Source organism: Methanosarcina acetivorans C2A, assembly GCF_000007345.1.
Lineage (GTDB): Archaea > Halobacteriota > Methanosarcinia > Methanosarcinales > Methanosarcinaceae > Methanosarcina > Methanosarcina acetivorans.
In genome coordinates this window covers 2,595,220-2,652,890 of the sequence record NC_003552.1, presented here as the reverse complement: position 1 = coordinate 2,652,890, position 57,671 = coordinate 2,595,220, and the positions used below count along the sequence as shown (strand labels likewise).

Below are 57,671 nucleotides of genomic sequence, written 5' to 3'. Positions count from 1 at the left end.
GAGCGCCCGGACGGGATAATTGCAGGCATCGGCGGACAGACCGGCCTGAATATCACGAGCGAACTTGCGGAAATGGGCGTCTTTGAAAAATACGGGGTCCAGATCCTGGGAACCCCTGTCGAAGCCATTAAAAACACGGAAGACAGGGAACTCTTCAAAGAGACCATGCTGAGGATCGGGGAAAAAGTCCCCCAGAGCCGTGCAGTCCATACCTTAAAGGAAGCCGAAGAGGTTGTCGAGGAACTCGGCCTGCCTCTGATCGTCCGCCCGGCTTACACCCTCGGAGGTGCCGGCGGCGGGATTGCCCGCACAAAAGAAGAGCTCCTTGAGATTACCGAACGCGGGCTCAGGCGCAGCCGTATCAGCCAGGTCCTTATTGAAGAAAGCGTGCTCGGCTGGGCAGAAGTCGAGTATGAGGTCATGAGAGACGCAAACGATACCTGTATCGTGATCTGTAACATGGAAAACATCGACCCCATGGGCGTCCACACCGGAGAATCGGCAGTTGTTGCCCCTTCCCAGACCCTGACCGACGCAGAGCACCAGATGCTCAGGAGTGCCTCTATTAAGATCATCCGTGCCCTTAAGATCGAAGGAGGGTGCAATATCCAGTACGCTTTAAAGGAAGGCGACTACCGCATTGTCGAAGTAAACCCTAGGGTCTCAAGGTCTTCAGCCCTTGCATCCAAAGCCACAGGCTACCCGATTGCCCGCGTAACCGCAAAGATTGCAATCGGAATGGCGCTCGATGAGATCATTAACAGCGTCACCAAAAATACCCCTGCTTCTTTTGAGCCGGCTCTGGACTATGTGATCACAAAGATCCCAAGGTGGCCTTTTGACAAATTCGTAACTGCGGACAAGACCCTGACCACAGCCATGAAGAGTACCGGAGAAATCATGGCAATCGGCAGGACAATGGAAGAGTCCCTCCTGAAGGCTTTCAAATCTCTTGATATTGACTCCCAGCTCGGAAATAAACGCTGGGACGAGCACGAGGTCAAAACCCTTCTCAAGACTCCCACAAGCGAACGCCTTTTCGTGATCTTCCATGCGCTTGAGCGGGGAATGTCGGTAAAGGAAATTGCCGAACTCACGAGCATCAACCCCTTCTTCATCTCAAAGATAAAGAAGATCGTTGAAATGGAAAAACGCATCAGGACAGAAGAACTGACCTCTGAACTCCTGCGCGAAGTAAAGAAGCTGGGCTTCCCGGACACCCGCCTTGCGGAACTGACCGGCAAAACAAGGGAACAGATCAGCGACCTCAGGCATGACGCAGGAATTTTAGCCACCTTCAAGATGGTCGACACCTGTGCAGCTGAGTTCCAGGCAGCAACCCCCTATTACTATTCCACTTACGAAGATACCTGTGAGACAAACCCCACAGACAGGAAGAAAATCCTCATTCTCGGTGCAGGCCCGATCAGGATCGGCCAGGGAATCGAGTTTGACTACTGTACCGTCCACGCAGTAACCGCGCTCAGGGAAGAAGGCATAGAGACCCATATCATTAACAACAACCCCGAGACCGTCTCAACGGACTTTGACACCTCGGACAAGCTCTTTTTCGAACCCCTCACCATGGAATACGTAATGAACGTAATCGAACGTGAGAGGCCTGACGGGGTCCTTGTGCAGTTCGGGGGCCAGACCTCGGTCAACCTTGCACTCCCCCTGAAAAAGGAATTAAAGCGCAGGACCGATCTTGACACCATGATCATGGGCACTGACCCCGAAGACATGGACCTTGCCGAAGACAGGGAAAAGTTCTACGTCCTCATGCAGAAATTCGGCATCCTCCAGCCGGAAGGCGGGTATGCGACCTCCCAGCATGAAGCAATCGAGGTTGCCCAGAGGATAGGGTTCCCGGTCCTGGTGCGCCCGTCCTACGTACTCGGCGGAAGAGCCATGGAGATCGTCTACGACGAAATCGACCTTGAACGCTATATGAAAGAGGCAGTCAGGGTCTCTCCCGAACACCCAATCCTTATTGACGACTTCCTGGAAGGTGCCTGCGAAATCGATGTGGATGCCGTCTGCGACCGGAAAGATGTCCTTATCGGGGCAATCATGGAGCACATCGAAGAAGCCGGGGTCCACTCCGGAGACTCGGCCTGTGTAATCCCGCCCCAGTCGCTCTCGGAAGACGTACTCGCCCAGGTGAGGGACTACACCCGGAAGATTGCCCTCGGCCTGAGGGTCAAGGGCCTGATCAACATCCAGATGGCAGAAAAAGGCGGAAAGGTCTTTGTGCTCGAAGCGAACCCGCGTTCAAGCAGGACCATTCCCTTCGTCTCAAAAGCTGTCGGCCTCCCGCTTGCAAAGATTGCAGCCAGAGTCATTGCCGGACACAGCTTAAAGGAGATGGGATACACCGACGAGCCAAAGCCCAAACACGTCTCGATCAAAGAAGTCCTCCTGCCCTTCGACAAACTGCCCGGAGCAGACCCCGTCCTCGGCCCTGAAATGAAAAGTACGGGAGAAGTCATGGGCATTGACTACGACTTCGGAAGGGCCTATTATAAAGCAGAGCTTGCAGCCGACAACCTCCTCCCCCTTACAGGAAAAGTCTTCCTTTCGATACGGAACGCAGATAAGCCCGAACTCGTGGAAGTTGCCAGAAAGCTGCAGGCAGCAGGCCTCGAACTTATGGGCACCCGCGGGACCGTGAACTACCTCGCCCAGCACGGAGTCTTCATGGATACCGTAAAGAAAGTCCACGACGGAAGCCCGAACGTAATCGATATGATGCGCAGGGACGAGGTCGACCTGATTATCAACACCCCGACAAGCAAACAGTCCCGCAGAGACGGTTCCAGGATCAGGCGGGCAGCCGTTGACTTCAAGGTCCCCTACATCACCACGATTCAGGCAGCAAGTGCAGCAGCAGCCGCGATTGAGACCATGAAGAAAGGCGAGGACCTTACGATCAAATCCATCAACGAGTACCACAAAGAGATGGGGCTGTAAAGTAAGGTAACTAAGGTAAATTAAAAAAAGAAAAAAGTTTGTAGGAAGCCTGTAAGTAAAGTACTGCTTAAAAATCGCTGTGCCAGCGGAAAAACGGAAGAATCAATGAGAACCACAGCCGGCAGGGTGGCTTTCCGTCCTCCGGCAAAAAATAAAATCAGTTTTTGAACCCGGCAGCCTGTTAGCTGTCGAATTTTCAGGAGTAAACATATCGCTCCCACAAAGATTAAACTTATTTAACTTATTAACCCTACTGGGTTACTGATCCGTTAAAGGTTAATCCATTAAGGGTTAAGTCGTTAAAGGTAAATCCGTTAACAGGTAAATCCATTAACAGGTAAATCCGTTAACAGGTAAATCCGTTAACAGGTAAATCCGTTAACAGGTAAATTCATTCAAACATTAATCCGTAAACCCATTAATCATAAACAAGTAGTCACTATCATTCCTATCACAAATCACCAGAAAGGGGTAGTAAAAGCATGGTAAAGAAAGTTGCACTTGCATATTCCGGTGGGCTTGACACCTCTGTGTGCATCCCCATCCTCAAGGAAAAGTACGGGTACGATGAAGTAATTACAATTTCAGTAGACGTCGGCCAGCCCGAAGAAGAGATCAAAAAAGCTGATGCAAAAGCCGAGAAGATCAGCAACAAACACTACACGATCGATGCAAAGGAAGAGTTCGTAAAAGACTACATCTTCCCCCTGATCAAAGCCAACGGAGACTACGAAGGCTATGTCATGGGCACATCGGTAGCCCGCCCGCTGATTGCCAAAAAAGTGGTGGAAGCTGCCATTAAAGAAGGCGCAGTCGCCCTTGCCCACGGCTGTACCGGAAAAGGCAACGACCAGCTCCGCTTCGAAGCCGTCTTCCGCCAGACCGACATGGACGTAATCGCCCCCATGCGGGAGATGAACCTGACCCGCGAGTGGGAAATCGACTACGCAAAAGAGCACGGAATCCCGGTAGAAGTTACAAAAGCCAAGCCCTGGAGCGTTGACGAAAATATCTGGAGCCGCAGCATCGAAGGCGGAAAGCTTGAAGACCCCTCCTTTGTCCCGCCGGAAGAGATCTTCGAGTGGACCAAATCCGCAGAAGATGCCCCGAACGAGCCCAGGATCGTTGACATCGACTTTGAAGCCGGAGTCCCTGTAGCCCTCGACGGCGAAAAGCTCGGCGGTTACGCCCTTGTCAGGAAGCTGAACGAAATTGCAGGCGAGAACGGCGTCGGCAGGACAGATATGATCGAAGACCGTGTCCTTGGCTTAAAAGCCCGCGAGAACTACGAGCACCCGGCTGCAACCGTCCTCCTCGCAGCCCACGCCGACCTCGAGAAACTCGTCCTGACCCGCGGGGAACTGAAGTTCAAGAAGATCGTCGACGAACAGTGGTCCGAACTTGCCTATTACGGGCTTGTTGACGAGCCGCTTTATGCCGACCTCAACGCCTTTATCGACAAGTCCCAGGAAAGGGTCACGGGTACAGTGAAAGTGAAGCTCTACAAAGGCGCACTTACTATCCTTGCCCGCAGCTCGCCAAATGCACTTTATTCTGAGGATCTGGTTTCTTTTGACAGCCAGACCATTGACCAGAAGGATGCGGAAGGGTTTGCGAAGTATCACGGGTTCCAGGCGAGGATGTACAGGAAAGTAATGGAGAAATAATGTTAGGTTTTGTCTGTTCCTTTTAGAGGAGCAGACTTCTTTTTATCATTTTTGTTTCTATTTGAGTTATTACTATTTCCCTTAACCAAGATTTCTAAGCATTTGTAGATTATCTTTCCGAGGCTACAGTAATAGCTATTTTGAACTATTTTTATTATTGTGGACAGCATGAACTTTTCATAACTGAAATACAGGATATTATACAAATAATGCTATTTTAATTGTGATATAATTAATAAATTTAAAATGGAAATTTCAGAAAAAATCTAATAAAGATCTATTCACACGGTTATTGATTTTAGGTATATATTCATGTTCAGCTTCTATACTCTCATATATCTCAATCTCTAAATTTAGCCCCTTCAAAGATTCCCAATTTTCAGGTGAAAGAGACGGAGTTAGAATAAACAGGTTATCCATTGCTCTACTGAAAGCAACGTAAAATATTCTATGTAAATCATCTTCATTCTCAAGATCTGGATTCAAAACACAGTTTAAATGAGACTCATCATGTAAGTAGACAAAAACAGTCTTAAACTCTGCACCCTTTGCTTTATGTATCGTTCTAATATAACCCAAATCCTCTCCAAGCTTAACACCACTAACAAGGTTACTAAACAAAACAGATTCCGAGAACTTTTTAAAATTTCCTTTTGCTATTTTTTTCAAAAAAATTCCATATTTATTGCCATTGTCCGACAAAAATGAGAAAAGAGATTCGTTGACACGATATAGACTTAAATTAAAAGGCTCAAGATCCAGTACATGTTCTAGAACAGATATAGCAATACTTCTGCTTAAAAGTGGAGAAGGAATTTGTCCTTTTAAAGGCTCTCTTAATTCTCCATCATGATTCGGTCTAAATACATGTAAAAACTCATTTAGTGCATTTTCATACCTATGTTGACGAGCGTATGCAATTGCAACTGAAAGATGATAATAAAATATCTGACGGTTGTAGTCTAGATTTTTGAACTTATCCCATATCTCTAGGCAATTATCTTGAGACGTGCTTTTCAATTTAGTAACAAATGAATTTTTCAAAGTTAAGACACAAAAGTCAGATTCAGGAGTTAAGTTATCGAAAACGTCGTCAATTTTTTGGTATATAATTACACGAACACATTCTCCTTCCTCATTTCTTATGCAATCTTGTTGTACTGGACCTTTTTTCCTCATATGGTTTAAGAGTCTTATAATCTTAGATGTACTCCTTCTATTGTCTTGTATCTCATAATAAGCAATGTCCTGAATATAGAAATCCAAAAAATCTTCTCTTTTTGCACCTTGAAAAGAGTAAATAGATTGAGCGGGGTCACCAATTACGCCAATGGTAGAGCCTGATTTAGCTAACATTTTAACAATCATAGTTTGGATGGGATTTGTATCTTGAAATTCATCCAAAAAAATATATGGGAATTTTGCACTCAAAAATATCAATAAGATGGGATTCTCACATAAAATTCTATAAGAAAAGTATAGAACATCTTCATGATGAATTCGTCCTTCTTGCCAGTATAATTTTTTATAGTCAAAATATGATTTTTTTAATTTTTTTGGCAATCGGTATTCTTTTGGTACATCAAGAAAACACTTACCAGAAGATTCAACTTCCCACGTTAAATGACTCAATGCAGAAGAAATTTTTTTCCCGTTTTCTTGATAGATTAAAAACTTAAGATCGGGGTTATATTCTCCAATCCAAGATTCAATTTTCTTAAAAGAGGGATTATGCTCTTCATGTCCATCAATTTTTTCTACTGCTATTAATTGATTTCCAAGCTCGTCATATAAATGAGATGCGTAAGGTTTTATTATATTTTTATAAAAAAAACTGTGAATTGTTGAGACTTCAACTTTATCGACACATTCTCCTAGATTATTTAAAACTTGTTCCGCAGCAATGTTGGTATACGTGATACATGCTACTTTTGACACTGGATTTAACCTGCTAGAGTGTTTAACTACATTCTTAACATGATTAGTCAACCAGTAAGTTTTTCCCGCACCTGGGCCCGCAATGACTCTAAAATGATGATCAAAATTATCTAAAACATCTCCTGAAGAAATCAAAATAGATTTACTGTGGTTCATTGCAAACTCCCCTACAGACCCATGAAATAGCATTTTTTATGTGCAAAGGCAAATTAAATTCCAACGATCCTTCACTGAGATTAAAATTATTAATTAAGTTATTAGCTAATTCAAAAGCCATGGATCCCTTAGTATCTTCTACGGATTCAAGATAAAAAGCAGCAAAAATAGCCTTAGATTTGTCCTCAGGAGTTAAGCTAGAAGACTCAATAAGAGCACTCACATCTTTACTAATTTCTACGGAACCAGAAACTAATAAAGGTGAATCTTTATTTTCAAATGCTAAGTCGTACTCTAATGTCTTACCTTTTTGAGTTTTATTATAAAAGATTTTTACATTTTCAGTGTTAGATTTACTAAGAGCTTCCTCAAGATTAGTTATTACGCTGGAAATAGGTTTGTACTCATAAGAATCTAAATTTTGTCCAACCTCAAAAGGCCAACATTTTTTCCATCTTCTGTTTCTACCTTCAATAGGAATCTTTTGAGGATCCACGTCGACAATACAAGAAACCCTTTTTGATAAGGTGTAATTCTTATTATTCTCATCAATACCCCCACCAAAGAGTTTTATGAAATGTTTAAATGTAGAACCACCTACGCCTACTACAGCAATATGACATTTATCTAGTGGTAAGCTTCTATACTCAGCTAACCGCGGTACAAGCAACTGCTCTGCAAGACCCTCTACAAAAATGACTCCTTTTGAAAAAAGCATGTTTGATTTTGTTGCATCCAAGTATCTTTCGATATATTTTTTAGACTCAATGTCATCTGGTTTATCTGAAAAAACTAGACTAGGATATCGCGCTAATATATGATCTTTGTGAGATTCCATGCAAATTATTGAATCTAACCCTACAGCAGCGGTTATGTGAGTCGAATGGGTTGTTACAAAAATCTGTCTGCTAATGTTTTTATTTTTGATTTCTTCTTTTAGGAACCTTAAGAAATTATATTGAAGTGCAGGATGCAAGTGTGCTTCGGGTTCTTCAATTAATAAAATGGGAAAGATTTTTGCGTTTTCTCCAAAATGATCAGATGTAATAATTTCTAAATTTGATAACACTAAGGAAATATAAATTAAATTGTTATAACCTAACCCGTTGTTGAAAATTGGAATCTGCATCCCCGAGTTACTCTTTATAATAAGCTTTAATGTAGAAAGTATATCAGATTCGCTTAACTCCCCCTCAATATCAGGCTTTCCACACACAGATGCTCCAGTACTCTCAACTAAACTCAATATATGTCCTGTATCCAATCTACCTCTTATTGAATCCAATAAATCCTTTGATTGTCCTCTAAACTCATTCCTACAACACTCCAATTTTGTTAAGCACTCATCCAATTTTGCCTTCGAATCTGTATCTTCTAGATCTTGTTCCAGTTTCTTTATGCTACTCTTTAAGTTATAGTCAAGGAAATAGTTCAACACGTTTTTGAGTAAAGAGTTCTTTCCATTGTAGATAGAATTCTCAACGTTCCTTAATGCATCTAAAAATGTACAATCAAATTTTTCTAAATATTCAGATTCTACTCTATTTTTTGAAATTGGATTTCCGGCATAGATTCTTGACACGTACCTTTGAAGAAAACGTTCTAAAATATCCCATTCACTTATAAGTGACTGATCTCTTTCATTTAACTCTTTTTTATACTCCTCTAGATCAGTTTCTGGAAGAAAATACTTGTAGGTAAGAGTTGCTTCACAAGGAGAGTTTAATTTAGTTAGCCAAGTTGCAACAACAGCTTTGTCTTCTATTTTTTCAGATTCAGTTTCCTGGATAGAAATAGTAATTGTGATTTGAGGAGGTTCGTCAAAAGAAGATATTCCTTTATAAAAGTCGTCAATACTTAATTTTTTAGATACAGAATTATCAAAAATGAGTTGGAGAGCCTTTAAAACAGTGGTTTTACCAGAGTTATTTTCTCCGATGAATACATTTAAGCCCTCATAAAATTCGACAGATGTGTCACAGAAACATCTAAAATTTTGCATCCTGATTTTGGAAATATACATTAAAACATCCTCTTTAGTAAAAATCTGATACATTTTAATATTTGTATTTCAATAATAATTTTTGAAGATTTTAACAGATAGGGGCATTTGGACATTTATAATTAATGTTTTGATTTAAAGCTCATGTCTCTACACATTAGATAGAAAGTAGTGTGTCTTATATGGACGGATTTATCGAGCTCAATATATATCTGGACAAAAAAGAATTATGCATTAGGTTATACGGTTATAAGAGGCATCTGCGATTATTACGATTCTCATAAAAATGATGATTGGCAGTAGTATTCGGCGGTTGTTGCTGCGGCTTATAAGAAGGCTTTGATTGAGTCGATGCCGTAAAGCCCAGACTCGGTTCGTAAGTGCCGAAAGGAAGACTCATAAAGAAACAATAGTGTAGTCGATAATTCTCGAATTAATTCTTTTAGAGAATACCTAAGCATATTGAAAAGCTTCTTGAAATTATAGTTTTTTTTTGAAAAATCAAAGACACACTTTGAATTCTCTTACTTAGATAACGTAATTTGAGGGAGTTAATAATGTTAGGAATGCCCTCTTCATAAAAAATCTATAGATTCTTAGAGACTAGGTTGCTGACTATACATAAATCTATATGTGAAAAAGTCTAGTTTTTAATGTAATAGACGAAACTATTTTCATGTAAAAATCAGATGATAAAAAAGAATGGTTTATTACCTGTATTATAATGTTTACCTTGTGCAAGCATTGAGTAATATTACTAAAATGCCGAAATATTCATTAATATAAGATTAAAATGAAAACGCTGAGATTCTATACCAAGCCTTGGACTTGATCCCGAGGTACAGTGGTTGTGTGGGAAGATTCATTCTCCGAGTTTCACACCGAGTTTCATATTTATCAATAGAAGGAACTTTTATGGGATTTGGGATAAAAATTAAGGATGAAGAGTTACGAATTCTTGATCATTTAGAGTATAATCCAGCTGTTGTTTTTAAACAACCATATGGAGGGTATTTATTCTTTTTAGTTGGCGGCGCCGACGATGAAATCCTTTCATGGCTTTTAAAAAAAATAGTCATATTAGATTCTTTGACAAGTAAACATGTCGCTTATGCTATTTTTGCCAGAAATTTCAAATTTAAAATGCATATTCCAGTTATGTGGGACTCATATAAGTGGAATAGAGATATAAAAAGTAATAAACAAACTGATCTCTCTATTGAAGAGATAAAATCTTTTTATTCAGTAACCGAATTGGTGAAATCAGGGAAGTGTGGTTGGGTTTTTGATGGAGACGAAATCAACGCTATAACATATGGAACAGATGAAATCGCTAGATCATTTGGTGTTATGGGTGATTTACCATGCATGTTAATATTCGACTCTATACCAAAAAGAAATTACGAAGTATTTCATTTAAACCAAAACAATTTGCAGGCATTAATTCCTATTTTAAGGAGAAGTATTCAAAGTCTTGTAAAGAGACCCACATATATTTCCCATATGCAGACAATCAAAATTGTTACTCAACTTCAACTAGAGCGAAGCAGAATTCAAAGTCTTAAATATGATGAATATGATGAAGAAAAAGAACTTTCAATAATTCGTGAACAATATACCAAACCCATAAACCGGTTACGAATTAAAATCCGCTCAGCACTTAAAAATGGTAATGTTTACAAAGTTATATCAGCATTTTCAGACTACTCGAATGAGTCAAATATTGAAACACATATTATTAATGAAGTTATAGAAGCTTCTAAAATTAATAAAGATATCTTATCGACATTATTTCGAACAATTTATAGACTGCAAACATATTCCACAAATTATAAATGGCCTCTTGAAGAGCCGTGGCGTTCTAAGTACGTCAACGTATATAGAAAATATGTCAGAACTTTACAGAGTGATCTCTCTGTAAATCCAGACCTTGCTACTCCAGATCAATGTATTAAGATCACAGAAATTTTAATATCCCTGCAATCTAAAATTATTGAAAAGATTATCGATCCACTTCCATATGATCCAACTAATGAAACGACTGTGCAAAAGTTAGTAGATGATAAAAAAGTTGAAATTTGTAAAAGAAATGAAGAATTAAATAGAAGAAAATTGGAAATCGAATCACAGTTAGAAAATTATATTAACCAATTATACGAACAGGATCAACCATCATTTATAGAATGTGTTACTAGAGAAATTAAAAAAGAGAGAATAAAATCAACTACTAAGAAACTTCATGATAGTGCAATTATGTATGCAGATAGTTGGTTAAATCCTGAGACTATTATAGATTTTTTGAAGGTGATTATGACCAGATAAGACCATAAAGAAGTCTCAAAAAAACAATATACGTAGGTATAGAAATTATAGACCTCTAGATAGAAAACTTACTCATAACTGATTTTACCAGATGCTAAAAAAACTATACTACAAATTGCCTCGCTAAGCTACTCCTCCATTTGAGTTAATTCTACTTGACATACATGTTAAGTTAAGAAATTAAGAAGGATGTAAGTGAACATTATAAATCAGAAAGTAGAAGGAAAGCATGCAGAAAATATGTATTCTAGTTGATTGAGAGAAAATGCTTTAACATCCCTCTTCAACAAAAAAGATCACTTTAATCTAAAAACAGCCCTGCAAAGTGCCCCTTATAAAGCTGCGAAAATCACGGGTTTTTCAAATTCGCTTTTCTTAACATTATCTCAACAAACTTATTCGGGGTAGATTTAAGTAGACCGCCGTCAGGAAAAATATATTTCAATTGAATCGATTGCGGGGTAAGATTTTCATGTCGTATTTGACGGTTCAGACAGATTTCCATTATCCACAAATCACCTGAAAAAGTCGCTTAAATAAGAAAATTCCCACCAGAGGAAAAAGAATCGATTAATCTAAAGAAGCCCGGCAAAGAGCCCCTTATAAAGCTGTAAAAAATCATGGGCTTTTCAATTTCACTTTTCTTAACATTATCTTAACAAACGTATTCGGGGTAGATTTAAGCAGACCGCTGTCAGGAAAAATATATTTTAACTGAAATTGGTAGATGGAAGGTTTCATTAGCTGTTTATTGGTCTAGTTTTGACAATTTATCATATTCTAAAACATTACTCAATAAAAAGATTCTCTTTGTTTTAAAAGATAAACTCCCGAGGTGCTTTTTTCAAATTTACAAAGACTCGAAAATCAAAGAAAAAAATAGCTTTTTCACATCAGTAACCTGATTTTGTTTAAAAAACCCGAAAGTGTTCTACATCTGTTATCAAAACTATCCAGAAATTCAAAAGAAAGTTCATCCAGAATAGTTATTAAGATTAATGTTATTGATAAGCAGATATCAAATTGTAACTTAACGCTTTTAGCTTCGAGGAGGAGAAATTTGTTCTGGGATGAAGTATATAAGGGCACGCCACCGTGGGATATTGATCATCCTCAGCCTGCTTTTCAGGCTCTGATAGAAAGTGGAGAAATCAGGCCTGGTCGAGCTCTGGACATAGGATGTGGCCGGGGTGAGAATGCGATAATGCTGGCTAAGAATGGTTGTGACGTCACAGGAATAGACCTTGCTAAAGACGCTATCTCCGATGCAAAGGCAAAGGCCATAGAGCGCCATGTTAAGGTAAATTTTATTGTAGGAAATGTACTGGAGATGGACCAGCTTTTCACGGAAGATGAGTTTGATATTGTTATTGACTCCGGCTTGTTTCATGTGATAACGGACGAAGAGAGGCTACTCTTTACTCGACATGTGCACAAAGTGCTCAAGGAAGGTGGCAAATACTTCATGTTGTGTTTCTCTGATAAGGAGCCGGGCGAATACGAGCTGCCAAGAAGAGCTTCAAAAGCTGAAATAGAGAGTACTTTTTCGCCTCTATTTAATATAATCTATATAAAAGACGTGATTTTCGATTCGCTGCTTAACCCTGGTCGCAGGCAAGCCTACCTTTTGTCGGCTACAAAAAGTTAATTAGAGCAAGAAAGTATTTTCTAAAAAACCGGTAAATTGTGAAATAGATCAGCTCTTAAAATTACTATTTCTAAAGCTGAAAAAATCACGGGTTTTTTCAATTTCACTTCTCTTAACTTTATCTTAACAAACGTATTAGGGGTAGATTTAAGCAGACCGCCGGCAGGAAAAATATATTTAAAGTGGATTAAAAAGAGTTTTCAAGTAAGAAATAAAATTATACAACTTCAGAACTGGTAGAGGATTTTTCAGCAATAGCCACGTACTCGGCAAAGGATTCTGATTCCGGAATAGGTAAATTGTCTTCCAGTAATCCCTGAACGTGCATTTCAATGGCTTCGTAGATATTTTTCTCTGCTTCTTCTCGGGTAGAGCCGGTAGCTACACAGCCCGGAAGGTCAGGAGAATATGCTGAATAATTGTTATTTGCTTTTTCGATTACAACGAGGAAACGGTGCATGATTTAGTCCTCTATTTTTAATTGAGCTTGTTTTAATATGCTGTTCAATGTTCCTGGAGCAAGATCATCTCCACTATGACCTGCAATTGTCACCCTACCTGGTTTAGCAGGATGTTTGTATTGCCGGTGGCTGCCTTTTGTTGCAACCAGATACCAGCCATCGGCTTCAAGATGTTTTATGACCTCACGTACTTTCATTTCAATCTGTCTTCATGGCTATTTAAATGTAATTCGAAAACTTGCAGAATCCGGGTAGGTAGAGTCCATTTCTTAATCTGATAACGATCCATTCATCAATAACTTCTTCCAGATTTCCACGGCATTCTTCCAGAGTCTTGCCTGTAGCCCATACACCCTCAAGTTCGGGAACTTCTCCATAATAGGGTTCTTCGTCATCGATTATTTCATATTTTGCCCTTTCAAGAGCTGCGTGGATGTACTGGATAAGCATGATTACACATTTCCGAACGTGGTATATCTAGTTTTATGCTGTTTAAATCTTATATAGATTCTGTGGAGCGGATGATTAAGTTTTGGTTTACTGTTGCTGATCGATGAATAAGATGCCTTTTTCTAAATCATGAAGATTTTTTCTTATCCATAACTCATCTGAAAAAACGTCACTTGAATCCGAAAAATCCCCCACGAAGAGAAAGAATCGCTTAATCTAAAGAAGCCCTGCAAAGTGCCCCTTATAAAGCTGCAAAAATCACGGGTTTTTCAATTTCGCTTTTCTTAACTTCATCTTAACAAATGTGTTCGGGGTAAATTTAAGCAGACCGCCGGCAGGAAAAATATATTTAAAATGAATTGAGTGAAAAAAGAAACTGTAATATCGGATAGCTTAGAAATTTGCCGATACCGATATATACTATGTATACATATCGGATATATAGAATTATGGCCAATACCGATACTTTTCTGATTCAAGAAGAACTTCTTGCACGAATAAATGAAAAAATGAAGCAGCTAAACTCCATGCGGCCCATTCCAGCAGATGCTTTAGGTAGGCTCCATGACGAGATGAGGTTAGTGCACACCTACCACTCGAACGCGATAGAAGGTAATACGCTAACACTCCAGGAAACAAAACTTGTCCTGGAAGAAGAGCTGACTATTGGCGGAAAATCGCTCAGAGAACATCTTGAGGCGACTAACAACGCAAAAGCTTTTGACCGGATGGGAGAGTTAGCAAAGAAAAAACGTGCGATAGACCATGTTATAATTCAGGAAATCCATGAAATTGTAACCAGAGGCATACTTGAGGATGCAGGTAGATACCGTACCAGAAACATAAGGATAACCGGCGCGGTAAAGGCTCCGCCCGATTGGTCGAAGATAGTAAAACTGATGGATGAACTTATCCAAAAGATAGCTGAGAGCAAGAAGCATCCCATTGAAACAGCTTCCTTCCTGCATCACAGGTTTGTAGAAATTCATCCATTCAGCGATGGAAACGGACGGGCAGCCCGGCTTCTCACAAACCTGTATTTGATTGCAAGGGATTATCCCCCTGTCGTGCTCAAAAAAGAGGACTGGGGAAAATATTACAAGTCACTTAGAGCCGCAGATTCTGGAAACCTGGAACCGTTTGCCAATTTCATTGCAAAAGCTGTAGATGAAAACCTGACCCTCTATCTCTCCATATCAGGAGGAAAGGATGAACTGATGCCTCTGAAAGAACTTGCCACGGAAACCCCTTATTCTCAAGAATACCTCAGTCTGCGAGCCAGACAGGGGCTTCTGGATGCAGTAAAAATAGGAAAAACATGGCACAGTTCAAAACATGCGGTTGAGAAATATCTATCCGAGCATGGGAAAAAAGATGTTTGATTTTCGTGTTCTTAACAAATCTATTAGAAAGAGATTTAGGCAGACCACCGGCAGGGAAAATGTGTTTCAATTGAATTGATTATGATGGAAGATTTTCATTGCCTGGACAGGCGGTTCAAAAACTGCTTTAATAACTTTTAACTCCAGAACAATCTCACTGGAGGAAAGGACAGAAACAGTTTTGTTTATTGTCATAGAAACTGTTCCCAGTACCTCGATGCTGTGACATAGCTTTCCCAGAGAATGAAATCGTCCCATTCTTCAAAATCTCCTTCCCCTGCTCTCGACTGGATTCTGTTTTCAAAAGCAGAAAAATCCATTCCATACTTCTGTTCCATTTCAGCTATCTTTTTGCCGTAGTAATCTATCTTTTGTTCAGCCTGGTCGTGAACAAGCCTCTTCAGGGCCTCCTGTTCGTCTTTATACAAACCTGCTTTTACCATGTCACTGATAGGTTCAAAGATTTTTCTGGGAACTTTCACATACTCAATAGCATCACCCAGGAGTACCACCTAATTATCATTTTGTTTTTCTTATCTTAAATGTGTTTGTTAGTCCAATCTCTCTGTTTTCCTCTCTTCTTGAGTTTTCACTTTTTGGCATGGCTAGTGAGGAAGTTTGATGGGAAATTAAGATAATAAGTTTTTAAAACTGCCCAATTTGATGTAAGAAAAGTTTAACTGGATCCAAAAAAAGTTAAACTCGCATGAAGCTCGCTTCAAAAAGGAGTATGCAGTTCGTCTTCTGAGAGGGATTCCAGGCAGGCCTGAATTGCTTCTTTAATATTCTCAATAGCTTCCTCTACAGTATCTCCCTGCGAAAAACAGCCAGGCAAACCGGGAAAGCTGGCAATAAATCCCCCTACTTCTTCGTCTTCCTCAAGGATAATTTTGAACCGCATAAAACCGATTTATAAGGCTTTTTGCTTAAATTCCTATGGGTGAAAGGATTGATACTGGATATATTTCATGAAAATGTAATACCTGAAAACTGCCTTCTTTAGTAATTATAAATACTACAACCGCAGAATACTATAACATATCAAAAGGGACCGGATAGAGCCTGAAAAAATGCTGGAAAACCGAAAAGACACTGAAATCTATATCAGAAAACTCCATGAAATGCTCCCGGAGCTTAAAGAAAAATACCACATTAGTTACCTGGGAATTTTCGGGTCCTACATTCGTGGAGAGCAGAAACCCGGAAGCGACCTGGACATACTCGTTGAGTTTTCCAGAACCCCTACTATTTTTAAATTTGTAAATCTCGAAAACTACCTTTCGGAGGCTCTTGGCGTTAAGGTAGACCTGGTTATGAAAGACGCGTTAAAGCCGAATATAGGCAAACATATCCTGAACGAAGTTGAAGCTGTCTGAAGAGGGATTAATATTCGCGAAGCAAAAGACTATGTCTGGGACATTTATGATGCAATGGAAGTAGCAGAAGAATTTGTCAGCGGCTGGACATATGAAGATTTTGCTGCCGACCGTAAAACCCAGTTTGCAGTAATCAGAGCTCTAGAAATCATTGGCGAAGCAACAAAGAATATCCCATATGAAGTGCGCGAAAAATATCCTTTTGTTCCGTGGAAAGATCTGGCAGGGATACGGGACAAATTAATCCACGCTTACTTTGGAGTGAACCTGAAAGTAGTCTGGCTATCCATCAAAGAAGGCATTCCAGAAGCAAAACCGGATATCAAGCGCATACTGGATGAAATGTAAATCAGAAAACCTCTCCCGGAGGAAAAGAATCGTTAGATCTAAAAAAGCCTTGCAAAGTGCCTCTTCTAAAGCTGCAAAAATCACGGGTTTTCAATTTCACTTTTCTTAACTTTATCTTAACAAACGTGTTCGGGATAGATTCAACCAAACCGCCGGCAGGAAAAATATATTTCGAATGAATTGGTGACAGAAGAAGATTTTCATTTAGTATTCATCTATCCAGTTTCAACCGGCTTTCTTTATCGTAAGCGATGTTTTTATGCAAGGAAGGAAAATCTAAATTATGGACTTCACAGGTACATGGCACATTTATGAAATGGAACTATGGGATGAGGACTATTTTAATATGGACGTTCAGGCTTATATTACGATAGAGCCAGACAACATGGGATATTTTCAATTTGGTTTAGTTTATGGTAATATAGACGGAAGGATCGTTGAATATGCTGATGGCAAAAGATTTGAATTTACCTGGGAAGGAAATGAAGAATGCGACCATGTTTTTGGTAGCGGCTGGGTAAAGATTAAAGAAAAAGACGTACTGGAAGGCGAGGTTAGATTTCATCTCGGAGACAGTTCTACTTTTTTAGCAAGGAGAGAAAAGTAATAAACTGAAGTCTTTAAATTCAACTTTTCTTAACTTCATCTTCACAAACGTATTCGGGGTAGATTTAAGCAGACAGAAGCAGACCGTCGGCAGGAGAAATATATTTTAACTGAATTAGCTATGGAAAAAGTACCCACTTTGTATTCAACAGCCCATATAAATGGTTTTCTTGATCCATTCGGTTCAGTGGAGGCGCATAGCGCCTTCCGCTGCAACCAGCTGGATGCTTTAGAACATGGCCGTTTGTGATTCAATAGAACTACTTCAAGGAAGAAGATTCCTTTCAGATGACTTCTTTTCGTCATCGACAGTCATCGGTTGAAGTTTCCTGATTGTCACTGGCACCGAGCTTGTACCAGACGATGTTTGAATCTGCCGGTGCAAGTTTCGTGGCATTGATGATGTGCGCTTGGAACGCGTACATCAAACTCTTTTGCTTATTTACAACGGGATTCCAGCCTCTTTGTATCAGGTCGAACACGGCGCTGAAACGACCATTGTTGGTCTTCTCGTTTATGGTAACGACTGAGCCATTCGGCCTTGTCATGTCTACACGAAGCTGCTGATCTTTGAAGTGCGGCTTGACGAAGCGATCCCACAAAATTTGGAAACAACACCACTTTTTTACATGATTAGCTTGTCGTGTGGATACGCCGTATATCATTCGGAGATACTGAACTATTCTGCGTCCTAAAATCAGTCTACAGATTCTGACAAGATTTCGAGAAGGCAAAACTGAACGAGCTGAGAACTGTTATTTCTCAACTTATACTGCCGGATTTTTTGCATGAGGCTGCCAATGCTGATCTCCTCTCTTGCGAGATTCGGGAAAAAGGGCGAAAGGATGATGCCGAAGAAGAGAACGAAAAACGAAGTTGTGCTGGAAATAGCCTGCATGACTCCCAGGGGCGCTAGAAGAAGCGTGTAGCGCACACCCAGCCACCCAGGTTAATCAATTCATTTGTTATATTCACAGAAAGCAAAGCTCCTGCATTGGCGTGATTCATCTCTGAAAATTGTTTGCGGTTTTTGGCAGCCAGCATTAAAATCACTCCAAACAATGCCTGGCCAAAGAAGTTCCAGAAGGTGAGGATCCAGAATTCGTCACGTACAGCAAAGAATTTGAAAATAAGCGAACTCAGCGAAATCTCCAAGGCACAAAAGAGCATCAAAATAACCACCTGTTTTTAACGTAGCCGGCGCCTTGCCCAAACCTTAAAGAAAGGATAACCGATCCGGCAATGATCAGCAAAACGCCGATGATTTGGGAATGAGAATTTGTTCTCCAAGGATGAAATATCTCAGGATAAGCCCGAAGAATCCTGCCGCCCGGAAGAATGGTGCGATCGTTGATGCCTCCTCTGTTTGCAATGCCTGGAGGTAGAAATAGATCACATTCATGTAAAGGATTCTCGAGGTTGCTATGACCACCATGGATTCATAGTCCAATGCAACTACGCCAGGCTGAAAAAACAGCAGTGTAAACAATACTGGTGTGTGAAGTTATTTAATTTTAAAAAACATGTATTCCAGAGAGGAAAATGGTAGACGCTTCTTTCTCATTGCTTCAAACAAATCCACAATTTGCAACCCTTATTTTAATTCTGGTGCTGTGGGAGCTCTTCTGGAAGGGTATAGCCCTGTGGAAGGCAGCACGAGAATCTCAACGATACTGGTTTATCGCTATACTCATTTTGAATACGGTAGGTATTTTACCTATCCTTTATATTTTCTTATTTAAGGAAGGAAAAAAGGGAATATGAATCAAGAAGACCAATTGCACATCTCACACCGATATTCAGAGATTTCGATACAACTTAAATATATTGTTTGCAAAGTCAGGGAGCCCCCGGTTACTACATAAATTACAAGCTTCTTTACCGTTTTTGTTTTCAAGTTTGATAATTTTCTTTTCTTTATCAATCCTTTATCTTTTTCAAATTATTTCTATCAAATCCGCATTTTTCAGCTTCTTCAGGAGTTAAAGCCAAAATCTTCTGCTTAATCTCTTCCTCATTAATGAAAACTTGAGCCCCAATAACATCTAAAGGCTGATCCTCAATGTCGTTGGCTTCTGTCCCTATGTAGACCAGACCATCAGCCCGAATATGTTTTCTCTCTAAAGTTCCAACGTCGCCATTAAATTTTGTTTCAATATTTTGATGGAGTGAAAGACAAAATTAAATGCAGTAAAAAAGCAATCGATAGGTTTGTTTTTGTTTGACTTCGTTAAGCGGGCTTATCTGCTTATCCTTAATAGCTATATGTTCAAAAGTGCCTGTAAATGTGCCTGTAAATCAAAGTTGCGCTGGCTCATCCCGCTGCAAGCAACAGGATATGTTCTCCCGTAAGGATTTTAAGTCTCAAAATTCCTGCAGTCTTTCAGTGCTCCTCTCTCCTGCATCTTAGGCTGTACCTTTTCCTGTTGTACAACGTGCCAGGCCTAATGAGATAAATGCCTCTCTTGTCCCAGAGCTTTTTATATGTGATGACTCTTCTTCCTCTGTAATTTCCTGGTGCTAGAGAGTTTCTTTTTGACTTATTGATTCACTCATGAGATAAAATTTGTTACATAGAAGTATACTCCTTCGATCCATTCACTTCTATCGCGCGCAATTTGATTATTCAAAACGTAGGCTTTGATTTCCTCAACCCTTTGATCCGTGAACCTTTTAGCTTCTTTCTGTTCCTTTTGTCTTATTTCTCTTCCCGTACCTATTTGTCTACCCACTCTTTTGTAGAAACCATTTAATGGTAGGTTATTATCAGGAACGGCATCCGGTATATTAGCCAGGAAAACTTCTACACCACACTTTATGGAGTTCATGATGGTTTTATTATCTTGGTCGGTTTCAGCAAAATAGATCACCATTTTATCATTCTTTAAGTAAAGATTAGGATTACTACGGTCTTCTACATTATTATTTACTAAAATTTTAAATGTACTTACATAAGACTTCCAGTCTACACGTTTTTCCGTCCAACTCCAGGTAATATGTTTTGCAATCTCAACTGCCTGCTGCTGTGTTTTGATATTAACAATGATTCTATCTGTTTCATTGCCCAAATCTATATTTGGATTTATTAAATGAAAATAATCACCTTCATCTAATCCATCCAACCTACGAAAATAATTAGCTAGAGTCCAATAATCACTAAAATCAAATGAATTTATCTTCTTTTGAGGTATCAATCCCGCATACAATAACTCGGGACTTAATACAAATTCTTTAGGATTTACTGGTTCGTTTATGTAGTCCTTTTTAGGACTTGTACTTAAAACATGATATATGGCGTTAGTTATATACTCGTTTAACTTTCCGGCTCTTCCATGATGGTCATAGACAATATCATAGACTTCCCCCAACATAAGTAAAGTTTCAATAATGTTAGCATCATTATGAGGTGCAGTTTGGGAGGAAAGATCTCTAAATTTTTTCCCATTGACACGCATATTATTACATATCAACTTCCTGCTTATCAATATTGAGGGTCTTTTTTAAGAGGGAAATGAATGCTTTCCAGAATTACCCCGTTTCTTTCGTCATCTGCAGCCCCGCCAGCAACCCCATCCCCCGATCAATACAAGCCCCTCTAGCAACTCCATCTCTCTGACCAATACAAAATGCCAACATCCCGATCACCCAGCCAAGAGCCTGCAACTCACTGCTCAGTCCCATGTGCGAGATGCTTTTCTGGGTGCTCCGCAGGCTACGCAGTCCATCAGAAAAGAAGAATTCAATCTTTTGCATGCATTGTAAGTAATTCCTTTCGATCTTGGAACACTTCTTCAAGAGCCCTCAAAAAATCCTCATGATCCTCAAATGTAAGATACGTTTCTTTTTCTTTCATATGGGGACCTATCTTCCCGGAATATTTTAAAAAATTAGTTCGAAAGTAGATGATAAAGTTTTGAGTTTCTATTCTCAAGTCTCTACCTGAGATCCAACCCTTCCATTAAGAGGAAATCCTATTATCCTTAATTTAGACACTTTATCAGTACTTTTTATTTCGTGTCAACACATTTATTTTTGTGACGACAAATTAAATAGCCTACACATACTCCTTTAACAAAACCAATTAAACCGGCGCCCATAACAACGCAAAAAGCTATTTTTTCAACTTTTTTGCACACTCTTTTAACCCCATCCATCGATACACCTCTATTATTTTAATTTTCGATTAAGTTTTTCTTTATTTCACGTGTTCTAATATTATAATGCTAGATGCGTAAATACATTTTGTTATGCTTGGCATATTGCTGAGATCTGCGCGCCAACAAAAAATGAGACATATTTTTGAATTGTAAACATATTCTCAGAATTCATTATATCTCAATAAGCCCTTTCGATCTTGGAGATGCTCCCCTTAACCTTGAAGCCCACATTGCAAGATGGAGTCTATGAGGAAATAAAAAACCACACCCGTAGAAGTTGCGGATACTGTAGGAGCAGGAGATGCTTTTTCTGCCGGATTCCGTATGCTTTTTCAGGGTACGGAGTTTCAAAAGCCGCTTTAGTTGACAGCGTGCTTGGGATTTTCGTACGCGACTGTAGAATGACAGTAATCCGGTTTTTAAGATGAAAATTTGTATAACTGTTAAATTATTTTCGTCCAATACAAGATAGAAAGAGTTAATTATACATCAAGTATCTGTAAAAACAAAATTATAAATTCTATCGTAAAATATCATTAGTAGATAAATTAGATTCGAGTTTAGTAACCATGAGTGAATATTTTCATTAATTGTGAATCCCCACTCTAAGTTATAATGAGAGAGTGCCGAAACTGGCACCCCTATCTGGAAAAGGAGAATGGAAACAAGTTTCGGTGGTAAATACATATGAGTGACAACCAGACCCCTGAGCAGAAAGCCAGAAATGAAATTGATAAAAAACTAAATAATGCTGGCTGGATTGTGCAGAAAAAAAGCAAGATAGAGTGGAGTGCTTCAAGGGGTATTGCGGTTAAGGAATATTTGACTGACGTAGGACCTGCTGATTATGTGCTGTTTGTTGATAAAAAGCCAGTCGGGATAATTGAGGCAAAAAGAGACGAGGAAGGCCACCGATTAACTGCCGTAGAAGAACAATCATCCGAGTATGCTTCAAGTAAGCTAAAATACCTTAACAATGACCCCCTTCCTTTTGTATATGAAAGTACAGGGGAAATTACACGGTTCACAGATTTTCGCGACCCCAAACCGAGGTCAAGACCTGTTTTTTCTTTTTTCAGCCCGGAAACTTTTGATGAATACTTAAAAAAGAAACCCCTGCGGGAAAGGCTGCTCGACATTCCTGAACTCCTTACCGACGGGCTGCGGGACTGCCAGATAACAGCGATCTCAAAGCTTGAAAAGTCCTTTAAGGACAACCGCCCGAGAGCTCTTGTCCAGATGGCTACAGGTTCCGGAAAGACCTATACTGCCATAACCTTCATTTACCGATTACTGAAATTTGCGGATGCAAAAAAGGTGCTCTTCCTTGTTGATACCAAAAACCTTGGTGAACAGGCAGAACAGGAATTCATGGCCTATGTACCCAATGACGATAACCGCAAATTTACCGAGCTGTATAATGTGCAGCGCCTGCGTTCCAGTTATATCTCTTCGGACAGTCAGGTGTGCATTTCCACAATCCAGCGGATTTACTCCATCCTGAAGGGCGAAGAGCTGGACGAGAAAATTGAAGAAGAAAATCCTGCCGAGAGGGGTTGGCAGCCAAGGGAGCCGCTTCCGGTTGTGTATAATGAAAAGGTTCCCGTTGAAGAATTTGATTTTATCGTCATAGACGAGTGCCACCGTTCTATATACAATCTGTGGCAGCAGGTGCTGGACTATTTCGATGCTTTTCTAATAGGCCTGACAGCAACACCGGACAAACGCACTTTCGGGTTTTTCAATGAAAACGTTGTTAGCGAGTACAGCCATGAAGATGCTGTTGCAGATGGCGTGAATGTGGGTTATGATGTGTATACCATTGAGACTGAAATCAGCAAAAACGGGGCAAAGATTGCTGCAAAGGAATTTGTGGACAAGCGGGAAAAGCTTACCCGCAAAAAACGCTGGGAACAGCTTGATGAAGAGTTCAACTATGATGCCCGGAAACTGGACCGGGACGTGGTCAACCCAAGCCAGATACGGCATGTGATACGGACTTTTAAGGAAAAGCTGACTGAGATCTTCCCCGGTAGAAAGGAAGTCCCGAAAACCCTGATTTTTGCCAAGAACGACAGCCATGCCGATGATATTATCAATGTAGTCAGGGAAGAGTTTGCGGAAGGCAATGCTTTTTGCAAGAAAGTGACCTATAAAGCCGAAGAAGACCCAAAATCAATATTATCAGCTTTCCGCAATGAATACGACCCCAGAATAGCAGTTACAGTGGACATGATCGCCACGGGCACGGATGTCAAGCCGCTGGAATGCCTGCTTTTCATGAGGGACGTCAAAAGCCGGAACTATTTCGAGCAGATGAAGGGCAGAGGCACGCGGACCCTGGGCTACGATGACCTGAAAAAAGTGACTCCTTCAGCAGTTTCGGACAAGACGCATTTTGTGGTTGTGGACGCAGTTGGCGTTACAAAAACGATGAAAACCGACAGCCGGCCTCTGGAGCGTAAGAAAAGCACATCTCTGAAAGACCTGCTTGCAGCAGTGACTTTTGGCGCACAGGACGAAGACCTTTATGTTTCCCTGGCTAACAGGCTGGCAAGGCTGGACCGGCAGCTAAGCGATGATGAAAGAGTCACCTTTGCGGAAAAAGCGAACGGAAAGACCATCAACCAGACTGTCAGGGACCTGCTCTATGCGTATAACCCTGATATTATCGACCTCCACGCCTCCGAAATCAAACAGCTCCATCCGGAAATTCAGGACGCTGAGGCAAAGAAAAAGGCACAGGAAAAGCTGATTGATATTGCCAGGTCCACTTTTTCCGGCGAGCTGAACGAGTACATCGAAAACGTCCGCAGAGTCCATGAACAGATTATCGATACAGTGAACACCGACACCGTCCACAGGGCCGAGTGGGACAAAGACGCTGTGGTAAGGGCAGATGAGCTGGTCAGCGACTTTAAGACATATCTGGAAGCTAATAAGGAAGAGATCACAGCCCTGAGAATTTTCTACAACCAGCCTTACCAGCGCAGGGAAGTCACCTTTACGATGATAAAAGAAGTGCTGGACAAACTGAAACTCGAAAAACCCCACTTTGCCCCTTTCAGGATCTGGAAGGCTTACGAACAGCTCGAAAAGGTGAACGGAAACTCCCCGAAAAACGAACTCACGGCTCTCGTCTCCTTAATCCGCAGGATAACCGAAATCGATCCCGTACTGACCCCATACGACCAGACCGTGAACCGCAACTTCCAGGACTGGGTATTCAAAAAACAGGCTGGAACCCTTAAGTTCAGTGAAGACCAGATGAAATGGCTCCGTATGATTAAAGATTATGTTGCAACAAGCTTCCATCTGGAAATCGAGGACCTTGATTACACCCCCTTTGATGCTCTTGGCGGGCGCGGCAGGATGTACCAGCTTTTCGGGGACGAGATGAATACGGTTATCAGTGAATTGAATGAGGCACTGTCAGCATGAAAATGAAATGAGAAGAACGGGTTGGATGAAAATTTGGGTGATGGCCGGATGAAAAGTGGGGTGAAAAGTTCTGATACATAATTCAACGAGGCACTGGCGGCGTGAGTATGAATAGTTGGATAGAGGAGATTATTGAAGCTGGAGAAGGGTATCACATCGAGTTTAAAGAATCTCTTGATAAATCGTTTATCGAGGAGGTTTGTGCTTTTGCCAATTCCAGTGGAGGTAAGGTTATCCTCGGAGTTTCCGATAAAGGAATTATAAAGGGAATAAATACCGATAATAATTTTAGATCGAGAATTCAGGACTCCCTCAGACAATTGCAGCCCAATCTTAATGTTGGCATAGAAATCAAAGATAACCTTATCATAGTTGATGTACTGGACGGAAACGACAAACCTTACGCCTGTTCCAGAGGGTTCTTTATTCGAAACGGGGCAAATTCCCAGAAACTTACCCGCAATGAGATTATCGAGTTTTTCCAGAAAGAGGGCAGGGTCCATTTTGATGAGCTGAAAAACGATAAAGCGGTTTTTGAATCAGATTTTGATGAAAAGGCATTTGAAACCTTCCTTAATCTGGCAGGAATCACCCATTCTATTGACAGAATGACTTTGCTCAAAAATCTAGATTGCATAACTGAGGATGGAAAATTTACCAATGCCGGAGTTTTGTTCTTTGCCAGAGACATCGATTTTCTGTTAAATCATGCAATTGTTGTCTGTGTTTTGTATAAGGGAACGGAAAAAGTGAATATCCTTGATAAGAAGGATTTCAAGGGAAATATTGTTGAAAACATTAACAATGCAATTCTTTTCGTCAAAAGGCACACAAATGTGCAGTATAAGATTGAGAAATTGCAGCGGGAAGAGATCCCCGATATTCCGGATGTAGCCCTCAGGGAAGCCATTATTAACGCTGTCTGTCACCGTGACTATTTTGACAAAAGCGGAAACGTACTTATCGAGGTTTTTGATGACAGAGTTGAGATCTCCAATCCCGGCGGACTGCCAAGCGGCCTGAAACCTTCGGATTTCGGACGCAAGAGCGTTGCCCGCAATCCGCTTATTGCATCCCTCTTAAACCGCATAAATTACATCGAAAAGGTCGGCACCGGAATAAACCGGATTAAACAGGCTGTGGCTGAAAATGAAAGGTCCTCGGTGGAGTTCTCTTTTGATAGTGGTTTTTCCGTCATTTTCCGAAGGTTGAAAGCAATTTCTGAAATTGAGTTAAGTGAAGGTTCGGAGAAAAGTTCGGAGAAAAGTTCGGAGAAAAGTTCGGAGAAAATACTCCACTTTATCTCAGAAAATAAATACATTTCTGCTCAGGAACTAGCCACACTATTAGGGATTAGTTCGCGTGCAGTTGAAAAACAGATTGCAAATCTCAAAGACAAAGGACTTTTAAAAAGGATAGGTCCAGATAAAGGTGGCTATTGGGAAGTTAATCTGGAAAACAGAGAACTTAACTCCTGAGAGTAAATTGGGTGAAAAGTTGGGTGAAAAGTTGGGTGAAAAGTTGGGTGAAAAGTTGGGTGAAAAGTTGGGTGAAAATACTCCGGCTCGTGAACGATGTTATTAACAAGTAAAAGAGGCTTTGACTGATTAAGATGAAAACGATTAAATCTTTAACTGAAGCCGAAATTTCTGAATTACCAAAGCTTCCCGAGGGATGGGTATGGATTAGACTTGATTCCGCCGGAGAGCTATTCTGTGGTCAATCCCCTTCAATTGCAGAAGTGAATCAAGAAAAGCGCGGTGTTCCCTATGTTACTGGTCCTGAGCAATGGGATGGGAGTAAAATTAAAGAAACAAAGTGGACTGAATTTCCTAAACGTTTAGTACCAGAGGGTTGCATTTTTATTACTGTCAAAGGAGCTGGCGTTGGAAAAATATTTCCAGGTGTTTCTTGTGCAATTGGCCGTGATATTTATGCCTTTTTGCCATCTTCTAAAGTTGATTTCAAATATACACTTCACGCTATAAAACATCAAATTGATGTGTTGATAATGAAAGCTCAGGGTGATATACCTGGCTTGTCAAAAAATCATATTCTTGATCATGTTATTGGATTATGTTCATTAGAGGAACAACGCGCCATAGTCTTCAAAATCGAACAACTCTTCAGCGAACTGGACAACGGCATTGCCAACCTCAAACTGGCACAGGAACAGCTCAAAGTTTATCGGCAGGCGGTGCTGAAGAAAGCATTTGAAGGGGAGCTTACGAAAAAATGGCGGGAGCAGCAAGTGGATTTGCCGGATGCGGGGGAGTTGCTGGAACGAATCAGGAAAGAGAGAGAAGAAGTTGCAAAGGATACCGGCAAAAAGGTGAAAATAATTAAACCTCCTACTAATGCGGAATTGGTAGAGTTACCAATGATACCAAAAGAATGGATGTGGGTAAAGTTGGATTACCTTGGGGATTTGGGGAGAGGGAAATCAAAACATAGACCAAGAAATGACAAAACACTTTTCGGAGGGAAATACCCTTTTATTCAAACCGGTGAGGTAAAAGCAGCCAATCATACTATCAAATCTTTTGAAAAAACATACTCCGATGTTGGGTTAGCTCAAAGCAAGTTATGGCCAAAAGGAACATTATGCATTACAATTGCTGCAAATATTGCTGAAACTGCTTTTCTTGGTTTTGAGGGATGTTTTCCCGACAGTATCGTTGGTTTTACAGCTATAGAAAGTTTAGTTGGTAAAGAATACGTGTACTATTTTTTTAAGGCTAATCAATCAAAAATTGAATCATTCGCACCAGCAACTGCCCAGAAAAATATCAATTTAAACATCTTGGAAAATCTTTTAATTCCTCTTTGTTCTCTTCCCGAACAACAAGATATCGTTCAGGAAATCGAAACCCGCCTTTCAGTCTGCGATAAGATAGAGCAGGATATTGAAACAAATCTGGAAAAAGCCGAAGCACTGCGGCAGAGTATTTTGAAAAAAGCGTTTGAGGGGAAATTGCTCAATGAAAGGGAACTGGAAGAGGTTCGTGGGGCAGAGGATTGGGAACCGGCTGAGGTTTTGCTGGAGAGAGTAAAGTCGGAAAGAGCAAGAAAATAATTATCGAGTGATCTAAACCGGAAGTAGTTCTTATGAGAGAAGATGAGATCAAAAAAGGTATCCAGCTAGTATGTGATACATCTAAAGAGATATCCAAACTTTATGAGGATAAAAATGCCTTAATCGAAAAACTCAATAGTCTATCTAATGAGGATCTGGCTCCACTAGATTATGAGTATAGATCGAAATCAGGGCCGGTTACAGATCTACGTAAAGATGTGTTAAAATATCTGCTAGATGGGAATAAACTGGATGAACAAACATTTGATGAGTTTATTCTTAAACATCGTACCGGAAATGAAGGGAAATTTGTAGCGTATCAAAAGCCATTTTCTATATTTCATCCATTCATTACTTCTTACGGGCACAAATCGGTCAGGGAATTTATAGAGCAATTCATAAATGAGATAATCGAACGATTACAGTTAAAAGGAAAAGTTAATCAAAAGTTTGTCGACTTTCAGGGCGCCAGATATTCAGGGACCGATAGATTATGGTTGGCAATTTATAACAGTAAACACAAATCACAGTCTACAGCAATACAGCTTTTTGTCAATTTTCTAGATGGGAAGATTGAGTATGGTGTTTATCATCATCCTAATAATTATATAAAAGGGCCAGAAGAAAGAGATTCTTCCAATTTTGACTTTGAAGCATTAATTTCTCTTTTTGAAGAAAATAAAGAATTGGTCCTGAAAGATGGGCCTGAAGAAAATATATTAACTGTGCCGTCAGCAGGTGAAAATAATCAAGACATATTAACGATTCCATTAGAAGGTAAAAAACTGTATAAAATGTCTCATGGGGAATTTAAAGCTAAAAAATATGCAAGTATTCTTAATACATTTAAACAAAATAACTGGGCTGTTCTTCATGAAACTACTAAAAAGGGTCAAGCTGAGAGATTTAAAAATGGACTACATGTGGGTGATTACTTATATATCACTGTAGGCGGGGATGAACTTTTTGCAATAGCAAAAGTCAAATCCGACTCATGGGAATATGTTCCAGAATATATTATAAATGAGAAGAATTGGCTCTACAGAGAAGTAGAATACATTAAAACTGCAATAAAGACAAATCCGTATGAGTTGAAAGAACAAAGAAAATTTTTCTACCCCAGCGCAAATAGTACTTTATTTGAAATTACTCCTGAAAATCTCAACGAAGCAAATGAGAATCTTTTTAAGCCTTATTTTGGAGTGGAGTTTGTTTCAGATAATAAAGACCCTCCCGAAATAAATGTAAAATTTCCAAAGTTCCCCTGCAACATCATATTATATGGGCCTCCGGGTACTGGAAAGACATACAATACGATCGACCTCTCAGTTGAAATTATAACTGGAAATAAAGCAAGTCACCAGGAAAATAAAAAAGTATTTGATGTTCTGAGGGAAGAAGGACAAATTGAGTTTATTACTTTTCATCAAAACTACAGTTATGAAGACTTCATGATTGGCATTCGGCCTGACCTTGATGAAGCTTCAACTTTGAAATTCCGGCGCAAAGAAGGCATATTCTACAGGATTTGTAAAAGGGCAAAGCAGAATTATCTGCAATCTCTGGATCAGCCAGAAGTTCCCTTGGAGAGATATGTTCTCATAATTGATGAAATCAACAGAGCCAATATCTCAAAAGTATTTGGAGAGCTCATCACATTGTTAGAGGAAGATAAACGCCTCGGGGCTAAAAACGAACTGAGGCTCAGTATCCCTGGGGAAGAAACAGGTTTTGGAATCCCGCCTAATGTTTACGTCATAGGAACCATGAATACCGCCGACAAATCAATAGCAATGATTGATATCGCATTGCGAAGGCGCTTTGAATTCCAGGGTTATTTCCCTGATTACAGTAAAGTAGACGGGCTCAGCGGAGAGATTCTGAGATACATCAATAATGAGATATATAACCGTAAGAAGTCTGCAGATTACTTAATTGGCCACGGGTATTTCATGAACGGTGACGAACCTCCGGAAACTTCCAAAGTGCTTCAGAACAAAGTGATACCCCTGCTTATGGAATATTTCTCTGGCAAAACAGAGATTGTCGAAGAAATATTCAAAGGGAGTAAATGGTTCGTTAAGTACGATACTGAGAAATATGGCTGGGAAATCAAACCGCAGATCAAGCAGTAAATTAAACGGTAATCATGAATACTACATTCGAATACGGCAGGCAGTTTGTCGTTGATAACCGTAAAGATCTTGAATCGTATTTATGCTCCTTATGGAAAGAGTATAAAGAAATCTGGCCAGCCCAGCATGAAGATGAAAATCCGGATTCAGGCTCAAATTCAGGTTCAAGTTCAAAATATCAGCCTTTCCTGAGTTTTGACGGAAACTTCGCCAGAGCAAGGAATTACATCGGGTTCATTCACTTTGAAAACTCTAATATTGAAATATATCCAAAGGTTTTTCAAAACGAGCTTAAAGAGCCTGAAACAAGAAAAATCAAAGAGCTGATGCACCGCCATTTATTCTACTGGTTCAGTTACTGTAGAAAAGTAAAGTTCCCGTTTAATCAGGCATCTCTTGACCGTTTCGATTTTGAACTACCTGAGTTAATTCTGTATTTATTCGCAAAACAGATTTGTGAAGTAATCAGCCTTCGGCCTTATTCTGCTTATGAAGAGGTACAGGAAGCTTTGTTCACGCCCAGAGGGAGAATAAACTTTGACCGGTATGCGGCCAGAATGTCCTGCGGAAATTACCATATGATTGACTGCGACTATGAGCCGTTCATATTTGATAACCTGTTAAACCGGACAATCAAATACTGTACCAGGTTAATGCTCTCTAAAACCAGGGTCATCGAAACACAGAGAATCCTGAATGAAATCATCTTTATGCTGGACGAAGTGGATGACCGGGTCTGTTCCGTACAGCAGCTCCAGACTATCCGGATACCTTCGATGTATAGCGATTACGAAGATGTAATTCAGATCTGCTGCATGATACTGAAAAATCAGGTGTATTCTTATCAGGAGTATGAGTTCAAAAACTGGAGCTTGCTATTTCCGATGGAATATATTTTTGAAGATTTTATCTCGGGCTACATCCGGAAACACTTCAGTAATACATTCAAAGTGGAGCCTCAGAAGTCAGACCTTTACCTGCATACCAGCCCGAATACGTTTAATCTTCAACACGACATCCTGCTCACAAATAAAAAAACAGAAGAGCAGATAATTATTGACACCAAATACAAGCCGAGGTGGAACCTGGAAAAATGCGATTCAAAGAAAGGAATAGCTCAAACTGATATGTATCAAATGATTAGCTATGCCTACAGGCGGGGAACAGATAAAGTACTGCTTATCTATCCGAATACCTCTGATAAGCCGGCAGATGATTCTGTGTTTTTGATTTATAAAGGAACTAAGGATGAAACTATCAAAATCAAAGCTGTAGATGTTCCTTTCTGGTCACTTGATGGTCACTTATCTGTTGAAAAAAAGCTAAAAGCTGAATTAAGAAGTATATTATCTGATGAGTTCTGAACTTTGATTTGTAAAATGATTACTCCTGTTGCTGGTGAGAAAACTGAGGGTGCAATTGAGGGTGCAATTGAGGGTGCAATTGAAGGAGCAATTGAGGGAGCAGGAAACAAAAATGCAAACTACAGAGTCAAAGGATATCGCCTGTTGATTAATGATACTGTAAGTGATACCGTAAATGATACCGTAAATGATACCGTAAATGATACCGTAAATGATACCATAGATTACCCCCTCAAGCTACCCCTCAAGCTACCCCTCAAGCTACCCCCCAAGTTACCGAGCAAGTTACCGCGTAAGCTACCGCGCAAGCCGGCAATAGATATTGAAAATCAAGTTTCGTAAGGAAGCAAAAACAAAAATATTATTCCAAACCCAAGAGTCCAAACCATGTCTGAAAACACCTCATCCATCGTTTCCAAAGTCTGGAGCTTCTGCAACGTCCTGAGGGACGGGGGCGTGAGCTACGGAGATTATCTGGAGCAGTTGACCTACCTCATATTCCTGAAAATGGCGGAAGAGTACAGGAAGCCGCCGTACAACAGGGATATAGGCATCCCGGAGAAATACACCTGGGATAATCTGAAACAGCAGCGTGGGGCTGAACTCGATACCCGCTACAAAGAGCTGTTAGAAGAACTCGGGCAAAAGCCGGGGATGCTCGGGCAGATCTTCCTCAAAGCCCAGAATAAGGTCAGCGACCCTGCCATGCTCTACAAGATCATTGATATGATCGACAAGGAAAGCTGGGTCATGATGGGTGTGGACACAAAAGGAGAGATTTACGAAGGGCTCCTGCAGAAGAACGCCGAAGATACGAAAAGCGGAGCCGGGCAGTATTTCACCCCGAGGCCGCTCATCAAGGTAATGGTGCAGTGCCTCCGGCCCGAGCCCATGAAAACAATAGGGGATCCCTGCTGCGGCACAGGCGGGTTCTTTTTAGCAGCCTACGACTTCCTGACATCAAATTACCGGCTGGACCGGGAGCAGAGCCGCTTCCTGAAAAACAAAACCTTTGGCGGAAATGAAATCGTTGCCGGGACCAGGCGGCTTGCTTTAATGAACATGTTCCTGCACAACATCGGGGAAATAGACGGGGAGCCCATGATCTCCAATTCCGATGCACTCATAGCCGATCCGGGCTACCGTTACGATTACATCCTCACAAACCCGCCTTTTGGAAAGAAAAGCAGCATGACCTTCACAAACGAAGAAGGCGAGCAGGAAAAAGAAGACCTCACATACAACCGCCAGGACTTCTGGACAAGCACAAGCAACAAGCAGCTCAACTTTTTGCAGCACATCCATACGATCCTCAAGACCGGCGGGCAGGCAGCGGTGGTACTGCCGGACAATGTTCTTTTTGAAGGCGGAGCAGGAGAGACCATCCGCAAAAAACTTCTCGAAACTACCGACCTGCACACAATCCTGCGCCTGCCGACAGGCATTTTCTATGCAAATGGTGTAAAGGCGAACGTGCTTTTCTTTGAAGCAAAACCCGCATCAAAAAACCCCTGGACAAAAGAAGTCTGGATCTACGATTACCGCACCAATGTGCATCACACCTTGAAGAAAAACCCTATGAAATATTCCGATCTGGAAGACTTTATTAAATGTTACAACCCTGAAATCCACTTCAGCCGCAAAGAAACCTGGAGTGAAGAAGCTACAGAAGGCAGGTTCAGGAAATTCAGCTATGATGAAATTGTAGCAAGGGATAAGACGAACCTGGACATCTTCTGGCTCAAAGACAAAAGCCTCGCTGACCTCGATAACCTTCCTGACCCTGATATTCTCGCAAATGAGATAATTGAGAATATGGAGGCTTCACTGGCAAGTTTCAAAGAAATAATGGCTACAATTAACGGTGAAGATGAAGGGAATTGAAATATCAATTTCTTCTTTTTTCCCTGCCATATAATGGGCTAACCCCCCTGACCTTAAAGAGCAGGGTAGGCCCAAGAAGTCTGTATATCTCCATAACCCACACCGTGATTCATCCTGCTAAAAAACTCGCGATCGGATCACAGGAAACAAGTATATAGTAACGGACCAGTAAACAAAAAACAAGATTAATATCTATAGAGTGGAATCTACTGAATATTATGATAAAGTCCTCTTTTAGCAGCACGGAGTTGGCTAAAAATTATCCCCAAAAATAAAAAAATCAAAATTCTGTCAGTTTTACTAACAGTACTTATTATCACAGCCTTATCCCTGTTCACATATTCTCAAATTACCTCTGATTATTGTACGGACACCATACCCCCAGGCAACATCATTGCTATCTATCAGGCAGACTACACATATGGGGACCTTAATGCAGTTTATGTCAGAGGGGCCGGATTGAATATCGATCCCGAGAACTATGATCGGATGATAGCATACGAAGACATACCTGATATTGCTTCAATGGATGGGGTTGAAAACGTAATTCTTTATGATACCGGTTATTTAGATCCCATTATTTATACAGCTGCAAGCGAAGGCAGATTACCGGATAAATTGAATCTCATTGCAGTGCCTGAAGCTATAGCACAGGATTACCTTAATCAGACTGTTATTCCCTACGGGACAGAAGACCTGGAAGAAGGCAGGCTTCCTCGGGACGGAGCCCACGAAATTACAATTTCAAAGAAATTGCTGGAAAAGCACTTTGCATACACCGATGAAATGCTGACCCGGACAATCGGCAGCAAGGTAAACTATGAAAATGAAACCTATACCATCGTGGGCATAAACAGCTATGATATCTGTTACATCTCCTTTGACGCAAAAAGAAACTACGGACTCTATCAGTATGATGCGGAAGCTTTTAATGAATTTGTAATAAGAAATATCGACTACAAGAAAACGAATGAATATTTTCATCCGGAATATGTAAATGAAATCTTTATCTTTACAGCGGACGGCTCGGAAAAGTCGGTGCTGGACAGGCTTTTTCAAGAATATCCTGCTGAAAATTACATTTCCGGCGAATATGTTTCCGTATGGAAAAAGACATTTAACGGAAGTGTTCTGCGAAAAATAATCGTCATCGATAGTATTTGTGTTGCCTGGCTGGGCGTTCTCCTTGTGCTCTTAAACAAAAAGCCCGTTTCAAAAGTATAAAATAGAACCTCGTACAAAAGTTGTATAACAGGGTCAGACTAGAATAAATGTAATATCCTGAAAGAAATCTGAAGGAAGTCTGAAGAGGAGAATAAGAAGAGAATAAGAGGAGAATAAGAGGAGAATAAATCATGCAGAGAAACTCAGAGGAAAAAGAATGAAAAAAAGATATGAAAAACCGAATACTCTGACAGCAGGACTTTACCTAACAGGCTTCATAATATGCGGTTATTTCATCGTTAAATTCATTCTGACCTTATGAACTGCTTTTTTACGACCTCATCAGGGCTTTTCTCTTTCAATATTTTCATGACTTTTAACTCAATATTACCAGAGTTCTTCTCTTCCGATCTCAGCAGAGTTTTTTTCTTCCGATCTCAGCAGAGTTTTTTTCTTCCACACTTTCAGAGTTCTTCATTTCCAATCAATTTTTTCGACAGGTAATAAGCAAGAACGAACCCTATTGCCAGGCCCAGGATTTCAATTACATGGCTTTGCAGAAAATCAAGGTGGAAAGAGGCTTCAAACATATCCAGAAGGTGTTCCAGTCCGATATAATCCCTGGATTCTCTGGGAAAACTCCAGCCGAAAAGGGGCCAGAGGAAAGTTTGAGGATCGAACCACATCTGGTCTTCAAAGAGATGTAAGAAGGAGCCGGCCGTAAGAGAGAGACCCCGGATGTCCCTGTTTCTTTGGTATATGTACAAACCTATCATAAAGAGAAGAAGGGAAAAAAGCAGGGTATGACCTATAATGCGGCCACTTGAAAAAGTTGAAGCAAAGATTATTTCGCCTATCGGCTTGTCTATCAAATCGGGCAGGATAGCTCCGATTGCCAGATAGCGCGGATCTATGATAGTCCTCAACCTAGGTATGAAAATCCCAAGCCCGAAAAATATACCGAGCGTAACGCCCAGGTGTCCAAAGAGAAGCATCGGAAACCAGACTGTCCTTTTTTATTAAAATATATCCTGTTTGTATATAAACTTTCATTTAATAGAAGCTAAATTTAAAGCTTTAAAAAGTAAAAGAAAATTTAAATTCCTCCAATTCTTCAGGTCTGCAAATTATAAAAGTCTGACCGTAAAAGTCTGACCGTCATTAAAAGGGGATTCCCCAGAGAGGGTACCATTTTTCCACGCTTTTTTCGACAGGCATTTCCCTTTCCATTGCGGATCTGAGCCTGAACTCAAATGGACTGTCCCTCTGCCTGTTGGAAAGCGGAATAAAGGGGTAGTAAGTCCCCTGTTTAAAGTTATAGATCCAGTAAACTGCTTTTCCGGCTCCTGTTTTTGTCCCGTGCCCGGCTGTTCCTGCTTCAGGCTCACTGTCAAACCTGTAAATGGCACAGAGGATCTGCTCACCAAAGCCGCGGTCTTCGAGGGTCTGGCTTACGAGGTAGATATTTGCAACCAGGTCTTCGAAATCAGGGTCCCTGAAAATAGCCCAGAGGAAATCGAACTCGTCTTTTTCCATCCTGAACTCGGTTTGTGTTTCCTTTGAGCTGTTCTCCAGAAGCTCTTCGATCTCATTTCTGGCGGATTCATAGGATGTAGCTCCTATCGACTTGAAACAGATTCCTGCGTATCCTGAGGGTTTTAAGCCCAGACTGCTTTCAAGGGTAATCCTGGCTGTTGAGATTGCAAAAAGTTTGTCACTTTTTGCTTTCGGAAGCCTGCTACGGCCCATGACCGCATCCATAAAATCCCGCAAACCCATTTTAACCTATCTCCTCTGAAAACCATATCATTTGTTGAATATCTTCCTGTCTGTTATTCTTAGCTTCCTGTCTGTTATTCTTAGCTTCCTATCTGTTGTTCTTAGCTTCCTGTCTGTTATTCTTAGCTTCCTGTCTGTTATTCTTAGCTTCCTATCTGTTGTTCTTAGCTTCCTGTCTGTTATTCTTAGCTTCCTGTCTGTTATTCTTAGCTTCCTATCTGTTGTTCTTAGCTTCCTGTCTGTTATTCTTAGCTTCCTATCTGTTATTTTTAGCTCCCTGTCTGTTATTCGATTCATATTCTTCTTGTCTTTTAATGCTTTTCCTGTTTAACTCATTTCCTTCTGCATCTTTTCAAGCTGGGCTAACCTCTTTTCCACGGAGGGGTGAGTGGAAAAGATGTCCATGAACGAAGAGCCCGAGATTGCGGGGATAATGAAGAAGGCATTCATGCCCTCGACCTTCCTGAGGTCCTCACTCGGCACTCTATCCATAAGCCCGCTTATCTTCATCAGGGCAGAAGCAAGGTTTGCAGGCTGCCCGGTGATGATTGCCGATCCCCTGTCTGCGGCAAATTCCCTGTAGCGGGAAAGGGCACGGATCAGCAGGAAACTGACAACCCAGACTGCAATTGAGACCAGCCAGACAAGTAAAATGCCTCCGCCGTCCCGCCGCCTGTCTCCTCCCATGCCTCCAAAATAGAGACTGTAGCGGACAATGTAGAAAGCTATGGTTGAGATAAAACTGGCAATTGTCAGGACAGCCATATCCCTGTTCTTTACATGGCTCAGTTCGTGGGCAAGCACTGCCTCAAGTTCGGCAGGCGTGAGTTTGTCCATAATCCCTGTTGTGACCGCAACAACGGCTTTATTCGGGCTCCTGCCCGTGGCAAAAGCATTCGGCACCCGGGTCTGGACAATTGCTATCTGCGGTTTAGGGATGTCGGCTATTACACACAGCCTGGTGACCATATCATGCAGCTGCGGGGCTTCGCTTTCGGAGACAATATGCGCCCCTGTTGTCCAGAGTACCATTTTGTCCGAATAGAAGTACTGAATGCCCATGAATGCACCTACAAAAAGCAGCATAAACACTGGCGGGGTCCCGCTGTACGAGAGAAAAGCTAGGAAGAAGAGGTAAACTGCCGCCAGAAGGAACATAGTAAAGAGCATCCGTCCCTGAAGTCCCAGGTCCCGTTCCCATTTTCTTTTCATATGCTATTGCTCCTGCCTACTATGATAGGCTTATAAGGCAGATACGAAATAAGTATCTGATAAATTTTCAATAAGGTAAATCAGCTGTAAATCAAACAAACAGCTTCGAAAAAGTAAAAATCCAGATATCAGCAGTACAATCTATCAGCAATACCAAAGTGTGACCGATATCCTGTCAAAAACCTGAAAATCAACTCCTGTTATCTTCAATAACACATTTCTTCAAAGATTTAAAGCCTTTCCCTTCTGAAAAATAAAAACAAAGCAATAAACAGGTTTGAATATACATGGTACCCGGAAACAACTCCACTTGATAATGATAGATTGGAATCAAAATGGGATTTCCGGAATTGAAAGGGGATTTCAATAATAGAATTTATAAGTAATGTCTTCATTTCCAGTAACAGAAAATATTTTCTATATAAACTCCAGCTTAAACTGCTCAAACTTTCAGGAGCAGGATGCCTTTAATCTGAAAATATAACTCCTTTGATTTAAATGTAACTTAATCCTTTCCTTATTGAAAAAAGAATTTCAGGTTCAGTCATGCAAAACATACTCTCAGTCAAGTCCCTGACAAAAAAATTTGATGATCTTACCGCAGTGAAGGGCATCAGTTTTGATGTCGAAACAGGTTCGATCTTTGCTTTCCTTGGCCCAAACGGAGCAGGCAAGTCCACAACTATCAAGATGCTCACAACAGTCCTGAGGCCCACATCAGGAGAAATCCTGATCAACGGATATAACGCCCTTAAGGAACAGGACAAAGCCCGCTCTTCTTTTGGCATAGTCTTTCAGGACTACAGCCTGGACAGTGAGCTTACTGCTTACGAAAACATGGAATACCACTCCGTTATCTACAAAGTTCCCAAAGCCGAAAGGGAAGAGAGGATCAAAACTGCTCTTGAGATCGTCGGGCTCTGGAACAGGCGGAATGATTTAGTGAAAAAGTACTCAGGTGGGATGAAAAGGAGGCTTGAGATTGCGCGGGCGCTTGTCCACTACCCGAAGGTCCTTTTTCTGGATGAGCCCACGGTAGGGCTTGACCCACAGACGCGGATGTCCATCTGGAACCACATAAAAAGGTTGAATGAAGAAAGGAAAATGACGATTTTCCTTACCACTCACTACATGGACGAAGCCGAAGCGATGGCAGACAAAATAGCAATCATCGACCACGGGAAAATAATCGAATCCGGGACCCTGGCAGAGATAATGGAAAGGACGGAAACCGAATCCTTAGAAGAATCCTTCCTGAAACTGACCGGAAGGGACATCCGGGACGAAAACGGGAACGGAGGGGATAAAATGCGGTTTATGCGGGGAATTGGCAGGAGGCACGGGCATTGATCGAGGTAATCTACATCCTGTGGCTTCGGCAGCTCAAGCACTACTGGCGCTCAAAAGCCCGGCTGCTAGGCTCCCTCGGGCAACCCCTCCTCTTCATGATCGCCTTCGGTTTCGGCTTCGGGCCCATGTACACTAGAGCCAGCGGAGGTGGAAACTACATGGACTTCCTGGCTCCGGGAATAGTCTCCATGTCGATCCTCTTTACAGCCATCTTTTCCGGACTTGAGGTAATCTGGGACCGGCAGTTCGGGTTCCTGAAAGAAACTTTCGTAGCCCCGATCTCCAGGACGGAAATCATGGTCGGAAAAACCCTCGGAGGCGCAACTATAGCCATGATCCAGGGCTTGATCGTGCTCAGCCTGACTTATGTGCTGGGCTTCAGAATTTCCAGCCTTGCAAGTCTTGGGATGGGTTTAATTTTCATGTCTCTGATAGCCATTTTCTTTACGGGCCTTGGCCTTACGATCGCTTCCTCGATGGAAGATATGCAAGGTTTTCAGCTGATCATGAACTTCCTTATCATGCCTATCTTCTTCCTTTCAGGCGCCCTCTTCCCCCTCGAAAACCTGCCCCCGGCAATCTACTTTATAAGCAGAATCGACCCCCTGACTTACGGCGTGGACGGGCTCCGGGGAGTCCTTTCCGGGATGAGCACGTTTGGAATCTACAGCGACCTTGCAGTAATAGGCACACTCTCAGTACTTGTCTGCATAATCGGAGCTCTCCTTTTTTCGAAGGTTGAGGCTTAAGCGCCTTTTTTTCTTCCGGAAAGCTCGGTTTAGGGCTAAAGTCCGGGTTTAAAACTAAAGTACCGTATGAAATCAAAGGATTATATATAGCATTAAAGTATTTCTCATATCATTATTGTACAATTATGTACTTTCTAATCGGATGTCCGGATTAGTATCTAAAGTGAAAAAAGAAGCGATGCAAATGCTTGATCTTATTGAATATTTAGTCATGGGAGCTTTTCTTGGTCTTGCTGCAGGGACATCGCCTGGCCCACTCTTAGCTGTAACTATTTCTGAGACTCTGCAGCACGGCAAGTGGGAAGGAATAAAGGTTGCAGTATCTCCTCTGATTACGGACCTGCCAATAATTTTAGCCGTACTGTTTGTTCTTTCCCACCTGACAGGCTCTGATTTTGTTATTGGAATTATTGCATTTTTCGGGGCTTCATATCTGATATACTCAGGAATCGAATCTCTGAAATCCAGAACGGACAGCTTTGAAATAAAAGAAGCAAAGAAAGACGCCCTTAAAAAAGGAGTTATTGTCAACTTCGGAAACCCGCACCCGTACGTCTTCTGGCTCTCCATAGGCGGGCCAATAATTTATAAGAGCTTCAGTATCCACGTCTGGGCTACAATCCTATTCATAGCCGGGTTCTATATGCTGCTTGTAGGGTCAAAGGTGGGAGTCGCACTGATTGTAGAGAAATCAAAATTTTTTATCAACAGCAAGTATTACTTATCCATTATCCGGGCTCTTGGAATTGCACAGATTGTCTTCGGATTGACTTTTATTAAAGTGGGCCTGGATTCATTGAACGTAATTTGAAGCCTCCCCTTTTGGAGCCGTTCCCATTGAATTTTTATCTCCGTACGTCTCTAATTTAAGCTGGGAAGGAGAAAAGAGGAGAAGAAAAAGAGAAAACAAACAGTAAAATGAAGAATAAGAAAAAAGAAAAAGATAACGTGTGAAGACTTCACCACACACTCGATGTATATCTAAACTCGAACTCATCAACCTTTTCAGCGGGAAGCCCCAGTTTTTCAAACATCTCCTTAAACACTGCCTGATATTCATCTTCAGGAATTTTTCTTCCGGCGCTGGCTCTATGCATTAGAATGTCTGCACGTACAAATCCGGAACTGCTCACATGAAGTGTATATTTGTTAAATTTGTGGCTGGTGCTGACAGTAATTTCAGGAATAACATAAGCTATGTATCCTATTTGCGTTCCGTTCCTGTAGAATTCTTCATCATTCCACATACCGGATTCGACAACAGTGCTCGTACTGCTTTGATTCAGGTAGGCATAGACTGCCGGAAAATCTACACTTTCGTTTGTGCTCACTTCTGCACCCCACTCTCGCTTTGAGCTTTCAAGCTTCAGTCTCTCAAGTAACTCCTGCGAACCGTTTTCGTTCAGCCCTAAACTCAACCTCAGCATTTCAAGCATCCACGAATCATCCGGAAAGTCGGATACATCAGGATGATCGGGGTTCCAGAGTGTAATTATCACTTCCGGACCTTCATATTTACAAAATTCAAGGTAAGTGTCATCGAACGTATTTTCGTTGTAGTAAAACACAACCCTGTACACCATGTAATCGCTCTCAAACCGCTCTTCAAGGGCTTCGACATTCCCGGGCTCTATTAAAGTTGATTCGTTGAGCCTGTCATCACCGCTAATATCGTATCCCGATTCCTCTGCTTTTACAAGCACCGACTCAAAATCAATAGGTCCTACGTAAATTTCATTTCCGTCATAAGAAGCCTGGTCCATACCGATAAGGAGTGCAGCAAACCCCCCATAAAAAAGTACGATTAAACCCACAGGAATTAATACTATATAAAGTAAAATTTTCAAGGTTTTATCCATATTCCCAACCTCACGGTTACAAACCTCTGATTTCCCAAACCTCTAATTTATTCCAGACAGCAAGATACCCCGTAATTGAAAATCCAAAATATCAGGAAAGAACTTCAGGACTCCTGATATAATTATGGTAAAATATTATCTGTATTTGGCAGGGGGGTCTCTTCTAACTTTTATTAGTAGTTCTTCTACTTTTTTATATTTTTTGATTATTTGCTTAGCTCGTGTTTCTTTATATTTTCGTAAACAGTACAAAATGAATCAAATATCTGAATACATATCAGCAAAGGTCTGGATAAATTCCTAATCTTTTTATATAAGCGGAAAGAACTTTGATAAAAGATTTTTAGTAATATGTATTTCGAGGGTGAAAATGCTCGACCTGAACGAGTTCCAGACAAGGAAACTAAAAATAGATATTTTACTTAAGGAACAGGGCTGGGACGTAAACGACAGGTCAAAAGTTGTCCTCGAAGTTGACACAAAACAATCTGATTTTAAAAAACAGGACTACAAGCAGGTTAACGAAACCCGCAGAAATGATGCTGAGAGCAAGTATGCAGATTATCTGCTGCTGGACAGTACCGGAAAACCACTTGCAATAATCGAAGCCAAGCGAACAACTAAAGACCCTATTCTGGGACAAAAGCAAGCTGAAGAGTATGCTGATGATATAAAAGCACAGACAGGGAAAGAAGTTTTCATTTTCCTTTCGAACGGCTATCAGATATGGTTATGGGACAGAGAACGCTACGGACCCCGCCAGCTAAAGGGTTTTTATTCCCTGAAAGATCTTGAAAGGCTGCTCTACCAGAGAAAAAACTCGGAGCTGGAAGCCGAAATAGATATTGACGGAAGCATTGTAGACCGTGCAAAAAGCATAGAGGTCGCGACAAGGGTTGTCGAACACATACACAAAGGGCACAGGAAAGCCCTTATTGTGATGGCGACCGGAACTGGAAAAACCAGGGTTGCAATGGCGATTATTGATCAGCTCATTCGGGAAGGCAGGGTTCAGAGAGTCCTCTTTCTAACGGACAGAAAAGCCCTTCGAAAGCAGGCTTATGAGAAGGGATACCTGCGTTTTTTCCCGGAAGAAACAAAAGAAATTATCCTTTCAGGAAACTACAATTCCAACTGCAGGCTGTACGTTTCCACGATTCAGACTTTTCAGGAGATTTACAACCAGAAAGACAGAAACGAGATGTACAGGATTTCTCCCGGAGCGTTTGACCTGATCTTTTCTGACGAAGCCCACAGGTCAATTTATTCGAAATGGAAAGGGATTTTTACCTACCTTGATGCAATCCAGATAGGACTGACAGCTACGCCTGCTGATATGGTGGACAGGGACACCTTCAGGTTTTTCGAGTGCAACGACGATATCCCGACTGCCCTTTACTCTTATGAGGACGCTGTTCGGGACGCCGTGCTTTGCGATTTCAGGAAGAATATCTCAGGCGCCAGGACATATTTCCAGATAGAAGGCATAAAGCCTGAAAACCTGACCGAAGGCGAACGGGAAGAACTGATAAAGAAAGGCATAGACCCTGATGAAATCAACTTTGAAGGCACGGAGCTTGAGAAAAAAATTGCAGTCAAGGGCACTTCCGAAGCAATTGTGCGGGAGTTTATGGAAAACTGCCTTACCGACCAGGCAGGAACGCTGCCCGCAAAAACTATCTTTTTTGCAATCTCAAAACTGCATGCAAAGAGGCTCTGGGAAGCTTTTGAGAAGCTTTACCCCGAATATAAAGGAAAGCTGGCAAGGATTATTGTCTCTGAAGACTCAAGAGCCCAGCAGTTGATCAAGGACTTTGAAGAAAAGCCGTTCCCGAGGATTGCAATATCAGTTGACATGATGGACACCGGTATCGATGTCCCCGAGGTCTGCAACCTGGTCTTTGCAAAACCCGTATTTTCAAAAATCAAGTTCTGGCAGATGCTTGGCAGAGGCACGCGGGCAGACGGGGCCTGCGAACACAGGGAATGGTTGCCTGACGGAAAAAAAGAGTATTTCAAGGTCTTTGATTTCTGGAACAATTTTGAATACTGGAATATGAACCCCGAAGGTGTACAAAATGAGTCTGCCGAAGCGATTACAAACCGCATTTTCCTGACCCGGCTCAAACAGCTCGGAGAACTGATGCAGCACAGAGACCCTGCATCGGAAAAAGCTGCCGAGCAGGTGAAGGCAAAGATTATTTCCGATATCGAATCCCTTCCCCGCGATTCGGTAAACGTGCGGGAACACCTTCAGGACGTGGAAAAAGCCCTATCCCCTAAACTCTGGGACAATATCGCAGTTGACCCGGTCGAGTTCTTGCAGAAGAAAATCATGCCCCTGATGAAGTTCAAGCCGGACGTGAACCTCAAGGAAGCAACCTTCACTCTGCGCTGCGAAAAGCTGGCTTACGCGCTTCTGGAAAACGATAAGGCAGAAATCGACCGCCTGAAAACTTCAATTGCCGAAATGGTAGACCGCCTCCCCCGCACCCTTGATTCGGTCCGTGCAAAAGAAGCCCTGATGGACAACGTGCTTTCTCGCTCCTTCTGGGAAACCGTAAGCTTTGAAGATGTGCAGCTCCTCCTCTCCGACCTCGCTCCCCTCATGCCCTATATGGCAAAAGAACCCCGCGAAACGATAGTAATCGATATGAGTGACATCATTGCAGAAAGAAAAGAGTGGCAGATCTCCGGCGGAAATGACCCCTCCTATGTGGAAGCCTACCGCCGCGAAGTCGAAGCATGCATCAGAGCCCTTGCCGAAACCCACCCCGCCGTCCGGAAAATCAAAAATAACGAACCTCTTACCGATTATGACCTTGAGCAGCTTGAAGAAACCCTCCTGAACGCAGACCTCACCCCTGACAACCCGAAGCTTTCCAGCCTCGCCAGCCTTTCCAATCTCTACCCCAGCCGGCACGCTTCGCTTGTGGACTTCATCCGCCAGGTGCTGGGCCTCTACTCCTCCCCTGCCCCTGACGCCCTGATCAAGGACGCCTTCCAGACCTACATAATCGAAAATAATAAGCACTACTCCTCAGACCAGCTCAACTTCATCCTGACTCTCCAGACCGTCTTCCTGAAAAAGAAACACATCGAATACTCCACCCTCTGGCAGCCCCCCTTCACCAACTTCGGCACAACTTCCCCCTTCCCGATGTTCACTCAGGAAGAATTAAATTCCTTCATCGACATCTGCAAAGGCGTTGAAAAAGATCTGTTTATGTGAAGGGTTGAAAAATGGAAAACAAACTGCCTGAAGGATGGGAATGGAACAAACTGAGCGAATTAGCTAATTTTTTTTATGGTGGAGCCTTCGAGTCTTCATATTTTAATGAAGATGGAAAGGGTGTAAAAATAATTAGGATTAGAAATTTAAAACAAGGATTCACAGAAACTTATTACGCGGGAGAGTATGATGAATCATATCTGGTGCAAAATAGTGACATCCTAATTGGTATGGATGGAGAATTCAACATTGTAAAATGGACTGGTGAACCTGCTTTATTGAACCAGCGAGTTTGCAAACTGATTGTAAAATCAGAGTCTTTTTAATTTTTTCTGGTTTTTCTTCAATTTCAAGACAACCACAAAATTTCATCCCAATTTGAGCAAATCAATTCACTCATTTAAAAATGTTGATTCATTTACACAAGCATTCACCAAAATTTTCCAAATTGTGGAACTATTTTTGTGGGAATTTCCGACAGCTACAGCTATAAGCCATCAAGTTTAAGAACTAATTATTCTCCAATTCTAGCATTATCCATATTGGAATCTTGCTCTCATTAAAGGTGAGAAACCTTTCCATTTTCCAGTGCTGAAACACCGTTTGTTGAAAAAAGTAAATAGATTGTAACAAAAATTAGTTAGTCCATTATCGGTTTTGAATGACCTTACTTTGTCTACTATATCACATATCAAAGAAAATATTTGTTCCATTGTATTATCTGTCTCAGGTGTAAAACCTTTTTTCAAGAAGCTCACATTCTTGCTGAAAATCTCTTCGGCATAAGAAATCGCTTTATGAGACGCTTCAGAAAGTTCAAGATCAGAGTTAAATTCTCGTATCTTCTGAATATGCGCAACAGCACTGATAACCGTATCAGAAAGTATCAATTGAGATATCTCATTGTAGGTAATCTTATCGTTATCTGGAATCTCTTCAACAGAACTGAATTCCTCATAATACCTCTTACTAACGTTTTTTAATTGATGAAACACACAAAAAGAATGAGTCACTTCAGGAAAGACCATTTTTACGGCTCCAATGATCGCTTTATCCTCATCAGAAACAATCTTTTTGATTTTATCTTCAGGAAATCGGTTCTTTATTCGTATAAAAAGAGGCATCAGAGCCTCAATTGTTGGTAACCTCTCAGTTACTTCAAAATCTAAAATGACCTTCTCTTTGGTAGCAACAACGTAAACAGATTTATATCGCATTTTTTTCCATTCTTTCTTTGTGAGTTTCGTTCCAATAAATTCTTCAAGCTTTTTTTTCCATCCATTCTTGATCCAATTCCCATCAACATACAATGTTTCTTCAAAGCTAACTCCTTGGTTCAAAAGTTCTTGCTTTGAAAGTTTTGCTAGTTTCTGTTCATATAACCACAATGAAGTGGGACAAGGAGCTCTTCCACAGACATTTATTACTCCTTCTGTATATGTTTCCCCAATTCGCCGAGAATTGTGCAGACTGCATCGTCCATCGTATCTGACATTTATTTGTGTATCATAATATTCAGAACTGTAATTTGCAGAACCCTGAACACCAATAACCCGATCATGATAATGTTTCTTACAAGTGGGACAAAGCCAGTATGTAACATTGAGAGATATAGTGCCGTAACGTGATATAATAAAACGAGTGTGATGAGAGTTAACATGTAATTTACTTCCACAACTATCACACTGAGTAGGGGAGAATATAGAGAACATAGGATAGTATCGATTTTCAACCAAAACTTTTGGCAAAGGAATTATTATTTTGCCGTCAACTATCGTTTTTATCATTGATTTATCTATTGCAATGTTTCCTTTTCCCATAAATAGAAAAAATATATCAATATAATTAAAATTTTATTGTTTTGCACGATATAGAGGGAAAACGAAAAACCAGAAAATAATAAAAAGTCTCTAAAATCAAATGATCTTTTGCCGGATTTCGCTTACCGGTCATTGGTGAAAATTCTAAAAGACATTGAAGATAGAACCGCGTTTGTAACAGTAAAACACCTTTCTGCAAAACAGCTGAATACAATTAAAATCCCAGTTCCTCCTCTCGAAACCCAGCAAAAAATCGTCTCCATCCTCAAAAAAGCCGAAGAAACTAAAAAACTCCGGGCACAGGCGGATGAGTTGACGCAGAAGCTTCTTCAGAGTGTGTTTTTGGAGATGTTTGGAGATCCGGTAGTAAATCCTAAAAATTGGAAAGAAATAAAGTTGAAAGATGTTTCTGAAATCGTATCTGGAGTTACAAAGGGAAGAAAACTTGCTGGAAAGCCTACTGTTTTTGTTCCTTATTTGAGAGTGGCAAACGTTCAGGATGGTTATCTGGACTTAACAGAAATTAAAGAGATTGAAGTTTTACCATCAGATGTAGAAAAATATGCACTGCAAGGTGGGGATATTTTACTAACCGAAGGTGGAGATCCCGATAAATTGGGAAGGGGTGCTGTTTGGAACAGACAAATTCCAACCTGTATACATCAAAACCACATATTTAGAGTAAGAGTCAACAGAGAATGTCTAGTTCCTGAGTATTTGAGTATGCTTATAGGTAGCACCTATGGAAAAATGTATTTCCTCAAATCTGCAAAACAAACTACGGGAATTGCAAGCATAAATTCGACTCAATTGAAAAATTTCCCTGCTTTGATTGCATCTCTTGATCTTCAGCTCAGATTTGCTGAGATGGTACACCAAATTGAAAAAACAACTGTATCTCAACAACAATCCTCTTTCAAAATCAATAACCTCTTCGACTCCCTTATGCAGAAAGCCTTCACAGGAGAACTGTTTTCATAAAAATGAAGTTTTAAGAAATTGAATCCTGAACTCTGACCCTTACAACCATATTAGGCTTACTGAACCGTTCTTGTCACGCTCGATGAAGGAGAGCGGCGTGTCCCATAAAAAGACAAAAAAGAAGAGAATCAGCAAAAGATCGTCAGGCAAGATGGCAGGGGCGTTTGTTACTCGGTTATCATTTACTACTAACAGCAATCATCGGAAGGTCTTTTTAAAGCGGATGGATACACAAAGATCGATTTACTTTGGATCATTGTGAATAAATATGAATGAAAAAAGTTATCATTTTTCTTACTTTTCCTTAATAACTGTTTCACATCGTCAAATATTTATATTATGTAAACTTCCATTTCTTCAGTTGCCCTCAGTTTTGAATTAACTCTCGCCAGAGAGTTATGTGTGGTGTTACACCATGCAAATGCCATACTTAGCAAAGGTAAACCTTTGGCCGAAAACATGAAATATCCGCTCCGCCGGTACCCTGGCTGCACTGGATATTCCATGCAGTAAATCGCCCAACGATTTAGTGAGGGCAACTAAAACATATTTATCAATATATTTTTTTAAGTTGGTTATAGTGGTGTCTGTGGAAAATAAACTAACAGAAGATGAAAAATTACAAATCTTGTTTAAAAATTACACAGAAGAAGGCATAATTCCAAACCTAACTGAAGAGGAATACGAAGAACAATTCAAGTCCTTCAAACGATTAAAATCAAAAAATTTACCTTACATATATGACATCAACCACTTTTGCAAACTAACAAATTCTTCGCTTAAACAAGTTAATCTTTTTCTGTCAAACAAAAAGAAAGGATATATTACATTTAAACTACCTAAGAAAAATGGGGATTTTAGGGAAATCAATGCACCATCTAAAAAAATGAAATATATTCAAAGATGGATTTTAGACAATATTTTATATAAGTTAAATTCTGGCGATTACGCACATGGATTCATTCCTGGTAAGACGATTTTTACTAATGCTAAAGTGCATGTAAATCAAGATCTGGTATTAGGTGTCGACATTAAAGATTTTTTCCCAAGCATAAATTTCAGATCTGTTTATTATGTATTTAAATCGGCTGGGTATACTAAAAAAATTGCTTGGACACTTGCTGATCTTTGTACTTATCATTGGAAATTACCTCAGGGTGCACCTACAAGTCCAATGTTAGCCAACTTGGTCGCTTTAAAACTTGACAAAAAGATAGCAAAATATTGTGCAAGACGAAATTTTAGGTATTCAAGATATGCAGATGATGTCACGATTTCTGGCTCATATAAGCTTCCCATGCACAAAGAAAAAATTATTGGGATCATTGAGGATGATGGATTTGTTGTGAATCATGAAAAAACTAGAATGTTTTCAAAAGGCTCAAGACAAAAAGTTACAGGGTTAGTGGTCAACGACAAAGTTAGTATTGGTAGGAACAAGAAAAAGAATCTAAAAGCAATTGTTAATAATATCCAAACTAATGGTCCAGTTGCAGAAAATAGATCAAATGATCCTTTTTTTAGAGAAAGAATATTTGGACACTTAGGATGTGCCAATGCGGTTGATCCTGAATTTGCGACACCTTTAATAGAATCACTTAAAAAAATTGATTGGTCCGAATATAATGAACATATAAAAGAAATAAAAGAGAGCGAAATTAACACAAATCAGTTGAAAAGAGTGTCTAAAACTATTTTAGTTAAATTTGATGAATTAGGATTCTTTACAAAGATTGTAGAACTTCCAGAAGGTGCATTTACAGAAGAGTTTAAAAAACAGTTGAACAACCTGAAAGAAAAATGTAGTACGAAAATACACGGGGTTGAAGCTTGTAGCGACTGTTTGGATGTTAAAAATGAAATATATAAGAAATGTATGAAATACATTATAGGTCATTATACTGGAACGACGGGTGGACATCATCATGGTCATGAAATTTATGACATGAAAGCTACTACTGAGTTTTATGGTGATACCATAGCTGTAGCATTTGTTATGAAATCAAGTGATATATCAGACAAGAATGAAAGGAGAAAAAATACTGATAGCGAAAACAGTACATTCAGACAGTTTTTTAAATGTACATGCTATGAAGATTTGGATTTAATTTCGATAGTAACTAATTTCAATCTGAACAATGAATTATGTGAAGAATTAAAAATAATGATGAGAAATAATAATAAGGCCAAAGAAAAAGATCAATTTTATTGTCTAATTATGAGAGACGAAATGAAGAGAATATTATATGATTTTAATAAAAATTGTGGATAATAATTTTTGTATTATCACAAAATGTTTCATTTTATCCCAGCATGTCCATCACTTTGTTCAGGTTATATAATTTTCAGCCTCTCACACTCCAAGAAAAATTCCTGATCTTCTTTAAATTTTTAGATTCTTGTCCAAGATCCTCAAATTAAACAAATCCAGCTAGCTTTTCTAGGTTTTTCCCGAAAATTCTATATTGAAGGGGGATAATATTTCAACTGTTTTGAGGATTGTATTGGGTTTATTTTCAGGTTTCTGGGATGGGTTTTGAGTTTCAGATTCCGACTTTTTACCACCTAAGGTTAATTTTTATGAAAAGATCGAATCTTTCCTTCATCTTAATTTCGGCATGTCGACATTATAAATTAAAATATTTTTCCCGATGCCGTTTAAAACATAATATGACTATTATTATGTTTAAAGCTGGTTAACGTGTGATCCAACTCTCACAACCTATATAAGTATTGAATCATTTTTTTTCTTTAAAGTTTAGCATGAGTGATTAATAATTGGTCATATGTAAACTTAACAAATACACACAATTATTGAACATCATTTTCAAAATTGCCATCAGTAAAAAATTATTAAAAATTAAATATCGACCTGCCGAAGGTAAGTTCATAACAAAGCACAACATTTAAAGCCAGATACCCGAAACTAATGCTCAAAACAAGTTAAAAAGAAGATTAAAAACAGATTAAAAACGAGCTAAAAAATAAATTAAAAATAAATGATTAAGTTAAAAACAAGTGATCACATGAAACTCCCACCCGAAAAAGCAAAGTAATAGACGCTCTCATGCAAAAATCCTTTACAAGAGAGCTGGTTTAATAAGCATGAATTGCAAAAAATTGAATACTGAACTCTGACCCGTACAACTATATTCGGCTTACCGAACCGTTCTTGTCACGCTCGATGAAGGAGAGCGGCGTGTCCCATAAAAAGACAAAAAAGAAGAGAATCGGTAAATTACAACCCAATTAAGTAAAAAAATTGACAAATAACAACTTATTCCTTCTTTTATCTCTCTTTACTGCTTTTTCAAGCTTTTTCTTTCGGCATTCAGCCTTTTTACTCCTTCTTCCTTCAACTTTTTTCTTCTTATGGGGAAGGGCCGCCAGACAAGCTGGCGGAGGCTTTCGATACCATGCGAATTTAAAAACCCTTTTCGAGGATAGGATAACACTTTTTCGGACATGTGCAGTCATATTGTAATGCTAATAGTTTCTGCCACGCTCAACGAAGGAAAGTGATCTTTTCCAAAAGACAGAAGAGATCGAAATAAATTTTGATTCGATTTTTCAGGAACTGCTAATTAAAAGTAATTAATAGTAACTTATAAGTCCTTATAACTTTAATAACTTAAAAGAGCATTATGAGTGAAGCTACCACAATTCCGGTCACAAAAGACGTAAGAGACAGGCTAAAGAAGTATGGCATGAAAGGGGAAACCTACAACGAAATTCTCAAGCGCCTGATGGATGAAGTTGATTATGAGGCATTCATGGAGCGCCAGTACAAAAAACTTGAAGAAAAAGATAAGTTTGTAAGCCTGGATGAAGTCTGATGAGTTTCAGAGTAGGGCTGCATCCTGACGCAGTGAAGTTTCTGCTCGATTTGAAAGCGGAGACGAAAGCTACATATTTATTTTTTTGAACTGGAAACCTGTAACTGAGGAAGTATTTTCACCCAACTCGAAACAGTGAAGAGCCGTCTTCTTCCTTTATATCGCCGGTATACTCGCGGTATACTACGTATTTACCATTTGCTTTCTTTATGCATCTGGCCCCAAGCCCGCTCTTTTTGATCATTTTTTTTCTTTTCTCGGCATCGGATTTATCAAGCCCGAAATAGCTCAGTTCGTCGAGCATATAGGTTTTGCCGTTAAATTCTCTGAAGGTTTTGTGCATAAAATCACGGATCTACATGGCTCTTAAAATTCATTTTTATTCATTAATGTCTCCTTCATCGCTGTCCTCTTCAGCCAGTTTCCGGTATATTTCCTCGGATTTTGTGCTGTAATCCTCTGCTTCCTCACTTCTGCCCAGTTTTGAGAGTAACTTTGCATATTTCTCAAATGTTTGCGCCTGGTTTATCTTGTAGAGGGAGTTATCCGGTTCTTCCTCAAGAAGAACTGCATTTATGGTCAGGGCTCTTTCAAAAGCCTGCTTTGACTTTTCATACTCCCCGTTAAGAGAATATACTTCTCCAACATTAGTATATGTAACTCCAGCATTTTCACGAGCTTCTGGACTTTCCGGGTTTGATTCGAGAAGTTTTTCCACAATAGGAAGCAGGGAATCAAAGCTTTTAGCCGCTTCTTCGAAGTTTTCCAGGGCTCTTTGCAAATTTCCGTTCTGGAAGAGGGCTTCACAGATGAAAGGATAGTTTTCTTCGTCTTCCGGGTCTTCTTCATACAGGTTTTCAAAGAATTCCAGGGCAAGATCCAGGGCTTCTTTTGCAGCATTATATTTTCCGGATTTAAGGAGGGCTGTTCCATGTGACTGAACTTCAACAGCCAGCACTTCTTTTATCTGATGCTGAAGGTTTTTATCGTGCAAAGCTCTTGAGTAAAGTTCCGCAGCTTTTGAATATTGTTTCCTCTCAAGTTCCACTTCTTCAATCTTACCATAATAGGACCCCAGCTGATATAGGAAATTAGTCAGAGAATTTACAGCCAGCCATCTCCGGGGGTCATCCCTGACCACCTGCTCCTTGATCTCGACAATGCGCCGGTAAAATGGAATTACATCTTCGTACCTGTCCTGGACTGCAAATGAATCTCCAAGCTTGCCAAGAGTCCTGATAAGCTCGTCCTGGCATGTTAAATCATCAGGATACCGTTCAAATTCTTTTTCATTCAGTTTGAGGGCCTTTTCGTAGTACTCCCGTGCAGTTTCGAGTTCCGCATCTTCAGGTTCCGTTTCTTCCTCTCCCACTTTCGCATACATATCTCCAAGAGCGGTGAGGATGTCAGAAATGCCAATCTCAAAATCAGTCGACTCCGGGTTTTCGGAAAGCAGCCGTTCGTATCCCTCAATCGCTTTTTCATAATATTTTTTTGCCGGCTCCGTATATCCTGCTTCAGCATAGAGGTTTCCGATATGCATTAAGGTGTCGATATTATCCATTTTGACATCTTCATCCTCTGGATCTTCTTCAAAGAGTGAATCATAGATTTCAATTTTATGCAAATAGGATTTTGCTGCATTTTCGATGCGATTTATTGTTTCGAAACGCTCCCCTAAATTGGCAAAAATTTTTCCAAGTTCAGCCTGATAATCCGGGTCTTCCGAAGCCTTTCCTTTAAGATTCACAAAGTTTGCAAGCGCTTTTTCATAATATGAGTTTGCTTTTTCCTGATCTTTCGCTTCCGAATAAGTGACCCCTATTTTCTCGTGAATTTTACCCAGGTTCTCAAGAAATGCGGTATTTTCAGGGTTTTTACGCAAGTTGTCTTCTACTATTGAAAGGGCTGGCCGGTAAGTCTCTTCAATTCTATCAAGGTATCTCTGCCTCGAATATAGATTCCCAAAATACCCATAGGAGACAATAAGATAATGAAGTACAAGCTCATTATCGGGATAGTTTTCCAGAAGGCCCCTGTAAATTCCCTGTAGATGCTCATAGATTTTTTTCGCATTTTCAAAAAGCTCATCATCCAGAAATTCTTCTCCCAGATCCTTCACAAATTCATCTAATTTTTCAAATATTTCCGGATTTTCGGGCTGGATATTTAATATTTCCTTGAAAGTTTCCAGAGTACTGTTGATAAGCTGGATTTGCTTTTCAGATTTACCAACATTTAATAAATACCCTCTTAAATTCTTCACTGTTATTATATAATTTATTAAGTAATAATGGTTTTCAGGATATTTAGCAATCAGCTTTTCATATGTGCCTATTACTTTTCCAAAATATTTATTAGTGCGTTCATAGGACTTCTCTGCGACCGAAACATCATCTATTTTATTAAGAATATTTTCCATGAGATCAATAGAATTATAAAGACATCGCTGAGAGGAAGAATCCTGTGGATCACTCATAAAAAAGCGTAACGAAATCTCCAGAGCTTTTTCATACTGCAACAGCGCTTCACGTGACTTCTCCATGGAATCCAATATCTCTCCTTTATGAAGCAGGACTCGACAAAAAAGTTCCGAATTTTTTGCCTTTTCAGCCAATCTTTCAGCTTTATTAAGTTTCTCAAGGGCCTTTTCGTACTTTCCTTTTTTAACAAGAGAGGAAGCATTCATCAATTCCCTATCTATTAAGTCTTGAAGCTGTTTGGACATAAAGGAAATTTGGAACACAGAGTATTAGAACCTATATTCGGCAGGTCGACATTATGAATTAAATATTTTTGCTGATATTGTTTTTAAAACATTCTGCAAATTTGTAATATACTTGAAGCTGGTTAACATATGACTCAAATCTTACGTCCTATATAAGTAACGAACCATTTTTGCAGTAATGTTTAATGTGGAAGAAAATGTGTTTTCCCACAAAAACGCTATCAATAAAAATACTTGGAAAAAATCAAGTTACCTGCCGAAAATAGGTTAGAATAAATCGCTTCTTCCAGAAGTTCACGGTAAAAAAAGTATAACTTCTCGTTATTATGAAATAAAGGGTACGTCAGTTTCTACCTTCGTGACAAAGCACAACATTTAAAGCACAATGCCCAAAATTAACGCTTAGAATAAGTTAAAAACAAGTGATCACATGAGACTCCCACCCGAAAAAAAGTCAAAAATAGATGCCCTCTGGGACAGGTTCTGGAGCGGCGGGCTGTCCAACCCCTTGCAGTCCATTGAGCAGATGTCGTACCTCATTTTCATGAAGAGACTTGAGGATATGGACGTACTGGAACAGAGGCGGGCAAATGCTACCGGAAAGGCTTATGTATCTATTTTTGAAGGGCATGAGGAGTGCAGGTGGTCGGAATGGAAACACAAATCTGCTGAGGAGATGCTGAAACACGTCAGAGACGTTGTGTTTCCGTTTATCAAGAATATTCATGATGGGGAGAAGACGCTTTTTTCCCAGCATATGAAAGATGCCGTGTTCATTATCCCGAAGCCTTCCCTTGTGCAGGAAGCGGTAGGGATTATTGACGAACTCAATATTTCAGGGCAGACTTCGGATGTGCAGGGAGACATTTACGAATACCTCTTAAGCCAGCTCGCAACTGCAGGGAAGAACGGGCAGTTCAGGATCCCCGGCACATAATCAGAATGATAGTCGAGCTTGTGGACCCTGATATCAATGACAGGATCTGCGACCCGGCATGCGGGAAGGCAGGTTTCGTTTATGGCTTACAGGTACATTTTTAAGCAGTAGACAAGCCTGATATGGTGAAGGCTTTGATTTTGACTCTACGATGGTCAGGATCGCGCTCATGAACATGGTCCTGCACGGGAATGTTCGGCTTAATCGTAAAAGCAGCCCACCTTCATCGGCTGGTAGAGTCCCTGTACTCAACAAGCAATCCGATAAACCATCCCGGCTTTCTGCAAGACTAAGGAGTTGTCACAGAACAAACTATGCACAGGCTTCAATTCGATGCCTTGATTTTCAAGATCGATATCACCAATTGAAAATCAACTTTATGAAAAATCTGCCTAATCTGTTTTGTGACAGTTACTTAAAGGGGATGTTGGAGAAAATTTATGAAGCTTCATTCCCCCCCCCTCTTAAGCCAGTTTCCCCAATATTTTTTCCGATTTTGCAGTAAACTCTTCTGCGTCTTCATTCCGGTTCAAGTCTGAGAGAGTTTTTGCATACTCCCTGAAGATTCCAGCCAATTCAGACAGATAACCGGAGTCTTCCGACTCTTCCTTATCTCCTTCTCCAAGAAAAACATATGTTAGGTCCAGGGATTCTTTTGTGCTGTCTTCCAGTTCTTCTTTATCTACTCCTTCAAGGAAATCGAGGGCCATATCCATAGAATCTTTTGCACTCTCGTATTTCTTTGAAAGGAGGAGGGTCTTTCCGCGTTCCATGAGTTCGGAAGCCAGCATCGCCTTAACAGAAAGGGGCCAGAGTTCATCATCAAAAATCATCTCATAATATTCAAGGGCTTTTGAATACTGTTCCTGTGCAAGCTCCTCTTTTCCTATTTCCGCATAAAGGGAACCCAATTTGTCATAGGTATTGCTCTTGGCTTTCAGGTCCTTCCAGTTTGCCAGAAGATCAATAAGTTCCTCCATGACCTCAACAACGCGTTCTTGAAGTTGGATCGCGGATTCGTAGTCCTGCCGAATTATATAATAATCAACAAGATTTCTAAGGGCATTGGCCAGACCATATATATAGGTCTCACTATCAGGAAGCAGTTCAAAGGCTTTCTCCCTTATGTCCAGAATTTTTTTGTAATACTGCCTTTCAGTTTCGGGGTCCATCTCTTCTGGCTTAAAATACTCATATAGATCCCCAATAGCTTTGAAAATTCTGGCAATTTCCAGGTTTGAGTCCTCATCTTCGGGATCCTTCTCCAGAAGAATCTCGTAGACTTTTATTTCGTTCATGTAACACTTTTCTGCATTTTCGATACTATCTGTCATTTTAAAGTGTCTTGCAAGCTCACTAAAGGTATTAGAAAGGGTAGATTTAAGAACAGAACTCTCTGGCTCATTTAAATCGGAAGTCCTGAAAATATCCAGGGCTTTATCGTACAGGTCCTGGCCCTCTTCCGGCTTACCCATGGCAGTCATTATCGCTCCCTTTTGCAGTAGAACCCGGCACAGGATGTCCGTCCTCTTTGTTTTTTCCGCCAGTTTTTCGGCTTTATCAAGTTTTTCAAGGGCTTTTTTGTACCTCTCCTTTCCAAATAGAGAAGACACATCATTTAAAGTCCTAACCAGTAAATCCTCAGCTTGTCTGGACATGAAGACAAATTGGAACTAGGGATATTTAGAATTTAGGGATAATGGAAAAACAGTTTCCCTATTTACTCTAATTACCCGAATTACCTGATGGTAACTTTAGCTCTGCGGACGTCCCTGTAAGGTAGGTGATTCCGGTAGCCGCTTATGCATATGTATATATATCGTTTCATATTTACTATATAAATAAGCACAGTAGGTATAAACCTAAACTGGAATTTCTATGGTCATGAAAGACTTTTTCCCTCATGTAGAGTTCAGGGGACATCAGGGATACGTTTTAGATAAAATTCAGGAAGGACTTGACAGGGGAAAAATAAATTTTATAATTCAGGCTCCAACGGGTTCGGGAAAAACTGCGCTGTCTATTGCAATTGCCAGGTATTTTAAAAGTGCCTACATCTGCACCAACCAGAAATCTCTCCAGAAACAATACATTGAAGATTATCCCCAATATGTAAATGAAGTTACCGGAAGAGGGAACTGGACCTGTAAAGCATTAAAGGAAATGGGAGAAAAAAGAGAGGATGGGTCCGGTTACCCTTGTTCTGAAGGCCTTTGCAAGCTTTCGGTAGATGAAGAGGAAGACGAGGACAGCGAAAATAAAAAGCATAAAATGCTGGAAAAACTGGAGGTAATACCGGAATGTGACAGAAAAACCGTCAAATGCGATCTGGTTTATGAAGAACAAGGTAAAGACAATCAGAGTAGTCGTTTTGCAGGCTTTTCTTCCAGCAGAGGGGGTTTGTGCTGGAAAACTGCGGAACATGAGAGATGCGAGTATTATGTCCAGAAGATGAAAGGTTTAAACTCGCCAATCACGATTTTTAACTATAATTATTTTTTAATCGAATCCAATTATGTGGGCGACTTTGGGGAACGGGAAGTCTTAATCGCTGACGAAGGACATAACATAGAATTCCAGATCGCGAATTTCATAAAATTCACGTTTTCGAATAGGAATTTAAACTTTCTTCCGGGTT

At 40.4% G+C, this 57,671-nt stretch carries 52 protein-coding genes (2 of these 52 only partly in view); 28 read left to right on the top strand and 24 right to left on the bottom strand.

The window, feature by feature from the left end; all coding sequences use genetic code 11:
* Together carB and MA_RS11125 are read left to right on the top strand one after the other, a co-directional pair.
* Window positions 1-2,973: the 3' portion of a carbamoyl-phosphate synthase large subunit gene (carB, locus tag MA_RS11130; RefSeq protein ID WP_011022129.1), read on the top strand. Its footprint begins 240 nt before the window's first position; only the last 2,973 of its 3,213 coding nucleotides appear in the window; its start codon lies off the left edge, out of view; the stop codon is at window positions 2,971-2,973.
* A 482-nt stretch (window positions 2,974-3,455) separates the two neighbouring features.
* Window positions 3,456-4,640, top strand: a complete 1,185-nt coding sequence (locus tag MA_RS11125) for an argininosuccinate synthase (protein ID WP_011022128.1) — start codon at window positions 3,456-3,458, stop codon at window positions 4,638-4,640.
* A 255-nt stretch (window positions 4,641-4,895) separates the two neighbouring features.
* Here MA_RS11125 and MA_RS11120 read toward each other — a convergent pair whose 3' ends face one another.
* Together MA_RS11120 and MA_RS11115 are read right to left on the bottom strand one after the other, a co-directional pair.
* A complete protein-coding gene (locus MA_RS11120; RefSeq protein WP_011022126.1) occupies window positions 4,896-6,734 on the bottom strand; it encodes a UvrD-helicase domain-containing protein in 1,839 nt (612 codons plus the stop codon).
* Entirely contained in the window at window positions 6,721-8,757 is a 2,037-nt protein-coding gene (locus MA_RS11115) for an AAA family ATPase (protein ID WP_048065317.1), read from the bottom strand. Before MA_RS11115 ends, MA_RS11120 begins: the two co-directional genes overlap by 14 nt.
* 894 nt (window positions 8,758-9,651) lie before the next feature.
* On the opposite strand from MA_RS11115, the gene MA_RS11110 reads away from it, so the two are divergent.
* Both MA_RS11110 and MA_RS11105 read left to right on the top strand, forming a co-directional pair.
* Window positions 9,652-11,058: a hypothetical protein gene (locus MA_RS11110; protein ID WP_048065316.1), complete on the top strand. Its 1,407-nt coding sequence runs from the start codon at window positions 9,652-9,654 to the stop codon at window positions 11,056-11,058.
* Window positions 11,059-11,965: 907 nt separating this feature from the next.
* Window positions 11,966-12,706 (top strand): class I SAM-dependent methyltransferase, encoded by a 741-nt coding sequence (locus MA_RS11105; protein ID WP_226990826.1) that lies wholly within the window; start codon window positions 11,966-11,968, stop codon window positions 12,704-12,706.
* Window positions 12,707-12,923: 217 nt separating this feature from the next.
* Here the strand turns inward: MA_RS11105 and MA_RS11100 are convergent, their stop codons facing one another.
* From MA_RS11100 to MA_RS11090, 3 genes are read right to left on the bottom strand one after another with little or no spacing between them, the layout of a single operon-like run.
* Window positions 12,924-13,166, bottom strand: coding sequence for a type II toxin-antitoxin system HicB family antitoxin (locus tag MA_RS11100; protein ID WP_011022122.1), 243 nt, complete (start codon window positions 13,164-13,166; stop codon window positions 12,924-12,926).
* Between the two features lie 3 nt (window positions 13,167-13,169).
* Window positions 13,170-13,364: a type II toxin-antitoxin system HicA family toxin gene (locus tag MA_RS11095; protein WP_011022121.1), complete on the bottom strand. Its 195-nt coding sequence runs from the start codon at window positions 13,362-13,364 to the stop codon at window positions 13,170-13,172.
* 22 nt (window positions 13,365-13,386) lie between these two features.
* A complete protein-coding gene (locus MA_RS11090; protein ID WP_011022120.1) occupies window positions 13,387-13,617 on the bottom strand; it encodes a type II toxin-antitoxin system HicB family antitoxin in 231 nt (76 codons plus the stop codon).
* Window positions 13,618-14,066: 449 nt separating this feature from the next.
* Between MA_RS11090 and MA_RS11085 the strand changes: the two genes are divergently transcribed.
* On the top strand, window positions 14,067-14,999 hold the full coding sequence (locus MA_RS11085) for a Fic family protein (protein ID WP_052279153.1): 933 nt from the start codon (window positions 14,067-14,069) through the stop codon (window positions 14,997-14,999).
* A gap of 66 nt (window positions 15,000-15,065) precedes the next feature.
* Here the strand turns inward: MA_RS11085 and MA_RS29385 are convergent, their stop codons facing one another.
* From MA_RS29385 to MA_RS11075, 3 genes are all read right to left on the bottom strand, one after another.
* Window positions 15,066-15,194, bottom strand: a complete 129-nt coding sequence (locus MA_RS29385; RefSeq protein ID WP_282680062.1) for a hypothetical protein — start codon at window positions 15,192-15,194, stop codon at window positions 15,066-15,068.
* Complete coding sequence (locus MA_RS11080; RefSeq protein WP_011022118.1) at window positions 15,191-15,511, bottom strand: hypothetical protein; 321 nt, start codon at window positions 15,509-15,511, stop codon at window positions 15,191-15,193. Before MA_RS11080 ends, MA_RS29385 begins: the two co-directional genes overlap by 4 nt.
* Window positions 15,512-15,717: 206 nt before the next feature.
* A complete protein-coding gene (locus MA_RS11075) occupies window positions 15,718-15,900 on the bottom strand; it encodes a type II toxin-antitoxin system HicB family antitoxin (protein ID WP_048065315.1) in 183 nt (60 codons plus the stop codon).
* Window positions 15,901-16,069: 169 nt separating this feature from the next.
* Here MA_RS11075 and MA_RS11070 point away from each other — a divergent pair, with 169 nt between their 5' ends.
* The 3 genes from MA_RS11070 to MA_RS11060 all read left to right on the top strand — a co-directional run bounded on the left by MA_RS11070 (window position 16,070) and on the right by MA_RS11060 (window position 17,330).
* The gene (locus MA_RS11070; RefSeq protein ID WP_011022117.1) at window positions 16,070-16,375 is read left to right on the top strand and encodes a nucleotidyltransferase family protein; all 306 of its coding nucleotides are present in this window, start codon (window positions 16,070-16,072) and stop codon (window positions 16,373-16,375) included.
* Window positions 16,376-16,429: 54 nt separating this feature from the next.
* Window positions 16,430-16,723: a HepT-like ribonuclease domain-containing protein gene (locus MA_RS11065; RefSeq protein ID WP_011022116.1), complete on the top strand. Its 294-nt coding sequence runs from the start codon at window positions 16,430-16,432 to the stop codon at window positions 16,721-16,723.
* A gap of 283 nt (window positions 16,724-17,006) precedes the next feature.
* Complete coding sequence (locus MA_RS11060; RefSeq protein WP_011022115.1) at window positions 17,007-17,330, top strand: hypothetical protein; 324 nt, start codon at window positions 17,007-17,009, stop codon at window positions 17,328-17,330.
* Window positions 17,331-17,631: 301 nt separating this feature from the next.
* Here MA_RS11060 and MA_RS29380 read toward each other — a convergent pair whose 3' ends face one another.
* From MA_RS29380 to MA_RS26880, 3 genes are all read right to left on the bottom strand, one after another.
* Complete coding sequence (locus MA_RS29380) at window positions 17,632-17,754, bottom strand: hypothetical protein (protein ID WP_281085353.1); 123 nt, start codon at window positions 17,752-17,754, stop codon at window positions 17,632-17,634.
* 487 nt (window positions 17,755-18,241) lie between these two features.
* On the bottom strand, window positions 18,242-18,499 hold the full coding sequence (locus tag MA_RS11045; protein WP_048065312.1) for a hypothetical protein: 258 nt from the start codon (window positions 18,497-18,499) through the stop codon (window positions 18,242-18,244).
* A 76-nt stretch (window positions 18,500-18,575) separates the two neighbouring features.
* On the bottom strand, window positions 18,576-18,764 hold the full coding sequence (locus tag MA_RS26880; protein WP_157860179.1) for a hypothetical protein: 189 nt from the start codon (window positions 18,762-18,764) through the stop codon (window positions 18,576-18,578).
* Between the two features lie 107 nt (window positions 18,765-18,871).
* Here MA_RS26880 and MA_RS11040 point away from each other — a divergent pair, with 107 nt between their 5' ends.
* Window positions 18,872-19,093: a DUF5652 family protein gene (locus tag MA_RS11040; protein ID WP_048065311.1), complete on the top strand. Its 222-nt coding sequence runs from the start codon at window positions 18,872-18,874 to the stop codon at window positions 19,091-19,093.
* A gap of 788 nt (window positions 19,094-19,881) precedes the next feature.
* Here MA_RS11040 and MA_RS11035 read toward each other — a convergent pair.
* The 3 genes from MA_RS11035 to MA_RS26875 all read right to left on the bottom strand — a co-directional run bounded on the left by MA_RS11035 (window position 19,882) and on the right by MA_RS26875 (window position 21,483).
* A complete protein-coding gene (locus MA_RS11035; protein ID WP_048065310.1) occupies window positions 19,882-20,784 on the bottom strand; it encodes a hypothetical protein in 903 nt (300 codons plus the stop codon).
* A 73-nt stretch (window positions 20,785-20,857) separates the two neighbouring features.
* A complete protein-coding gene (locus MA_RS11030) occupies window positions 20,858-21,082 on the bottom strand; it encodes a hypothetical protein (protein WP_011022109.1) in 225 nt (74 codons plus the stop codon).
* A 254-nt stretch (window positions 21,083-21,336) separates the two neighbouring features.
* Window positions 21,337-21,483, bottom strand: a complete 147-nt coding sequence (locus MA_RS26875; protein ID WP_157860178.1) for a hypothetical protein — start codon at window positions 21,481-21,483, stop codon at window positions 21,337-21,339.
* Window positions 21,484-22,173: 690 nt separating this feature from the next.
* Between MA_RS26875 and MA_RS11015 the strand changes: the two genes are divergently transcribed.
* The 8 genes from MA_RS11015 (at window position 22,174) to MA_RS10980 (ending at window position 34,610) form a co-directional block, all read left to right on the top strand.
* Complete coding sequence (locus tag MA_RS11015) at window positions 22,174-24,927, top strand: type I restriction-modification enzyme R subunit C-terminal domain-containing protein (RefSeq protein ID WP_011022108.1); 2,754 nt, start codon at window positions 22,174-22,176, stop codon at window positions 24,925-24,927.
* A gap of 107 nt (window positions 24,928-25,034) precedes the next feature.
* The gene (locus tag MA_RS11010; protein ID WP_048065307.1) at window positions 25,035-26,405 is read left to right on the top strand and encodes an AlbA family DNA-binding domain-containing protein; all 1,371 of its coding nucleotides are present in this window, start codon (window positions 25,035-25,037) and stop codon (window positions 26,403-26,405) included.
* A gap of 134 nt (window positions 26,406-26,539) precedes the next feature.
* A complete protein-coding gene (locus MA_RS25475) occupies window positions 26,540-28,003 on the top strand; it encodes a restriction endonuclease subunit S (protein WP_011022106.1) in 1,464 nt (487 codons plus the stop codon).
* 32 nt (window positions 28,004-28,035) lie between these two features.
* Window positions 28,036-30,138 carry an McrB family protein gene (locus MA_RS11000; protein ID WP_011022105.1) on the top strand — a complete coding sequence of 701 codons (2,103 nt, stop codon included), beginning with the start codon at window positions 28,036-28,038 and terminating at the stop codon, window positions 30,136-30,138.
* 14 nt (window positions 30,139-30,152) lie between these two features.
* Window positions 30,153-31,502: an McrC family protein gene (locus MA_RS10995; RefSeq protein WP_011022104.1), complete on the top strand. Its 1,350-nt coding sequence runs from the start codon at window positions 30,153-30,155 to the stop codon at window positions 31,500-31,502.
* A 3-nt stretch (window positions 31,503-31,505) separates the two neighbouring features.
* Window positions 31,506-31,844 carry a hypothetical protein gene (locus tag MA_RS27915; RefSeq protein WP_011022103.1) on the top strand — a complete coding sequence of 113 codons (339 nt, stop codon included), beginning with the start codon at window positions 31,506-31,508 and terminating at the stop codon, window positions 31,842-31,844.
* Between the two features lie 45 nt (window positions 31,845-31,889).
* On the top strand, window positions 31,890-33,386 hold the full coding sequence (locus MA_RS10985; RefSeq protein ID WP_011022102.1) for an HsdM family class I SAM-dependent methyltransferase: 1,497 nt from the start codon (window positions 31,890-31,892) through the stop codon (window positions 33,384-33,386).
* A gap of 258 nt (window positions 33,387-33,644) precedes the next feature.
* Complete coding sequence (locus MA_RS10980; RefSeq protein ID WP_342636676.1) at window positions 33,645-34,610, top strand: ABC transporter permease; 966 nt, start codon at window positions 33,645-33,647, stop codon at window positions 34,608-34,610.
* Between the two features lie 404 nt (window positions 34,611-35,014).
* On the opposite strand, the gene MA_RS10975 is transcribed toward MA_RS10980, so the two are convergent.
* From MA_RS10975 to htpX, 4 genes are all read right to left on the bottom strand, one after another.
* Entirely contained in the window at window positions 35,015-35,545 is a 531-nt protein-coding gene (locus MA_RS10975; RefSeq protein WP_011022100.1) for a metal-dependent hydrolase, read from the bottom strand.
* 166 nt (window positions 35,546-35,711) lie between these two features.
* Window positions 35,712-36,329 carry a PspA-associated protein PspAB gene (locus MA_RS10970; protein ID WP_011022099.1) on the bottom strand — a complete coding sequence of 206 codons (618 nt, stop codon included), beginning with the start codon at window positions 36,327-36,329 and terminating at the stop codon, window positions 35,712-35,714.
* A gap of 27 nt (window positions 36,330-36,356) precedes the next feature.
* Window positions 36,357-36,626 (bottom strand): hypothetical protein, encoded by a 270-nt coding sequence (locus MA_RS10965; protein ID WP_048065305.1) that lies wholly within the window; start codon window positions 36,624-36,626, stop codon window positions 36,357-36,359.
* A 30-nt stretch (window positions 36,627-36,656) separates the two neighbouring features.
* On the bottom strand, window positions 36,657-37,541 hold the full coding sequence (htpX, locus tag MA_RS10960) for a zinc metalloprotease HtpX (protein ID WP_011022098.1): 885 nt from the start codon (window positions 37,539-37,541) through the stop codon (window positions 36,657-36,659).
* 546 nt (window positions 37,542-38,087) lie between these two features.
* Here htpX and MA_RS10955 point away from each other — a divergent pair.
* The 3 genes from MA_RS10955 (at window position 38,088) to MA_RS10945 (ending at window position 40,451) form a co-directional block, all read left to right on the top strand.
* The gene (locus MA_RS10955; protein ID WP_011022097.1) at window positions 38,088-38,891 is read left to right on the top strand and encodes a daunorubicin resistance protein DrrA family ABC transporter ATP-binding protein; all 804 of its coding nucleotides are present in this window, start codon (window positions 38,088-38,090) and stop codon (window positions 38,889-38,891) included.
* Entirely contained in the window at window positions 38,888-39,640 is a 753-nt protein-coding gene (locus tag MA_RS10950; RefSeq protein ID WP_011022096.1) for an ABC transporter permease, read from the top strand. Before MA_RS10955 ends, MA_RS10950 begins: the two co-directional genes overlap by 4 nt.
* Before the next feature lie 184 nt (window positions 39,641-39,824).
* Entirely contained in the window at window positions 39,825-40,451 is a 627-nt protein-coding gene (locus tag MA_RS10945) for a LysE family translocator (RefSeq protein WP_048065304.1), read from the top strand.
* Window positions 40,452-40,599: 148 nt separating this feature from the next.
* On the opposite strand, the gene MA_RS10940 is transcribed toward MA_RS10945, so the two are convergent.
* Entirely contained in the window at window positions 40,600-41,499 is a 900-nt protein-coding gene (locus tag MA_RS10940) for a hypothetical protein (RefSeq protein ID WP_011022094.1), read from the bottom strand.
* A 370-nt stretch (window positions 41,500-41,869) separates the two neighbouring features.
* Here MA_RS10940 and MA_RS10935 point away from each other — a divergent pair, with 370 nt between their 5' ends.
* On the top strand, window positions 41,870-44,731 hold the full coding sequence (locus MA_RS10935; RefSeq protein ID WP_048065303.1) for a DEAD/DEAH box helicase family protein: 2,862 nt from the start codon (window positions 41,870-41,872) through the stop codon (window positions 44,729-44,731).
* Between the two features lie 11 nt (window positions 44,732-44,742).
* Window positions 44,743-45,057, top strand: a complete 315-nt coding sequence (locus tag MA_RS10930) for a restriction endonuclease subunit S (protein ID WP_011022092.1) — start codon at window positions 44,743-44,745, stop codon at window positions 45,055-45,057.
* A gap of 207 nt (window positions 45,058-45,264) precedes the next feature.
* Here MA_RS10930 and MA_RS10925 read toward each other — a convergent pair whose 3' ends face one another.
* Window positions 45,265-46,551 carry a transposase gene (locus tag MA_RS10925; protein ID WP_011020086.1) on the bottom strand — a complete coding sequence of 429 codons (1,287 nt, stop codon included), beginning with the start codon at window positions 46,549-46,551 and terminating at the stop codon, window positions 45,265-45,267.
* Window positions 46,552-46,686: 135 nt separating this feature from the next.
* Between MA_RS10925 and MA_RS10920 the strand changes: the two genes are divergently transcribed.
* Both MA_RS10920 and MA_RS24560 read left to right on the top strand, forming a co-directional pair.
* Window positions 46,687-47,532 carry a restriction endonuclease subunit S gene (locus MA_RS10920; RefSeq protein WP_248698090.1) on the top strand — a complete coding sequence of 282 codons (846 nt, stop codon included), beginning with the start codon at window positions 46,687-46,689 and terminating at the stop codon, window positions 47,530-47,532.
* Between the two features lie 589 nt (window positions 47,533-48,121).
* Complete coding sequence (locus tag MA_RS24560; RefSeq protein WP_157860177.1) at window positions 48,122-49,804, top strand: retron St85 family RNA-directed DNA polymerase; 1,683 nt, start codon at window positions 48,122-48,124, stop codon at window positions 49,802-49,804.
* A 1,027-nt stretch (window positions 49,805-50,831) separates the two neighbouring features.
* Here the strand turns inward: MA_RS24560 and MA_RS28585 are convergent.
* Window positions 50,832-50,999, bottom strand: coding sequence for a hypothetical protein (locus tag MA_RS28585; protein WP_157860176.1), 168 nt, complete (start codon window positions 50,997-50,999; stop codon window positions 50,832-50,834).
* A gap of 177 nt (window positions 51,000-51,176) precedes the next feature.
* Here MA_RS28585 and MA_RS10910 point away from each other — a divergent pair, with 177 nt between their 5' ends.
* The gene (locus MA_RS10910) at window positions 51,177-51,368 is read left to right on the top strand and encodes a DUF7557 family protein (protein WP_048065302.1); all 192 of its coding nucleotides are present in this window, start codon (window positions 51,177-51,179) and stop codon (window positions 51,366-51,368) included.
* Between the two features lie 118 nt (window positions 51,369-51,486).
* Here the strand turns inward: MA_RS10910 and MA_RS10905 are convergent, their stop codons facing one another.
* Window positions 51,487-51,711, bottom strand: a complete 225-nt coding sequence (locus MA_RS10905) for a hypothetical protein (RefSeq protein WP_011022088.1) — start codon at window positions 51,709-51,711, stop codon at window positions 51,487-51,489.
* Between the two features lie 36 nt (window positions 51,712-51,747).
* Entirely contained in the window at window positions 51,748-54,057 is a 2,310-nt protein-coding gene (locus tag MA_RS10900; protein WP_048065301.1) for a tetratricopeptide repeat protein, read from the bottom strand.
* A 469-nt stretch (window positions 54,058-54,526) separates the two neighbouring features.
* Here MA_RS10900 and MA_RS10895 point away from each other — a divergent pair, with 469 nt between their 5' ends.
* Window positions 54,527-55,033, top strand: a complete 507-nt coding sequence (locus MA_RS10895; RefSeq protein ID WP_226990825.1) for a type I restriction-modification system subunit M N-terminal domain-containing protein — start codon at window positions 54,527-54,529, stop codon at window positions 55,031-55,033.
* 5 nt (window positions 55,034-55,038) lie between these two features.
* Window positions 55,039-55,137: a hypothetical protein gene (locus MA_RS29790; protein ID WP_394295988.1), complete on the top strand. Its 99-nt coding sequence runs from the start codon at window positions 55,039-55,041 to the stop codon at window positions 55,135-55,137.
* A gap of 360 nt (window positions 55,138-55,497) precedes the next feature.
* On the opposite strand, the gene MA_RS10890 is transcribed toward MA_RS29790, so the two are convergent.
* On the bottom strand, window positions 55,498-56,691 hold the full coding sequence (locus MA_RS10890; protein ID WP_011022086.1) for a tetratricopeptide repeat protein: 1,194 nt from the start codon (window positions 56,689-56,691) through the stop codon (window positions 55,498-55,500).
* Window positions 56,692-56,917: 226 nt separating this feature from the next.
* Here MA_RS10890 and MA_RS10885 point away from each other — a divergent pair, with 226 nt between their 5' ends.
* Window positions 56,918-57,671: the beginning of a helicase C-terminal domain-containing protein gene (locus tag MA_RS10885; protein WP_162013081.1), read on the top strand. It continues 1,280 nt past the right edge of the window; the window shows 754 of its 2,034 coding nt (coding positions 1-754); the start codon lies at window positions 56,918-56,920; its stop codon lies off the right edge, out of view.

Excerpts from the sequence above, each read along its gene's own strand:
- MA_RS11125 (WP_011022128.1), top strand. The coding sequence starts at position 3,456 with ATGGTAAAGAAAGTTGCACTTGCATATTCCGGTGGGCTTGACACCTCT.
- MA_RS11120 (WP_011022126.1), bottom strand. The coding sequence starts at position 6,734 with ATGAACCACAGTAAATCTATTTTGATTTCTTCAGGAGATGTTTTAGAT.
- MA_RS11115 (WP_048065317.1), bottom strand. The coding sequence starts at position 8,757 with ATGTATATTTCCAAAATCAGGATGCAAAATTTTAGATGTTTCTGTGAC.
- MA_RS11110 (WP_048065316.1), top strand. The coding sequence starts at position 9,652 with ATGGGATTTGGGATAAAAATTAAGGATGAAGAGTTACGAATTCTTGAT.
- MA_RS11100 (WP_011022122.1), bottom strand. The coding sequence starts at position 13,166 with ATGCACCGTTTCCTCGTTGTAATCGAAAAAGCAAATAACAATTATTCA.
- MA_RS11095 (WP_011022121.1), bottom strand. The coding sequence starts at position 13,364 with ATGAAAGTACGTGAGGTCATAAAACATCTTGAAGCCGATGGCTGGTAT.
- MA_RS11090 (WP_011022120.1), bottom strand. The coding sequence starts at position 13,617 with ATGCTTATCCAGTACATCCACGCAGCTCTTGAAAGGGCAAAATATGAA.
- MA_RS11085 (WP_052279153.1), top strand. The coding sequence starts at position 14,067 with ATGGCCAATACCGATACTTTTCTGATTCAAGAAGAACTTCTTGCACGA.
- MA_RS29385 (WP_282680062.1), bottom strand. The coding sequence starts at position 15,194 with ATGACAATAAACAAAACTGTTTCTGTCCTTTCCTCCAGTGAGATTGTT.
- MA_RS11075 (WP_048065315.1), bottom strand. The coding sequence starts at position 15,900 with ATGCGGTTCAAAATTATCCTTGAGGAAGACGAAGAAGTAGGGGGATTT.
- MA_RS11070 (WP_011022117.1), top strand. The coding sequence starts at position 16,070 with ATGCTGGAAAACCGAAAAGACACTGAAATCTATATCAGAAAACTCCAT.
- MA_RS11065 (WP_011022116.1), top strand. The coding sequence starts at position 16,430 with ATGGAAGTAGCAGAAGAATTTGTCAGCGGCTGGACATATGAAGATTTT.
- MA_RS11060 (WP_011022115.1), top strand. The coding sequence starts at position 17,007 with ATGGACTTCACAGGTACATGGCACATTTATGAAATGGAACTATGGGAT.
- MA_RS29380 (WP_281085353.1), bottom strand. The coding sequence starts at position 17,754 with ATGTACGCGTTCCAAGCGCACATCATCAATGCCACGAAACTTGCACCG.
- MA_RS11045 (WP_048065312.1), bottom strand. The coding sequence starts at position 18,499 with ATGCTCTTTTGTGCCTTGGAGATTTCGCTGAGTTCGCTTATTTTCAAA.
- MA_RS26880 (WP_157860179.1), bottom strand. The coding sequence starts at position 18,764 with ATGGTGGTCATAGCAACCTCGAGAATCCTTTACATGAATGTGATCTAT.
- MA_RS11040 (WP_048065311.1), top strand. The coding sequence starts at position 18,872 with ATGGTAGACGCTTCTTTCTCATTGCTTCAAACAAATCCACAATTTGCA.
- MA_RS11035 (WP_048065310.1), bottom strand. The coding sequence starts at position 20,784 with ATGCGTGTCAATGGGAAAAAATTTAGAGATCTTTCCTCCCAAACTGCA.
- MA_RS11030 (WP_011022109.1), bottom strand. The coding sequence starts at position 21,082 with ATGCAAAAGATTGAATTCTTCTTTTCTGATGGACTGCGTAGCCTGCGG.
- MA_RS26875 (WP_157860178.1), bottom strand. The coding sequence starts at position 21,483 with ATGGATGGGGTTAAAAGAGTGTGCAAAAAAGTTGAAAAAATAGCTTTT.
- MA_RS11015 (WP_011022108.1), top strand. The coding sequence starts at position 22,174 with ATGAGTGACAACCAGACCCCTGAGCAGAAAGCCAGAAATGAAATTGAT.
- MA_RS11010 (WP_048065307.1), top strand. The coding sequence starts at position 25,035 with ATGAATAGTTGGATAGAGGAGATTATTGAAGCTGGAGAAGGGTATCAC.
- MA_RS25475 (WP_011022106.1), top strand. The coding sequence starts at position 26,540 with ATGAAAACGATTAAATCTTTAACTGAAGCCGAAATTTCTGAATTACCA.
- MA_RS11000 (WP_011022105.1), top strand. The coding sequence starts at position 28,036 with ATGAGAGAAGATGAGATCAAAAAAGGTATCCAGCTAGTATGTGATACA.
- MA_RS10995 (WP_011022104.1), top strand. The coding sequence starts at position 30,153 with ATGAATACTACATTCGAATACGGCAGGCAGTTTGTCGTTGATAACCGT.
- MA_RS10985 (WP_011022102.1), top strand. The coding sequence starts at position 31,890 with ATGTCTGAAAACACCTCATCCATCGTTTCCAAAGTCTGGAGCTTCTGC.
- MA_RS10975 (WP_011022100.1), bottom strand. The coding sequence starts at position 35,545 with ATGCTTCTCTTTGGACACCTGGGCGTTACGCTCGGTATATTTTTCGGG.
- MA_RS10970 (WP_011022099.1), bottom strand. The coding sequence starts at position 36,329 with ATGGGTTTGCGGGATTTTATGGATGCGGTCATGGGCCGTAGCAGGCTT.
- MA_RS10965 (WP_048065305.1), bottom strand. The coding sequence starts at position 36,626 with ATGAATCGAATAACAGACAGGGAGCTAAAAATAACAGATAGGAAGCTA.
- htpX (WP_011022098.1), bottom strand. The coding sequence starts at position 37,541 with ATGAAAAGAAAATGGGAACGGGACCTGGGACTTCAGGGACGGATGCTC.
- MA_RS10955 (WP_011022097.1), top strand. The coding sequence starts at position 38,088 with ATGCAAAACATACTCTCAGTCAAGTCCCTGACAAAAAAATTTGATGAT.
- MA_RS10945 (WP_048065304.1), top strand. The coding sequence starts at position 39,825 with ATGCTTGATCTTATTGAATATTTAGTCATGGGAGCTTTTCTTGGTCTT.
- MA_RS10940 (WP_011022094.1), bottom strand. The coding sequence starts at position 41,499 with ATGGATAAAACCTTGAAAATTTTACTTTATATAGTATTAATTCCTGTG.
- MA_RS10935 (WP_048065303.1), top strand. The coding sequence starts at position 41,870 with ATGCTCGACCTGAACGAGTTCCAGACAAGGAAACTAAAAATAGATATT.
- MA_RS10930 (WP_011022092.1), top strand. The coding sequence starts at position 44,743 with ATGGAAAACAAACTGCCTGAAGGATGGGAATGGAACAAACTGAGCGAA.
- MA_RS10925 (WP_011020086.1), bottom strand. The coding sequence starts at position 46,551 with ATGGGAAAAGGAAACATTGCAATAGATAAATCAATGATAAAAACGATA.
- MA_RS28585 (WP_157860176.1), bottom strand. The coding sequence starts at position 50,999 with ATGTCCGAAAAAGTGTTATCCTATCCTCGAAAAGGGTTTTTAAATTCG.
- MA_RS10910 (WP_048065302.1), top strand. The coding sequence starts at position 51,177 with ATGAGTGAAGCTACCACAATTCCGGTCACAAAAGACGTAAGAGACAGG.
- MA_RS10905 (WP_011022088.1), bottom strand. The coding sequence starts at position 51,711 with ATGCACAAAACCTTCAGAGAATTTAACGGCAAAACCTATATGCTCGAC.
- MA_RS10900 (WP_048065301.1), bottom strand. The coding sequence starts at position 54,057 with ATGAATGCTTCCTCTCTTGTTAAAAAAGGAAAGTACGAAAAGGCCCTT.
- MA_RS10895 (WP_226990825.1), top strand. The coding sequence starts at position 54,527 with ATGAGACTCCCACCCGAAAAAAAGTCAAAAATAGATGCCCTCTGGGAC.
- MA_RS29790 (WP_394295988.1), top strand. The coding sequence starts at position 55,039 with ATGATAGTCGAGCTTGTGGACCCTGATATCAATGACAGGATCTGCGAC.
- MA_RS10890 (WP_011022086.1), bottom strand. The coding sequence starts at position 56,691 with ATGTCCAGACAAGCTGAGGATTTACTGGTTAGGACTTTAAATGATGTG.